Source organism: Pseudolysinimonas kribbensis (assembly GCF_039531715.1).
GTDB classification, from domain to species: Bacteria; Actinomycetota; Actinomycetes; order Actinomycetales; family Microbacteriaceae; genus Pseudolysinimonas; species Pseudolysinimonas kribbensis.
On the sequence record NZ_BAAAQO010000003.1, the window covers coordinates 638854 to 696524 of the forward strand.

At 72.5% G+C, this 57671-nt stretch carries 48 protein-coding genes (2 of these 48 only partly in view); 37 read left to right on the top strand and 11 right to left on the bottom strand.

Annotation, left to right across the window (positions count from 1 at the left end; all coding sequences use genetic code 11):
• Window positions 1-4, top strand: partial view of a P-loop nucleotide/nucleoside kinase family protein gene (locus ABD285_RS09715; protein ID WP_284252583.1) — the end only. Its footprint begins 587 nt before the window's first position; 4 of the gene's 591 nt are visible here — the last part of the coding sequence; the start codon falls outside the window, past its left edge; its stop codon occupies window positions 2-4.
• A gap of 12 nt (window positions 5-16) precedes the next feature.
• A complete protein-coding gene (locus tag ABD285_RS09720) occupies window positions 17-763 on the top strand; it encodes a YaaA family protein (protein ID WP_284252582.1) in 747 nt (248 codons plus the stop codon).
• Between the two features lie 18 nt (window positions 764-781).
• On the opposite strand, the gene ABD285_RS09725 is transcribed toward ABD285_RS09720, so the two are convergent.
• Both ABD285_RS09725 and ABD285_RS09730 read right to left on the bottom strand, forming a co-directional pair.
• A complete protein-coding gene (locus tag ABD285_RS09725) occupies window positions 782-1363 on the bottom strand; it encodes a DNA-3-methyladenine glycosylase I (RefSeq protein WP_344202265.1) in 582 nt (193 codons plus the stop codon).
• Window positions 1360-1902: a methylated-DNA--[protein]-cysteine S-methyltransferase gene (locus ABD285_RS09730; RefSeq protein ID WP_284252580.1), complete on the bottom strand. Its 543-nt coding sequence runs from the start codon at window positions 1900-1902 to the stop codon at window positions 1360-1362. Before ABD285_RS09730 ends, ABD285_RS09725 begins: the two co-directional genes overlap by 4 nt.
• A gap of 113 nt (window positions 1903-2015) precedes the next feature.
• Between ABD285_RS09730 and ABD285_RS09735 the strand changes: the two genes are divergently transcribed.
• Window positions 2016-2969 carry an aldo/keto reductase gene (locus tag ABD285_RS09735; RefSeq protein WP_344202270.1) on the top strand — a complete coding sequence of 318 codons (954 nt, stop codon included), beginning with the start codon at window positions 2016-2018 and terminating at the stop codon, window positions 2967-2969.
• Between the two features lie 7 nt (window positions 2970-2976).
• On the opposite strand, the gene ABD285_RS09740 is transcribed toward ABD285_RS09735, so the two are convergent.
• The 3 genes from ABD285_RS09740 to ABD285_RS09750 all read right to left on the bottom strand — a co-directional run bounded on the left by ABD285_RS09740 (window position 2977) and on the right by ABD285_RS09750 (window position 4652).
• Window positions 2977-3516: a TspO/MBR family protein gene (locus ABD285_RS09740; protein WP_284252578.1), complete on the bottom strand. Its 540-nt coding sequence runs from the start codon at window positions 3514-3516 to the stop codon at window positions 2977-2979.
• 64 nt (window positions 3517-3580) lie between these two features.
• Window positions 3581-4150, bottom strand: coding sequence for a YceI family protein (locus tag ABD285_RS09745; protein WP_284252576.1), 570 nt, complete (start codon window positions 4148-4150; stop codon window positions 3581-3583).
• Window positions 4151-4187: 37 nt separating this feature from the next.
• Window positions 4188-4652, bottom strand: a complete 465-nt coding sequence (locus tag ABD285_RS09750; protein WP_284252574.1) for an Lrp/AsnC family transcriptional regulator — start codon at window positions 4650-4652, stop codon at window positions 4188-4190.
• Between the two features lie 110 nt (window positions 4653-4762).
• On the opposite strand from ABD285_RS09750, the gene ABD285_RS09755 reads away from it, so the two are divergent.
• From ABD285_RS09755 to ABD285_RS09795, 9 genes are all read left to right on the top strand, one after another.
• Window positions 4763-6199, top strand: coding sequence for a gamma-aminobutyraldehyde dehydrogenase (locus ABD285_RS09755; protein ID WP_284252572.1), 1437 nt, complete (start codon window positions 4763-4765; stop codon window positions 6197-6199).
• Window positions 6200-6223: 24 nt separating this feature from the next.
• The gene (locus ABD285_RS09760; protein WP_344202275.1) at window positions 6224-6763 is read left to right on the top strand and encodes an FHA domain-containing protein; all 540 of its coding nucleotides are present in this window, start codon (window positions 6224-6226) and stop codon (window positions 6761-6763) included.
• On the top strand, window positions 6760-7566 hold the full coding sequence (locus tag ABD285_RS09765; RefSeq protein ID WP_344202278.1) for a PP2C family protein-serine/threonine phosphatase: 807 nt from the start codon (window positions 6760-6762) through the stop codon (window positions 7564-7566). Before ABD285_RS09760 ends, ABD285_RS09765 begins: the two co-directional genes overlap by 4 nt.
• Window positions 7567-7634: 68 nt before the next feature.
• Window positions 7635-9065: a serine/threonine-protein kinase gene (locus ABD285_RS09770; protein WP_284252567.1), complete on the top strand. Its 1431-nt coding sequence runs from the start codon at window positions 7635-7637 to the stop codon at window positions 9063-9065.
• Window positions 9062-14962, top strand: coding sequence for an Ig-like domain-containing protein (locus tag ABD285_RS09775; RefSeq protein ID WP_344202281.1), 5901 nt, complete (start codon window positions 9062-9064; stop codon window positions 14960-14962). The genes ABD285_RS09770 and ABD285_RS09775 overlap by 4 nt, the downstream gene beginning before the upstream one ends.
• Window positions 14963-14975: 13 nt before the next feature.
• Window positions 14976-15965, top strand: coding sequence for an AAA family ATPase (locus tag ABD285_RS09780; RefSeq protein ID WP_284252551.1), 990 nt, complete (start codon window positions 14976-14978; stop codon window positions 15963-15965).
• Window positions 15962-17371, top strand: a complete 1410-nt coding sequence (locus tag ABD285_RS09785) for a DUF58 domain-containing protein (protein WP_344202284.1) — start codon at window positions 15962-15964, stop codon at window positions 17369-17371. Before ABD285_RS09780 ends, ABD285_RS09785 begins: the two co-directional genes overlap by 4 nt.
• A complete protein-coding gene (locus tag ABD285_RS09790) occupies window positions 17368-19704 on the top strand; it encodes a transglutaminaseTgpA domain-containing protein (RefSeq protein WP_344202287.1) in 2337 nt (778 codons plus the stop codon). Before ABD285_RS09785 ends, ABD285_RS09790 begins: the two co-directional genes overlap by 4 nt.
• Window positions 19701-20558, top strand: a complete 858-nt coding sequence (locus ABD285_RS09795; RefSeq protein ID WP_284252540.1) for a double zinc ribbon domain-containing protein — start codon at window positions 19701-19703, stop codon at window positions 20556-20558. The genes ABD285_RS09790 and ABD285_RS09795 overlap by 4 nt, the downstream gene beginning before the upstream one ends.
• 5 nt (window positions 20559-20563) lie before the next feature.
• On the opposite strand, the gene ABD285_RS09800 is transcribed toward ABD285_RS09795, so the two are convergent.
• A complete protein-coding gene (locus tag ABD285_RS09800) occupies window positions 20564-21748 on the bottom strand; it encodes an MFS transporter (RefSeq protein ID WP_344202292.1) in 1185 nt (394 codons plus the stop codon).
• A 138-nt stretch (window positions 21749-21886) separates the two neighbouring features.
• Between ABD285_RS09800 and ABD285_RS09805 the strand changes: the two genes are divergently transcribed.
• The 7 genes from ABD285_RS09805 to ABD285_RS09835 all read left to right on the top strand — a co-directional run bounded on the left by ABD285_RS09805 (window position 21887) and on the right by ABD285_RS09835 (window position 31384).
• Window positions 21887-24682 (top strand): FtsK/SpoIIIE domain-containing protein, encoded by a 2796-nt coding sequence (locus tag ABD285_RS09805; RefSeq protein ID WP_344202295.1) that lies wholly within the window; start codon window positions 21887-21889, stop codon window positions 24680-24682.
• A gap of 163 nt (window positions 24683-24845) precedes the next feature.
• Window positions 24846-26063, top strand: a complete 1218-nt coding sequence (locus ABD285_RS09810; RefSeq protein WP_284255576.1) for an ABC transporter substrate-binding protein — start codon at window positions 24846-24848, stop codon at window positions 26061-26063.
• A 35-nt stretch (window positions 26064-26098) separates the two neighbouring features.
• Window positions 26099-27238, top strand: a complete 1140-nt coding sequence (locus ABD285_RS09815; protein WP_344202481.1) for an ABC transporter ATP-binding protein — start codon at window positions 26099-26101, stop codon at window positions 27236-27238.
• Complete coding sequence (locus ABD285_RS09820; RefSeq protein WP_284252536.1) at window positions 27238-28158, top strand: ABC transporter permease; 921 nt, start codon at window positions 27238-27240, stop codon at window positions 28156-28158. The genes ABD285_RS09815 and ABD285_RS09820 overlap by 1 nt, the downstream gene beginning before the upstream one ends.
• Complete coding sequence (locus ABD285_RS09825; protein WP_425565002.1) at window positions 28155-29015, top strand: ABC transporter permease; 861 nt, start codon at window positions 28155-28157, stop codon at window positions 29013-29015. Before ABD285_RS09820 ends, ABD285_RS09825 begins: the two co-directional genes overlap by 4 nt.
• Window positions 29016-29370: 355 nt before the next feature.
• On the top strand, window positions 29371-30393 hold the full coding sequence (locus tag ABD285_RS09830) for a transaminase (RefSeq protein ID WP_284252532.1): 1023 nt from the start codon (window positions 29371-29373) through the stop codon (window positions 30391-30393).
• 40 nt (window positions 30394-30433) lie between these two features.
• Window positions 30434-31384 carry an NADP-dependent oxidoreductase gene (locus ABD285_RS09835; RefSeq protein WP_344202299.1) on the top strand — a complete coding sequence of 317 codons (951 nt, stop codon included), beginning with the start codon at window positions 30434-30436 and terminating at the stop codon, window positions 31382-31384.
• A 12-nt stretch (window positions 31385-31396) separates the two neighbouring features.
• Here ABD285_RS09835 and gabT read toward each other — a convergent pair whose 3' ends face one another.
• Window positions 31397-32749 (bottom strand): 4-aminobutyrate--2-oxoglutarate transaminase, encoded by a 1353-nt coding sequence (gene gabT, locus ABD285_RS09840; protein WP_284252530.1) that lies wholly within the window; start codon window positions 32747-32749, stop codon window positions 31397-31399.
• On the opposite strand from gabT, the gene ABD285_RS09845 reads away from it, so the two are divergent.
• The 4 genes from ABD285_RS09845 to ABD285_RS09860 all read left to right on the top strand — a co-directional run bounded on the left by ABD285_RS09845 (window position 32735) and on the right by ABD285_RS09860 (window position 36090).
• The gene (locus ABD285_RS09845; protein WP_284252528.1) at window positions 32735-33211 is read left to right on the top strand and encodes an OsmC family protein; all 477 of its coding nucleotides are present in this window, start codon (window positions 32735-32737) and stop codon (window positions 33209-33211) included. The two genes, gabT and ABD285_RS09845, sit on opposite strands and share 15 nt — an antisense overlap.
• 56 nt (window positions 33212-33267) lie before the next feature.
• Window positions 33268-33573 carry a helix-turn-helix domain-containing protein gene (locus tag ABD285_RS09850; protein ID WP_284252526.1) on the top strand — a complete coding sequence of 102 codons (306 nt, stop codon included), beginning with the start codon at window positions 33268-33270 and terminating at the stop codon, window positions 33571-33573.
• Window positions 33570-34802 carry a low temperature requirement protein A gene (locus ABD285_RS09855; RefSeq protein WP_344202306.1) on the top strand — a complete coding sequence of 411 codons (1233 nt, stop codon included), beginning with the start codon at window positions 33570-33572 and terminating at the stop codon, window positions 34800-34802. The genes ABD285_RS09850 and ABD285_RS09855 overlap by 4 nt, the downstream gene beginning before the upstream one ends.
• A 61-nt stretch (window positions 34803-34863) precedes the next feature.
• Entirely contained in the window at window positions 34864-36090 is a 1227-nt protein-coding gene (locus ABD285_RS09860) for an HNH endonuclease signature motif containing protein (protein ID WP_284252522.1), read from the top strand.
• A 68-nt stretch (window positions 36091-36158) separates the two neighbouring features.
• Here ABD285_RS09860 and ABD285_RS09865 read toward each other — a convergent pair whose 3' ends face one another.
• Together ABD285_RS09865 and ABD285_RS09870 are read right to left on the bottom strand one after the other, a co-directional pair.
• A complete protein-coding gene (locus ABD285_RS09865) occupies window positions 36159-36653 on the bottom strand; it encodes a Type 1 glutamine amidotransferase-like domain-containing protein (RefSeq protein ID WP_284252520.1) in 495 nt (164 codons plus the stop codon).
• A gap of 89 nt (window positions 36654-36742) precedes the next feature.
• Entirely contained in the window at window positions 36743-38065 is a 1323-nt protein-coding gene (locus ABD285_RS09870; protein WP_344202311.1) for an aminotransferase class III-fold pyridoxal phosphate-dependent enzyme, read from the bottom strand.
• Window positions 38066-38113: 48 nt separating this feature from the next.
• Between ABD285_RS09870 and ABD285_RS09875 the strand changes: the two genes are divergently transcribed.
• Together ABD285_RS09875 and dxr are read left to right on the top strand one after the other, a co-directional pair.
• Window positions 38114-39103, top strand: coding sequence for an FKBP-type peptidyl-prolyl cis-trans isomerase (locus tag ABD285_RS09875; RefSeq protein WP_344202314.1), 990 nt, complete (start codon window positions 38114-38116; stop codon window positions 39101-39103).
• 9 nt (window positions 39104-39112) lie between these two features.
• Window positions 39113-40204: a 1-deoxy-D-xylulose-5-phosphate reductoisomerase gene (gene dxr, locus ABD285_RS09880; RefSeq protein ID WP_284252515.1), complete on the top strand. Its 1092-nt coding sequence runs from the start codon at window positions 39113-39115 to the stop codon at window positions 40202-40204.
• 18 nt (window positions 40205-40222) lie between these two features.
• Here dxr and ABD285_RS09885 read toward each other — a convergent pair whose 3' ends face one another.
• Window positions 40223-41578 carry a serine/threonine-protein kinase gene (locus ABD285_RS09885; RefSeq protein WP_344202317.1) on the bottom strand — a complete coding sequence of 452 codons (1356 nt, stop codon included), beginning with the start codon at window positions 41576-41578 and terminating at the stop codon, window positions 40223-40225.
• 201 nt (window positions 41579-41779) lie between these two features.
• On the opposite strand from ABD285_RS09885, the gene ABD285_RS09890 reads away from it, so the two are divergent.
• The 12 genes from ABD285_RS09890 (at window position 41780) to ABD285_RS09945 (ending at window position 57109) form a co-directional block, all read left to right on the top strand.
• Complete coding sequence (locus ABD285_RS09890; protein WP_344202320.1) at window positions 41780-43099, top strand: M50 family metallopeptidase; 1320 nt, start codon at window positions 41780-41782, stop codon at window positions 43097-43099.
• 79 nt (window positions 43100-43178) lie between these two features.
• Complete coding sequence (ispG, locus tag ABD285_RS09895) at window positions 43179-44318, top strand: flavodoxin-dependent (E)-4-hydroxy-3-methylbut-2-enyl-diphosphate synthase (RefSeq protein WP_284255573.1); 1140 nt, start codon at window positions 43179-43181, stop codon at window positions 44316-44318.
• Between the two features lie 193 nt (window positions 44319-44511).
• The gene (locus tag ABD285_RS09900; RefSeq protein WP_284252504.1) at window positions 44512-45168 is read left to right on the top strand and encodes a SipW-dependent-type signal peptide-containing protein; all 657 of its coding nucleotides are present in this window, start codon (window positions 44512-44514) and stop codon (window positions 45166-45168) included.
• A 4-nt stretch (window positions 45169-45172) separates the two neighbouring features.
• Window positions 45173-45757, top strand: coding sequence for a signal peptidase I (locus tag ABD285_RS09905; protein ID WP_284252502.1), 585 nt, complete (start codon window positions 45173-45175; stop codon window positions 45755-45757).
• A gap of 1 nt (window position 45758) precedes the next feature.
• A complete protein-coding gene (locus ABD285_RS09910) occupies window positions 45759-46424 on the top strand; it encodes a hypothetical protein (protein WP_284252500.1) in 666 nt (221 codons plus the stop codon).
• The gene (locus ABD285_RS09915) at window positions 46421-48256 is read left to right on the top strand and encodes a choice-of-anchor G family protein (RefSeq protein ID WP_344202325.1); all 1836 of its coding nucleotides are present in this window, start codon (window positions 46421-46423) and stop codon (window positions 48254-48256) included. The genes ABD285_RS09910 and ABD285_RS09915 overlap by 4 nt, the downstream gene beginning before the upstream one ends.
• 38 nt (window positions 48257-48294) lie before the next feature.
• Window positions 48295-50049, top strand: coding sequence for a proline--tRNA ligase (locus tag ABD285_RS09920; protein ID WP_425565016.1), 1755 nt, complete (start codon window positions 48295-48297; stop codon window positions 50047-50049).
• An 80-nt stretch (window positions 50050-50129) separates the two neighbouring features.
• A complete protein-coding gene (locus ABD285_RS09925) occupies window positions 50130-51317 on the top strand; it encodes a sensor histidine kinase (protein WP_344202330.1) in 1188 nt (395 codons plus the stop codon).
• A complete protein-coding gene (locus tag ABD285_RS09930) occupies window positions 51314-51982 on the top strand; it encodes a response regulator (protein WP_284252491.1) in 669 nt (222 codons plus the stop codon). The genes ABD285_RS09925 and ABD285_RS09930 overlap by 4 nt, the downstream gene beginning before the upstream one ends.
• Window positions 51983-52039: 57 nt before the next feature.
• Window positions 52040-52801, top strand: a complete 762-nt coding sequence (locus ABD285_RS09935) for an ABC transporter ATP-binding protein (RefSeq protein WP_284252490.1) — start codon at window positions 52040-52042, stop codon at window positions 52799-52801.
• On the top strand, window positions 52798-54177 hold the full coding sequence (locus ABD285_RS09940) for an ABC transporter permease (protein WP_284252488.1): 1380 nt from the start codon (window positions 52798-52800) through the stop codon (window positions 54175-54177). The genes ABD285_RS09935 and ABD285_RS09940 overlap by 4 nt, the downstream gene beginning before the upstream one ends.
• Before the next feature lie 88 nt (window positions 54178-54265).
• On the top strand, window positions 54266-57109 hold the full coding sequence (locus tag ABD285_RS09945) for an ATP-binding protein (protein WP_344202334.1): 2844 nt from the start codon (window positions 54266-54268) through the stop codon (window positions 57107-57109).
• Here the strand turns inward: ABD285_RS09945 and ABD285_RS09950 are convergent.
• A protein-coding gene (locus ABD285_RS09950; protein ID WP_344202336.1) for an ABC transporter permease crosses the window boundary here: on the bottom strand, window positions 57091-57671 show its 3' portion. Its footprint extends 190 nt past the window's final position; the window shows 581 of its 771 coding nt (coding positions 191-771); the start codon falls outside the window, past its right edge; it ends in the stop codon at window positions 57091-57093. The genes ABD285_RS09945 and ABD285_RS09950 overlap by 19 nt on opposite strands.

A 57671-nucleotide genomic window follows, 5' to 3' on the forward strand; every position in this document is an offset into this window, starting at 1 on the left:
CTGAGCGGCGTCCCCCGTGCTTCTGCTGCTCCCGCCGTCGGAGACCAAGCGCGACAGCGGTTCGCCGGGCACCGCGCTCGACCTCTCCGCGCTCTCGCTGCCTGCCCTGACGCCCCAGCGCGTGGCCGCGGTCGCGGCGTTGCGCCGGCTGTGCCGCACGAAGGGCGCCGCCATGGCGGCGCTCAAGCTCGGCCCGAGGCTCGCCGGCGAGATCGAGCGCAATCGGGCGCTGCTCACCTCGCCGCTGCTGCCCGCGATCGACCGCTTCGACGGCGTGCTCTACGACGCCCTGGATTCCTCCTCGCTGAGCGATCAGGCCCGCAGCTTCGCGGGCGAGCACGTGCTCATCGCCTCCGCGCTGTTCGGGATGGTCGGTGCGCTGGATCTCGTGCCGGCCTATCGGATGTCGCCCGACTCCCGGCTGCCCGGCATGCCGCTCGGGCGGCACTGGTCCGAGCCGGTGCGCGCCACCCTCGCGGCACGCGCGGGCCAGGAGCTCGTGCTCGACCTGCGCTCGGAGGCCTATGCGGCGCTCGGCCCCGCTCCCGAGGGGTCCTGGTTCGTGCGTGTCGTCGCGGACGACGGTGCGGACCGTCGCCGCGCCCTCAACCACTTCAACAAGCACGGCAAGGGCGAACTCGTCCGCCGGATGCTGGATGCCGGGATCGACCACCCCGACCTGGCGTCGCTCCGGACGTGGGCGGCCGCGACCGGCATCCGCCTCGAACACGGAGCGCCGGGCGAGCTGGATCTCGTGGTGTGACGCGGGCGACCGGGTGGGTCAGGCGCCGGCCGCCCGCCAGCACCCCTGCGCGTGGTCGTCGACCATGCCCGTCGCCTGCATGAGCGCGTAGATCGTCGTCGGTCCGACGAACCGGAACCCGCGCTTCTTGAGCTCCTTGCTGAGCGCGACCGACTCGGGCGTGGTCGCCGGGATCTCGCCGGCGCGGGGCGCGACCGTGCGAGCCGGCGGCGCGAAGCTCCACAGCAATGCGTCGAGCGCCCCGGGCGCCTCACGCACGAGCTCCGCGGCGACGCGCGCGTTGGAGATCGTCGCGTCGACCTTGGCGGCGTTGCGGATGATGCCGGGATCCGCCATCAGCCGCGCGACGTCGGCATCGTCGAACGCCGCCACCGCGTCGATGTCGAAGCCCGCGAACGCGGCCCGGAACGTGTCGCGGCGGCGCAGGATGGTGATCCACGACAGCCCGGCCTGGAACCCCTCCAGGCTCATCCGCTCGAACAGCTCGCGGTCGCCGTGCAAGACGGTGCCCCACTCGTCGTCGTGGTAGCGGAGGTACTCGGGGGCCGATCCGGCCCACCCGCAGCGCGCCCGGCCGTCCGCGCCGACGATGACGCTCACGCGGCCGGGAGATCGAGCTGGACGGCCGTGGTGTCGGCCGGCACCGTGTGCGCGATGCCCTCGTGCTCGAGCAGCCACGACTTGGTCGGGATGCCCTCGCCGCCGCTGTAGCCCGTGATGCGGCCCGAGACGCCGAGCACGCGGTGACACGGCACGATGATCGGCACGGGATTGGCCCCGACGGCGCCGCCCACGGCCCGGCCGGCCGTGGGCCTGCCGGTGGCGTGGCCGAGCTCGCCGTAGGAGATCACCTCTCCCCACTGCAACTGCACGAGCTGTTCCCACACCGCGAGCTGGAAGGCGGTGCCGGCCAGTTCCACGGGGACATCGAAGTCGTGCCGGTCGCCCGCGAAGTACTCGGCCAGCTGGTCGGCGGCGCGATCGAGGACCGCGTCGCCGTGCTCGGCCTCCTCGTCGTGCGGCAGCGAGCCGGCGTGCTCGATCGCGAGAGAGGTGATCGCGCGCCCGTCGCTGACGACCTCAATGCGGCCGATGGGGGAGTCGATCCGACGCAGGTGCAGGGATCCGTCGTTCGTCATGTGCACGACAGTAGCCGCGCCCCCCGACATCTCCTCGCGGGAATCGGACATCGCGTGGAGAGCCGATCCGCCGGACGCGTGGGGTGGAGTAACGCCCGCCCTAGGCTGGACGGGTGGATGCTCGTCCCCTCGGTTCCGCCCCCTTCGCCGTCTCGGTCGCGGGCCTCGGATGCAACAACTTCGGCCGTCCCGATACGGCCACGTTCGGGCAGGAGGGCACCGACGCCGTGGTCGCCGCCGCCCTCGAGGCGGGCATCACGTTCTTCGACACGGCGGACATCTACGGCGCCGACTACGGTCTCAGCGAGACCCGCCTCGGCGCGGCGATCCGGGGCCGCCGCGACGACATGGTCATCGCCACGAAGTTCGGGCATACGGGCGCACCGAGCCCGATCGAGGGCGCCAAGGGATCACTCGCCTACATCCGTGCCGCCGTCGAGGGATCGCTCCGGCGGCTCGGCACCGACCGCATCGACCTCTACCAGCAGCACACCCCCGACCCGTCGGTGCCGATCGAGGAGACTCTCGGCGCGCTCGACGAGCTCGTCGTGGAGGGCAAGGTGATCGCGATCGGCAACTCGAACTTCGATGCCGACCAGATCGCTGCGGCCGAGACGGCAGCCGGCCGGCTCGGAATCGCCCGCTTCGTGAGCGCGCAGAACGAGTACAACCTGCTGAGCCGTTCGGTCGAGCGCGATGTCCTCCCGGCCGCCCGGGAGGCCGGACTCGGCTTCCTGCCGTTCTTCCCGCTCGCCAACGGGCTGTTCACGGGCAAGTTCTCGCGCACGGAACGCCCCGCCGACAGCCGGATCGCCCGGCAGCGTCCGCACGTGCACGAGAACGCGCCGTGGGACGCGATCGAGGCCTACGAGGCGTTCTGCGCCGAGCGGGGCATCACGATGCTCGAGGCGACGTTCGGCTGGCTGCTCGCCCAGCCGGCGCTCTCGAGCGTCATCGCCGGTGCGACGAGGCCCGACCAGGTGCGTGCGAACGCGGCGGCCGCGACCGCCTGGGTGCCGTCTCCCGAGGAGATCGCGACGATCTCCGGCCTCTTCCCCCCGACCTGACCCGCGATCAGCGGTTGAGCACGATCACGGCCGCGTTGAGGGTGGTGGCGTAGAGCACCCAGGCCCCGTACGGGATCAGCAGCACGGCAGCGATCCGGCGCACCGCCCAGAACCGGATCGTCGTGATGAGCACGAGCACGTCCAGCGCCACGATGATGGCGAGCGCGATCCACCAGCCGGCGGCGCCGACGGCGGGATACAGGCCGAAGAAGACGGGGGTCCAGAGCGCGTTCAGCACGAGCTGGCCCACGTAGAGCCCCAGCGCCGTGCGCCGGCGGCGCGGATCGGCCGGCGTGCTGCGCCAGATCAGCCACGCGGCGATCGACATGAGGGCGTACAGCACGGTCCAGACGGGGCCGAAGACGGCGTTCGGCGGGCTCCAGGACGCTCTCGCGGCGCCGGCGTACCAGCCGTCGACCTCACGGATCGTGGTGGTGGCGCCGAGGGCCGCGACCGCAGAGGCGATCACCAGGAACGCGACGAGGGCGACGATCGACCGCGCCAGCGTGGGGGAGCGGGAGGGCCGGGATGCCGCATCCGTCGACATCCCACGACGCTACGCCGGCCGGCGACCTCGGTCGGGAGGCCGCCAGCCGGCTGTCAGAAACGGGTCACTTCTGCAGGACGACCTGCAGTTCCATCGAGATGGACACGTCGTCGCCGAGGGTCATGCCGCCGGCCTCGAGGGCCGCGTTCCAGCTGACGCCGAAGTCGTGGCGGTTGATCTTCGCGGTCGCGCTGGCGCCGGCCTTGACCGTGCCGTCGTCGGTCACGACGACGCCGCCGAACTCGCCGGTCAGGGTGACCGGCTGGGTGACGCCGCGCAGCGTCAGCTCGCCCGTGACGGTGAAGTCGTCGCCGTCGATGTCGAAGCCGGTCGAGCGGAAGGTCATGTGCGGGTGCTGCTCGACCAGGAAGAAGTCGCTCGAGCGGAGGTGGTTGTCGCGGTACTCCTGCTTGGTGTTGACCGATGCCACGTCGACGACGGCCTCGATGGTGGACTCCGCGGGATCGGCGGCGGTCACGATCGTCACGTCGAAGGAGTCGAAGGTGCCGCGCACCTTGGTCACCTTGAGGTGGCGCACCGTGAAGGAGAGCTCGGAATGCACCGGATCGAGCTTCCAGGTGCCGACGCGGTAGTCGGGATGCAGGGCGGCCGTGGTCGTTGACGTGTCACTCATGCTCCATGCAAGCGCATAGAGCTGTCGGGTATTCCCGTCAGCGGGTGCCCCAGTTGTAGTACTGCTTGTGCAGCCGCAGGTAGACGAACGTCTCCGTGGACTGCACCCCCTCGATGCCGCGGATGCGCGAGTTGAGCAGTTCGATGAGGTCGTCGTCGTTCTCGCACACGACCTCGACGAGGATGTCGAAGCTGCCCGCGGTGAGCACGACGTAGTCGACGGCCGCGAGCCGTCCCAGTTCCTCGGCGACCCGCGTCGTGTCGCCCGCGACCCGGATGCCGATCATCGCCTGCCGGTAGAAGCCCAGCTGCATGGGGTCGGTGACCCCGACGATCTGCAGCACCCCGGACTCCTGCAGGCGCTGCACCCGCTGGCGCACGGCGGCCTCGCTCAGCCCGACCTTCTTGCCGATCTCCGCGTACGAGCGGCGGCCGTCCTGCTGCAGCTGCTCGATGATCCCCTTGGAGACGTCGTCGAGGGTCACGGGCTTGCGGGTCGCCATCTTCCAATTCTGCACAGTCCACCGATTCTGTCAGCCGACTCCGGGCGCGACAAGCGGATCCGCAGCCCGTGCCCCTTCACCCAGTGGGAAGCGCTCGTTACGCTCGGTGCATGGCCGACCCCACCCTCAGGAACTTCATCGACGGCGCCTACGTGGCCGCGACGGGCGACGCCGGGTTCGACGTGATCGACCCGGCGACCGAGAAGACGTACGCCACCTCGCCCGTGTCGAGCGCCGCGGACGTCGACACGGCCTACCGCGCGGCGGCGGCCGCGTTCGAGACGTGGGGCGAGACGACGCCGGCCGAGCGTCAGCTCGCTCTGTTCCGCATCGCCGACGAGATGGAGAAGCGCGCCGACGAGTTCGCCGACCTCGAGTCCCAGGACACGGGCAAGCCGCGGACGACCCTCGTGGAGGACGAGATCCTGCTGTCGGTCGACCAGATCCGGTTCTTCGCGGGGGCGGCCCGCGTGCTCGAGGGTCGCAGCGCCGGCGAGTACATGGCCGACCACACGAGCTTCATCCGCCGTGAGCCGGTCGGCGTCATCGGCCAGGTCACCCCCTGGAACTATCCGCTCAACATGGCGGTGTGGAAGGTCGCGCCCGCCATCGCGGCCGGCAACACGACGGTGCTGAAGCCCTCCGACACGACGCCGCAGTCGACGCTGCTGCTCGCCGAGATCGCCGCGGAGTTCCTGCCGAAGGGCGTGCTCAACGTCATCACGGGCGACCGCACCACCGGACAGCGGATGATCGAGCACCCGATCCCGCAGATGGTCTCGATCACCGGCTCGCTGCGCGCCGGCATGGAGGTCGCCGGGACGGCCGCGCTCGACGTCAAGCGCGTGCACCTGGAGCTCGGCGGGAAGGCGCCCGTGATCGTGTTCGACGACGCGGACATCCCGAAAGCCGTCGAGGGGATCGCCACCGCCGGCTACTTCAACGCCGGCCAGGACTGCACGGCCGCGACCCGGGTGCTCGTGCACGAGCGGGTGCACGACGCGTTCGTCGCCGAGCTCGTGCGGTGGGTCGGGGAGAACGTCACGACGGGCGACCCGCGCGATGCCGGCACGTTCTACGGACCCGTCAACAATGCGAGCCAGTTCGAGCGCGTGCTCGGCGTGATCGACGCGCTGCCCTCGAACGCCCACGTGGAGACCGGTGGCGAGCGCCAGGGGTCCGCCGGGTACTTCATCGAGCCGACCGTCGTGACCGGCCTCGCCCAGACCGACGACGCGATCCAGAACGAGATCTTCGGCCCCGTCATCACGGTGCAGCCGTTCGCCGACGAGGCGACGGCGCTGGCCTGGGCCAACGGCGTGAAATACGGCCTCTCGTCGAGCGTGTGGACCAGGGACCACGGCCGCGCGATGCGCTTCGCCAAGCGACTGGACTTCGGCTGCGTCTGGATCAACACCCACATCCCCCTCGTCGCGGAGATGCCGCACGGCGGGTTCAAGCACTCCGGGTACGGCAAGGACCTCTCGATGTACGGCTTCGAGGACTACACGCGCATCAAGCACGTCATGAGCTTCATCGGGGAATGACGCGGCGCGGAGTAGCCTCGGCCCGTGGCACCCGACCACGTCGAGGATCCGACGGCGCTGGATGACGAGACCGTCCTGCGCGCGCCGGTGATCGTCGCGCCCTCGGCGGGCCCCGATCTGGACGACACGATCCTGACGGCGGGGCGTCCCGCGCCCGCCGCGCCCGTGCCCGTCCCGAGCCCGCCCCCCGCAGTGCTCGCCCCGGCCGAGGCGCCCGCCCCGCGCGGGGCTCCCCGCGTGCGCATGCCGGACGGCGGCGTCGTGGAGATCGAGGGCGGCACCGTGTACGTCGGGAGGAGCCCGACGCTGCCGCGCGTGCCGGCATCCGGCATCCCGCAGCTCGTCGCCGTGCCGTCCCCGCGCCGGGAGGTGTCGTCCACGCATCTGGCCCTCAGCGCCGTCGGCGGCACCGTCGTCGTGCGCGACATGCTCTCGACCAACGGCACCGTCGTGAAGGCGCCCGGCGTGCCGGCGCGCACCCTGCTGCGCGGGGAGTCGTCGGTGATCACCGCCGGCACCCACCTCGACCTCGGCGACGGCAACGTGATCGAGGTGCTGGGATGACGATCGTCGGGCGCGACCGGCGCGAACGCCACATCCCGTTGCCCGACCGCGGCGAGCTCGTGCTGGCCTGGGCGGCCCGCACCGACACCGGGCACAAGCGACAGGCGAACGAGGACAGCGCCGTCATCGGCTTCCCGATCTTCGCGATCGCCGACGGCATGGGCGGGCATTCGGCGGGCGATCGGGCCAGCGCGATCGTCGTCGAACGGCTCGGGCGCGAGCGCGGGGCGGCGTTCCTCGACCTGGCCCGCCTCGAGGCCGCGATCGTCGAGGCCGCGCACGACATCGACACCCTGGGCGACGGGATGCCGGCGGGCGTCGGCACGACCCTCACCGGTGCGGCCCTCGTGGTCGACGACGGCGAGCCCGTCTTCGCGGTGTTCAACATCGGCGACAGCCGGGTCTACCGCTTCGAGAACAACGAGCTCGCCCAGCTCACCGTCGACCACTCGGTCGTGCAGGAGCTCGTCGACGCCGGCATGATCGAGCGACGCGACGCGGAGCACCATCCCGAGGCCAACGTCATCACGCGCGCGATCGGGTTCCACGACGATCCGGACCCCGACGTGTGGGCGGTGCCCGCGCACGCCGGGCTGCGGCTGCTGCTGTGCTCGGACGGTCTGACGAAGGAGATCGGCGACGACCGCATCCGGCTGCACCTCGCCGCCGGGATGCCGCCGGGGGAGACGGCCGCGGCACTGGTCGACGCCGCGCTCGCGGCCGGCGGACGCGACAACGTGACGGTCGTCATCGTCGACGTGCTGGCCGTCCGCGACACCCTCGACACGCCTTCCCCCCGTTAGGGGGACGCGACCGGGGAACCCAGGGGCCTCTGCCTAGAATGGGGCGTTTCGGCGCTTGGGAGAGGGGAATGGTGGCCCGTCGTCTGCCCTCGCAGCCCCCTGTCCTGCCCGGCTTCTCCTTCGTGCACGTGCTCGGCTCGGGCGGCTTCGCCGACGTCTTCCTCTACGAGCAGAACATGCCCCGGCGCCAGGTCGCGGTCAAGGTCATGCTGAGCGAGCTGGTCAACGACCAGGTGCGGCAGATGTTCCAGGCCGAGGCCAACCTCATGGCCCAGCTCAGCGCGCACCCCTCGATCCTCACGGTGTACCAGGCGGGCGTCTCCGGCGACGGCCGTCCGTATCTCGTCATGGAGCTGTGCTCGGCCTCGCTCAGCGAGCGCTACCGGCGCGAACGGATCCCGGTCGCCGAGGTGCTGCGCATCGCCGTCCGGATCGGCAGCGCCGTCGAGACCGCCCATCGGGCGAGCGTGCTGCACCGCGACATCAAGCCCTCCAACATCCTGCTCACGGCGTACGGGCATCCGGTGCTCTCCGACTTCGGGATCGCGTCCACGATCGCCGCGGTGCGCGAGGAGGACTCCGTCGGGCTCTCGATCCCGTGGTCGGCGCCCGAGGTGCTGCTCGACGAGACCGGCGGCAGCGTCGCGAGCGAGGTGTGGGCCCTCGGCGCCACCGTGTACTCCCTGCTCGCCGGGCGCTCGCCGTTCGAGGTGCCGGGCGGCTCGAACTCCTCGAGCGACCTCATGTCGCGGATCGCGCGGGCCAAGCCGCAGCCCATCGGACGTGCGGATGTGCCCGCGAGCCTCGAGGAGCTGCTGCGTCGCACGATGTCGCGCCGTCCGGAGCAGCGGCCGGCGAGCGCGCTCGAGTTCGTGCGCGAGCTGCAGCAGATCGAGACCGAGCTCGGGCTGGCGCAGACGCCGATCGAGGTCGCGACCGACGACTGGGCGCTCGGCACCGTCTCGGACCTGGAGGACCGCACCCGGCTGCGGTCGCTCGCGAACGGCCGGGATGCCGCGCCCGCGCGACGTCGGCGGCGGGCGGCGGCTCCCGCGAGCCCGGCGGCGCCGGCCGCGGTGCGCACGGTCCATGACGCGAGCTCGCCGAAGCGCCTCACGGGCGCCTCGCCCTGGCGCCTCATGCAGCGGACCACGTGGGTGCTCGTCGGCGCCGCCGCGCTCGTCGTCGTGCTCGGCGCCATCACGCTCGCCGTGCTGCTGCGCGTGGGGGCCGCGTCGCACGAGATCCCCGTCGTGTCGAACATCGAGGCGCGGCAGCAGGGCAACTCGGTCGTGTTCACCTGGCCCGACCCCGGACTGCAGGACGGTGACGTCTACCAGGTCGCGACCGGCACCGACGCCCCGGCCACGCAGCCCTCGGCACGCTTCGTCGTGACCGCATCGCCGGGTGAGACGGTGTGCATCACGGTGACGGTCAACCGCGACGGCAAGACCGGTGATCCGAGTGCCCAGAAGTGCCTGGACGTGGATGCCGGATGATCGGCCGCTGGATCGCCGCCCACAAGTCGGTCGTCGCCACCGCGGCGATCGGCACGGCGGTCGCGGCGGTCGTCGCGACCCTCGCGATCGTCTCGACGGGCTACACGGCGCAGAAGCTCGACCTCGGCGACGGGTCGGTGTGGGTCGCGAATGGGCACGACCAGGTCATCGGCCGTGCGAATCCGGCCGTGCTCGAGCTGAACTCGGTCGTCCACAGCAAGGGCGCGCAGCTCAGCGTGGCCCAGGCCGGTGACGAGGTGCTGCTGGTGGACCGGGCCGACGCGACCGTCTCGATCGTCGATCCGGCCACCTCGACCGCCGGGCAGCCGATCGCGCTGCCGCCGCAGCAGCCGCAGGTCGCGGTCGTCGGCGACCGGGTCGCGATCTACGAGGGCGGCACCGGCCAGCTCTGGCTGGTCGACGAGGATCAGCTGCCGTCGTTCGACGCGACCGGGCCCGCGACCCTCGACCTCGGTGCGCACTCGGTCATCTCGACCGGGCCGGACGGCACCCTCATCGCGTACGCGCCCTCGACCGGCAAGGTCTTCCGCGTCGACGCCGCGACCTCGGATGTCGTCGACGACCAGTGGCGCGCGACCCTGGCCAAGGGGTCGACCTACCAGACGACCTCGGTGGGCCGGCAGTGGGCCGTGCTCGATGCCGGGGCGCGCGTGCTCCAGCTGCAGGGCCGCACGGTCGACCTCTCAGGGCTGCTGCCGAGCGCCTCCGACCCCGTCCTGCAGCAGCCGGGACCGGCGGCCGACCGCGTGCTGATCGCGAGCGATCAGGGGCTCGTCTCCGTGCCGCTGGACGGCGGGGCGCCGATCCGGCTGGTCTCCAACCGCTCGGGAACGCCGGCCGCCCCGCTCGTGCTCGGGCAGTGCGTCTACGCCGCGTGGAGCTCCGGCGCGGGATGGCGGCGCTGCGGCACCGCCGCCGCGTCCGAGCTGCGCCTGCCCGGCATGGTCGGCTCGGCGGCGCTGTCGTTCCTGGTGAACACGGAACGGGTCGTGCTCAACGACGCCCGCGGCGGTGCGTCCTGGGCGGTGCAGCACGGCGGGCAGCTGATCGACAACTGGAGCGACCTGATCACGAAGGACGATCAGCAGCAGCAGAAGCAGAACGACCAGGACGTGCCGCCCGACGTCGACCCCCAGCAGAAGCCGCCGGTCGCCGTCGACGACTCGTTCGGGGCCCGACCGGGTCGTTCGAGCGTGCTGCCCGTGCTGCTGAACGACTACGACCCGAACGGCGACGTGCTGGTCATCGACTCCTTCGACCAGCTCGATCCCGCTCGGGGCCGCATCGACCTCATCAACAGCGACCAGGAGCTGCAGATCACCCTGCCGCCCACGGCGTCCGGCACGATCGACTTCGGGTACACGATCTCCGACGGTCGCGGCGGCACGGCGGCGGCGACGGTGCAGGTCGCCGTCCGCACGCCGAGCGAGAACTCGCCGCCGCAGCAGGTGCGCACCACCAAGACGACGGTGGAGCAGGGCGGCCGAATCTCGACCCAGGTGATGGCCGACTGGGTCGATCCCGACGGCGACCCCTTCTACCTCGTCGACGCGGTCTCGACCAGCGGCGATCTCGTGACCCACACGCCCGAGGGCGTCGTCACCTTCTCGGACGGCGACGCCGGCTCGAACGCCAAGTCGGTCACCCTCACGATGTCGGACGGACGGGCCCAGGGCGGCGGCAGCCTCTCGGTCACCGTCAAGCCGCCGGGCCAGGTGCCGATCACGGTGGAGGACTGGGCGGCACCCGCGACGGCCGGCGTGCCCCTCACGCTCAACCCGCTCGATCACGTGCGCGGCGGCGACGGCACGATCCGGCTCAATGCGGTGCCGGCGAAGTCGGGTGCGACGATCACCCCGAACTTCGCCGACGGCACGTTCAGCTTCTCGAGCGACCAGGTCGGCACGCACTACGTCGACTTCACGGTCACCGACGGCACGCACGTCGCCTCCGGACTCGTGCGCATCGTCGTCGCCTCACCGGATGCCGACAGCAAGCCGATCACGGTGCCCAAGACGATCTTCGTGCCCGCACTGTCCAGCCAGACGATCGATCCCACGTCGACCGACATCGACCCGGCGGGCGGGGTGCTCGTCGTGACCGGCTTGGAGAACGTGCCGGTCAACGGATCGGTCGAGGCCGAGGTGCTCGATCAGCACGAGGTCCGGGTCACGCTCACCCGGCCGCTCGACAGCACGACGGTGGGCTTCAACTACCGCATCAGCAACGGGCTGGCCGACTCGCTCGGCACGATCTCGGTCGTCGAGATCCCGGAGCCGACCGAGCTGCAGCCGCCGGTGGCCGTCGACGACCAGGTGACCGTGCGCGTGGGCGACACCATCGACATCCCGGTGCTCGACAACGACTCCCAGCCCGACGGCAAGCCCATCACGCTGGTGCCGAAGCTCGCGCAGCCGCTCTCGGCCGGAGGCGGTCTGCTGTTCGCGTCGGGCGCGGTGCTGCGCTACCTCGCGCCGCGGACCGCGGGCAACTACTCGGCGATCTACTCGATCGCCGGACCCGACGGGCAGACCGCCGAGGCGACCGTCTCGATCTCGGTGCGCGAGGTGAACGCCTCCACCAACAACCCGCCGGTACCCCGGCGCGTCGTGGCGCGCGCGCTCGCGGGAGGCGACTCGATCAAGGTGCCGATCCCGCTGAGCGGCATCGACCCGGACGGCGACTCGGTGTCGCTGATCGGGGTCGCGAGCAATCCGCAGAAGGGCTCCGTGCTCGCCGTCGGCGCCGCCGACATCGAATACCAGGCCGGCCCGTACTCCTCGGGAACCGACACCTTCCAGTACACCGTCGTCGACGCGCTCGGTGCACGCGCGACCGGCACCATCCGGATCGGCATCAGCGCCCCGCTCGCCGGCGCGCGCAATCCGGTGGCCAACCCCGATCGCGTCCAGGCGCGGCCGGGCCGCACGATCTCGGTGCAGGTGCTCGCGAACGACTCCGATCCCGATGGCAGCCCGCTGACCGTGACCGGGGTGAAGGCGAACACGCCGGGCACCAAGGCCCGGGTCGTCGGGGGGCGGATCGTGCAGCTCACCCCGCCGAAGACGCCCGGCACCTACGCGGCGGTCTACACGATCCAGAACGAGTACGGCGGCACGAGCTCCAACTTCGTGACCGTGACCGTCGACCCCAAGGCGCCGCTCGCGTACCCCGTGGTCCAGGACACGGTGCTCACGGTGAGCGACGTCATCGACCGCACGAGCCTCGACGTCGCGGTGCTCGACAACGTGTTCTTCGCCGACGGTCCGGTGTCGTCGCTCACGGTCGGGTTGCTGCCCGGCTACGCCGGCGGCGCCGAGGTGCAACCCGGGGGCGACATCCGGGTGAAGGTGGGGGCGAAGAGCCAGATCATCCCGTTCTCCGTGACCCACCCCGACGACTCGAGCATCCGGTCGTACGGGTTCATCCGGGTGCCCGGCACCGACGACGCGCTGCCGCAGCTGAACACGAAGGCGCCGCCGCTCGTCGTCAAGAGCGAGCAGACGCTCACGATCGACCTGGACGACTACGTCGTCACGCTGGCCGACCGGGGCGTGCGGATCACCGACGATGCCACGGTGAAGGCGACCCACGACAACGGCGACGACCTGGTCGCCGACGCGCACACGCTGCACTACACCTCGGCGGCGCGTTACTTCGGTCCGGCGTCGATCACGTTCGAGGTCACCGACGGCAGCTCGGTCAACGGGGGGGCCGGCCGCACGGCGATCCTCACCCTTCCCATCAAGGTCAATCCCCGCGACAACCAGCCGCCGGACTTCGTCGGCAATGTCGTGGACTTCGAGCCCGGGCAGGCCAAGGAGCTCGACCTCGTCAAGCTCACGAACTACCCGTATCCCGACGTGAACGAGCTCGCGTACACCGTGCTCGATCCGAAGCCTGCCGACTTCCGCGTCACCCTGAACGGCCAGCGGCTGACCGTCAAGGCGGACGACGACGTGCCGACCGGCAAGTCCGAGACGGTGAGCATCGGCGTGCGCGACGCGGTGAACGACGGTCAGTCCGGGCTCATCACGCTGCAGGTGGTGCCCTCCACGCGACCGCTCGCCCAGCCCGTGCCGGATCGCGCGGTCGCCCGGCGCGGCAGCACGACGACGGTCGACGTGCTCGCGAACGACGAGGCCAACAACCCGTTCCCCGAGACACCGCTGCGGGTGGTCGACATCCGGGGCCTCGACGGGGCGTCGCTGCCGGCGGGCGTCACGATCACCCCGAACAGCACACGATCCCGGTTGGCGGTGAACGTCGACGCCAGCGCCGAGCCGGGCGACGCGACCCTGCAGTACGAGGTCGCCGATGCGACCGGCGACCCGTCGCGCGAGGTCTGGGGCACGGTGACGATCTCGGTGCAGGACGTTCCCGACCCGGTCTCGGACGTGCGGGTGACGGAGTTCGGCGATCGACTGCTCAAGATCGGCTGGACGCCCGGGGTCTTCAACAACTCCCCGATCACCGGGTACGTGGTCACGCTGAGCGACCCGTCCACCGGCGCCGTGGACTCCACGACGAACTGCACGACCACGGTGGGGTGCGCGGTGACGACGCCGGGCAACGGGCCCGCCAACGCCGTCACGATCTCGGTCGTCGCGGTGAACGCGATCGGGCCCTCCACCGCGAAGACGATGGCCGGATCGATCTGGTCGGACATCATCCCGCCGCCACCGGACAACCCGGGGGCGAAGCCCCTCGACGGCGGCCTGCGGGTGACCTGGACCAAGCCCGTCACGAGCGGCGGCAGTCCCATCACGCAGTACGTCGTGACGGTGGGCGGCGTCGTGGTGACCGTGGGCGTCGCCGCCTCGGACCCCGCCGGCACGGCCTACGCGCGCAATGTCCAGGGCGCGTCGATCACGAACGGCGCGGTCACGGCGTTCTCGATCAGCGCCCGCAACAGCGCACCGAACAGCCTCGCGACCTGGAACGAGGCGGACGGCACCGGCATCCCGGCCGGTCCTCCGCTGGCCGTGGGCTCGGTGTCGGCGTCGGCCTCCGTGACCACGGGCACGACGGCCACCGCGAGCTGGTCGTCGGCGTTCGCCGCCAACGGGGCCGCCATCACCGACTACTTCGGGCTCATCACGAGCGGTGCGCAGCCGGTGTGCTCGGTCACCGGCGTCGACGCCGGCTCGGGGAGCGTCGTGCCCCCGGCCGGGTTCACCCGGTACGGGCCCGACACATCGTCGGCGACGTTCGGGGGACTCGCCCCGAACACCACCTACACGGTGTGGATCTTCGCGTGGAACCACCAGGGCTGCACGGGGATCGCCTCGAATCAGGTGGTGCCGCGGGCGATCCCGCCGGTCGTGACGAGCGCGAGCGCCGGCGCGCCGGTGCCGAACGGGGCCGGGCACTGGGATGCGACGCTGGCATCCGCCGCGCCGAGCGGCAACGCGGACTTCCAGTACCGGATCGTCGTGAACGGCGTGCCGGGAGAGGTGAGGTCGGCGGGCCTCGGCGACGTGCTGAGCGACCCCTCCGCCTACGGGCATCCCGACGTCGGCTTCCAGCTGAAGGCCTGCGACATCTGGCAGGAGATCCCGTTCCCCGGCCTCTGCAGCGACTGGTCGCGGACCTTCGCGCTGCCCGAGCCGATCGACAACGGCCAGCTCGGCAGCCTCGTCGCCGCGAGGAGCGGCGGGCTCGGCGGCACCTGGAGCTGGGGCTCGATCCCGACCGGCAGCTACCCGGCGATGGACGTCACCTGCGACAACGGAGCGACCTGGACGCCGCTCGTCGCCAACGCCAGCTGCGACGCCAGCGGGATTCTCCGCATGAGCCCGCTCAAGGTCCGGATCACCGCCAACGGCGGGCAGACTTACGTGCGCGAGTACGACCCGGCCGACTACCCAGGATGAGGAACACCTCCCGATGACCATGACCCCTCAGGCCACGATGACGGCGGAGCAGGCCTCGGCCTTCCAGGAGACGTTCGCGCGCCTCGTGGCGAACGTCGAGCAGGTGCTGCTCGGCAAGACGTTCGTGGTCCGCCTCGGGTTCGTCGCCCTGCTGAGCGAGGGCCACCTCCTGCTCGAGGACTTCCCCGGCACGGGCAAGACCTCGCTCGCGCGCGCGATCGCGCAGTCCGTGGCGGGCACCAGCAACCGCATCCAGTTCACCCCCGACCTGCTGCCGGGCGACATCACCGGTGTCAGCGTGTACGACCAGCGTTCGGGGCAGTTCGACTTCCACCGCGGTCCGGTCTTCTCGAACATCCTGCTCGCGGACGAGATCAACCGCGCCTCGCCCAAGACCCAGGCGGCGCTCCTCGAGGTCATGGAGGAGGGCCGCGTCACGGTCGACGGCATCACGCACCCCGTCGACCCGCCGTTCCTCGTGATCGCGACGCAGAACCCGATCGAGCAGGCGGGCACCTACCGCCTGCCCGAGGCGCAGCTCGACCGCTTCCTGCTGAAGGCGTCGATCGGCTACCCCGACCACGCCTCGACGCTGCGCATCCTGGAGGGCGCCGGGGTCAAGGCGCACGAGACCGAGGTCGCGGCCGTCATCACGGCGGCGACGGTGCTCGACATGGCGCGGCAGGCGCGCACCGTGCACGTCGATCCGAGCGTCAACGACTACGTCTCCCGACTGGTGGACGCCACCCGCTCGGTGACCGAGGTGCGCCTCGGCGTCAGTGTGCGCGGCGCGCTCGCGCTGCTGCGCGCCGCCAAGACGCTCGCCGCCGCGAGCGGCCGGCACTACGTGGTGCCCGACGACGTGAAGGCGCTCGCCGAGCCCGTGCTCGCGCACCGGCTGGTGCTCGACCCGGAGGCCGAGTTCGACGGCGTCACCGCCTCGAGCATCGTGTCGCAGCTGCTGCTCGAGACGGCCCCGCCGAGCGATCGGCAAGCCGTGTGAGCGCTCCCGCGCCCGCGCAGGACGGCCGCCCGGGGCGGGAGGGCACGTCCCGGCCGCGCTCCGACACGCTGACGCGCACCGGGACCGCCGGCCTCACCAACACGCGCACGCGCCTGGTGGGCGCGCGGCAGGGGGTGCTCGCCGACGCCGTGGTGTCGGCCGCGCAGGTGGCCTCGACGTTGCGCCGGGTGATCGCGGTGGTGTTCGCGCGAGTGGCCGCGGTCGTCACCCCGCTCGGGTGGGTCATGCTGGCCGTCATCCCGCTCGCGTTCGGCTTCGGGTACGGGCTCGGCTGGCTCGAGCTCGTCGCGGTCGCGTGGGCGGGTGTGGTGCTCGCCGCCGTGGCCGGGCTCTACCTCATCGGCCGGTCGCCGTTCCGTGTCGAGCTCGCACTCGTGCACAAGCGCGTCGTCGTCGGCGATCCGGCGACCGGCGTCGTGCACCTCACGAATCCCGCCTCTCGCCGGATCGCCGGGGTGAAGGTCGAGGTGCCGGTCGGGGCGGGCCTGGCCGAGATCGCGATGCCGGCGCTGAAGGCGGGCGGGCGGTTCGCGCACGAGTTCGCCATCCCGACCCAGCGCCGCGGCCTCGTGCCGATCGGCCCGGTGCGCACCGTGCGCGCCGACCCGATCGGACTGGTGCGGCGCGAGGTGGTCTGGACCGACCGCGCCGAGCTGGTCGTGCACCCGCACACGATCTCGGTGCCGTCGACGTCGACCGGGCTGATCCGCGACCTCGAGGGCACCCCGACCGCCGATCTCACGTCCAGCGACGTGTCGTTCCATTCGCTCCGGGAGTTCCAGACCGGCGACGAGCGGCGCTTCATCCACTGGAAGTCCACCGCCAAGGCCGGCACCTGGATGGTGCGGCAGTTCGAGCAGACCCGCCGCAGTCACCTGGTCGTGGCGCTGAGCCTCGCTGCCGCCGACTTCGCCACCGGCGAGGAGTTCGAGCTCGCGGTGAGCGTGGCCGGCAGCCTGGGCGTGCGCGCGATCCGCGACGGACGCACCGTGTCGGTCGTCGTGAGCGCCCTCACGCCCGAGTACGCCAAGCACAAGACGCTCGCCGTCCGGTCGCTGCAGACCCACGTGCCGGCGCGCCTGCTCGACGACCTCGCGCTCGTCGATCCCGCGCAGAACGCCATCGGCATCCGCGACCTCGCCCGCGCCGCGGCCGAGGAGGTCGAGGGCATCTCGGTCGCGTTCCTGGTCTGCGGCTCGACGCCGAGCCCGCAGTCGCTGCGGGCGGCGTCGCACTCGTTCCCCGCCGGCGTCGGGGTGGTCGCGATCGTGTGCGATCCGGATGCCACCCCCGGTCTTCGCCGCGTCGCCGGGCTCAGCGTGCTCACGATCGGGTACCTCGACGATCTGCGGGTCGCCCTGCAGCGCACGGCGGCGGTGGCATGACGCACCGGCTGACCGGCTCGTTCGTCGCGGCGAACCTGTTCTTCGCATGGCTCGCGATCGGACTGGCCTCCGCGGCGCTCTGGCCGGTCTACGCGAGCAGCCGGTACGTGATCCTCGTGCTCGTGACGCTCCTGCTCGGCTCGGCCGTGGCGGTGCTCGGGGCGCGGCTGCGCTGGCCGTCGTACGTCGTCGTGCTCGCGAGCCTCGTGGTGCTGCTGCTGAGCGGCGTGCCCCTCGCGATCCCGGGCGCGGCGATCGCGACGGTGCTGCCGAGTGCCGAGGGGCTGCGTCAGCTGCTCGTCGCGCTCGCCCTCGGCTGGAAGCAGCTGCTCACCATCGACACGCCCGTCGGCGCCTACCAGGCGCTCCTGGTGCCCGCTCTCGTGCTCGTGCTCGCCGCGACCGTGACGTCGGTGACGATCGCGCTGCGCACGCGATTCGGGGAGCTCGGCGCCGTCCCGCCGGTCCTGCTGTTCGTCGCGGGCATCGCGCTCGGCCCGGAGCGCGTGCCGTGGCCGGTCCCGCTCACGCTCACGCTGCTGGTCGCGCTGCTGCTGTGGCTGGTGTGGCGCCGACGCGTGCGCCGCCGGGGCGCGATCCGGTCGCTCGCGCAGGCCGCGCCGGATGCCGAGGGCCGCCCCCTCGAGACGGCGGGGGATCGCGGATTCACGGCGCGAGCCGCCCTCGCCGGAGCCGTGATCCTGGCGCTCGCGGGTGCCGGTTCGGTGGGCGCGGCGGTCGCCCTGCCGCCATCCGGAGACCGTCAGGTGCTCCGATCGAGCCTGCAGCAGCCGTTCGACCCGCGGAACTACCCGAGTCCCCTGTCGGGCATGCGGCACTATCTGCGCCAGGGACAGGTGGATGCCACCCAGCTGAAGGTGCAGGGGCTGCCGCGCGACGCCCGCGTGCGGGTCGCCACGCTCGACAGCTACGACGGGATCGTCTACGCCGTCGGCAGCGACGCGGTCGACGCGGCCTCCGGCACGTTCGTGCGGGTGCCGCAGTCCGTCGACCGCTCGCACGAGAGGGGGCGCACGGTCGATGTGCGGGTCACGGTGGGCGACTACACGGGTGTGTGGGTGCCGACCGTGGGCGACATGGCGGCGATCGACTTCACGGGAGCCCGCGCGGCCGCCCTCGACGACGACTTCTTCTTCAACGCGACGACCGGCACCGCCGCCGACCTGCACGACCTGCGCGCGGGCGACAGCTATGACCTCACCGGCGTGCTCCCCGAGCAGCCGACGACCTCGCAGCTGGGCAGGGCCACCCCGGGGTCGGCGCAGGTGCCGCGGATCGGGCTCATGCCCGACGAGCTCGTCGTGCACCTCGACCAGTACGTGCAGGGCAAGACCACGGCGGGGTCGCGCCTGCTCGCCGCGATCGACGGCCTGCGCCGCGAGGGGTACATCAGCCACGGCCTCGCCGGCGACGAGCCGCCGAGCCGCTCCGGCCATGCCGCGGACCGCATCTCGGAGCTGTTCACGGATCCGCAGATGATCGGCGACGCCGAGCAGTACGCCGTGGCCGGCGCGCTCATGGCCCGTCAGCTCGGGTTCCCGGCCCGCGTCGTCTTCGGCTTCGCCCCGCAGAACCAGGACGGCGGCACGGTCACGCTGACGGGCGCCGATGTCACGGCCTGGATCGAGATCGACACGGCGCAGTACGGCTGGGTCGCCCTCGACCCGGTGCCGCCGGTGCGCCCCATCCCGCAGCAGAAGCCGCAGGACCCCGACAAGGTCGCGCGACCCGAGTCGATCGTGCCGCCGCCGCCGGACAAGGTCGACCAGGAGCAGGGTCAGACGACGCCGGATACGAGCACCGACACGCCCGACGGGCCGAGCGCCGCGCTCCTGCTCCTGCTCCAGGTGCTCCGGATCGGCGGGTGGGCGCTCGCGATCGTCGCGGTGCTGCTCGCACCGTTCGCGCTCGTCGTGGTCGCGAAGGTGCGCCGCCGACGGGCGCGGCGCACCGCCCGGACACCGCTGGAGCGCATCCGCGGCGGCTGGGACGAGTTCGCGGACGCCGTGGTCGATCACGGCTACGACCCGCCCCCGGCCTCCACGCGATCGGAGGTCGCGGGCGTCGTGGGCGTGCTGCCGGCGGGTGTGCTCGCGGCCGTCGCCGATCGCGCCGTGTTCGCGCCCGACGAGAGCGACGAGCGCGAGGCGGACAGGGTGTGGGATGCCGTGGCCGAGCTGCGCGCCTCGCTCGACGACGGGCTCACCCGCCGGCGCCGGCTGTGGGCGCTCGTCTCGGTGCGTTCGTTCGCTCGTTATCATGTTCGGGATCTCCTCCGGCCGGGCGGAGCCCGACGCGAGGAGGCGCGGTGAACTGCCGGTTCTGCGCCACCGAGCTCCCGCGCGACGCCCTGTTCTGCGGGGAGTGCGGTCGCGCGGTCGGGGCATCCACGCCCGGCGGGATCGGTCCCATGCCGCTCGCGTTCAGCTCCGCCGACGACGCCTCCGACGATCCCGCCGATCACGTCGGCCCCGCGCACGTGGGCGCGAGCTGTCCGCAGTGCGGAGCGTCCGTCGAGGACGACGAGGTCTTCTGCGGCGAGTGCGGCTTCGTGCTGCGCCGCGTCGCGCCCGCGCCGCCGGCCGGGCCGCCGCCTATCGACGATGTGCCGATCGAGCCCGAGTTCGAGGCGCAGCCGAAGCCGGAGCCGGAGCCGGCCGCGGCCGTTCCCGGGGCGGGCGCCCTCGACACGGGCGCGACCGACGTGATCCCCGCCCTCGAGCCCGACCTCGAGCTCAGCATCGAGCGCGCGCCGCGGCCGGATCCCTTCCCGTGGGGCCGCGCGACCACGCCGATCGAGGACATCGAGGCGACCCGGCTGGTGGCCGATCCGTTCGCGGGTGAGCGGTTCGTGCTCCAGTTCAGCACCGGGGAGAACGTGACGGTGCGGGGCCAGGGCCTGATCGGGCGCAATCCGAACGCAGAGCCGGGCGAGGTGGTCGACCAGTTCGTGGCGGTGTTCGACCCGACGAAGTCGGTCTCGAAGACGCACCTCGAGTTCGGCCAGGAGAGCGGCCGGTTCTGGGTGAGCGACCGCTTCTCGACGAACGGCTCCGTGGTCCGCCAGCCGGATGCCGACCCGCAGCGCTGCGACCCCGGCAAGCGCTACTTCATCGCGCGCGGCACGCGCGTCGACATCGGCGAGCAGTTCTTCGTCGTGAGCTGACGCGCTCAGACCGCGGTACCGGCGGCCTCCGCGACGCTCGCGCGGCGGGGGTAGCCGGCGAGCACGCCCGCCGAGACGAGCCAGCACAGGCCGATCAGCACGAGCAGCAGCGGCGCCTGAGCGGAGGGCAGCAGCCCGGCGAGACCGGCGCCGAGAGCGGCGCCGGTCGCGCGGACGCCGGCCGCGACGGTGAAGACCTGCGAGCGCAGGGCGCGGGGGCTGTGCCGGGTGCGGAGTAGGAGCATCGCCGTGACCCCGGGACCGGTCGCGACGCCGGAGAGGGAGACGAGCGCGATCGCCACGGGGAGGCCGAGCGGCACCGCGGCGGCGAGCGTGAGCACGCCGGTGATGCCCCAGGCGCCCGCCATCACCACGACCGCGGGGACGCGGCGGATGGGCCAGGCCGTCACGGCCAGCGAGCCGACCAGGGCGCCGACGGCGAAGCCCGTGATGACCCAGGCGGCCCCGCCCGCATCCCGGGTCGCCACGAGCGCGATGCCGACGGCGGCGATCGGAAGTGCGCCCTGGCCCAGTTGGCTGAGCGCGCCCGAGAGCGTCACGGCGGCGATCGGGCGGTGGGTCGCGAGATAGCGCGATCCCCGCACGATCTCGCGCAGCATCCCCGCGCGCCCCGGGTGCTCGGGGTGCGGCGGCAGCCGGAGGATCGCGCACCCCGCGACACCCACGGCCGCGACGACCGCCAGCACGACGGTGGCGACCCGGGCCGAACCGAGCGCGATGACGCCCGCCGCGAGCGCCGGGCCCGCCACGCTGCCGATGTTGTAGGTCAGCGCGTCGACGCCGAACGCGCGCTCGGGGGTGCCGGGGACGGCATCCGACACGAAGCTCGACAGGCCGCCCATGAAGAACGGCGTCGTGACGCCAGCCGCGACGAGGCCGACGACGATGAGCACGGTCGGGACCATGCCGAGCAGCGCGGTGATGCCCAGAGCCGCCGCTGTCACGGCCCCGGAGAGCAGCACGAGGCGGGTGGGGTGCCGGCTGCGGTCGAGCAGGGCGCCTGCCAGCGGCGCGGCGAGGATGCTCGGCGCGAGCGATGCCGCCACGAGTGCGCCGCCGAGCGCGAGGCTGTGCAGCTCCTGCACGGCGAGCACGGGGAACGCCGCCGCCGTGCCCGCGCTGGCCAGCCGCAGCGAGGTCGCGACCCATACGTAGGGGACGGCGCTCATGATGGCCATTCTCCCGTCGGCCGCCGACGGTGACGTGCCGCCCGGTGCGCCTCCTCCACCGCGTGTCCGCGGCGCGATCGATCCGACCTCCGCGAATTCGGCGCCGGATGCGCGCGCGGGGGCGGCTGGGATGGTCGCGTGCTCCCACCCGTCGACCCGGTCCGTCTCGCGCTCCCCTCCGCCGCACCGCCGCCGGAGCGCGGCGGGGTGCCCCTGGTGGCGACTCTCGCGCCGGTGGCGATGTCGCTGGCGATCTGGGCGTTCACGCACTCCGTGCTCTCCCTGCTGTTCGCGGGGCTCGGACCGATCGTGGCGATCGGGGGGCTCGTCGATGCGCGTCGTCGGCATCGGCGGTGGCGACGGCGCGAGCACGCCCGGATCGCCGCGGCGCTCGCCCGGACCGGGGAGCGGATCGAGGAGAGCCACGTCGCGGAGCGCGCGAGGCGCGCCGGGCTCGTGCCGCCCGAGGGACCGGCCATCGCGCGGTGGGCGGTGGAGCACTGGGTGCGGCCCGCGGAGCCGGGGGCGCCGGTTCCCGTACGGGTGGGACGCGGGGCGGTCGCCTCCGGTGTGCGCCTGGAGGGCGACGATCCCACCGGGGATGCCGATGCCGGCCCGGCCGCCGACCCCCGCGACCGTCTTCCCCCGGACCTCGTCGCGGTCCGCTCGGCGCTCCGGAGCGCCGCCGCCGAACTGCCGGATGCGCCGGTGCTCGTCGATGCCGTCGACGGCGTGGGCATCGTCGGCCCCGGGCCGCTCGCCGCCGCCGCCGCCCGGGCGCTGGTCCTGCAGGTCGCGTCGATCATCGCTCCCGACGGCGTCGTGGCCGCCCCGGCCGGCGAGGCGTGGACCGGGGAGCTCCCGCAGGAGAGGGTGGATTCGGAGCCGGGCAGGTTCGAACTGCGGGATGCGCGCCGAGAGGTGCTCGTCGCGTGGGCGTCGGAGGAGGCCGGCCTGCCGCCCGGGTGCGGTGCGGTGGTGCGGCTCGACGCGGCGCGCCGGGTGTCGGCGGTCAGCCGCCCGGCCGCCGCGGGCGCCGCGGCCGTGCTCGCCGAGGCCGCCGCGCGACACCACCTGGGCGCGGCGACCCGTGCCCTGCCCGATCGGGTCGAACTCGCGGAACTGCTCGCGGGAGCCGGTGCACCGGCGCCGGGCTCGCTGACCGCTTCGATCGGCCGCGACGCGGGCGGTGCCGTCGTCGTCGATCTGGTGGCCGACGGTCCGCATGCCCTCGTGGGCGGCACCACGGGTTCGGGCAAGAGCGAGCTGCTCGTGAGCTGGGTCCTCGCGCTGGCGCACGGTCGCACCCCGGCGGAGGTGACATTCCTGCTCGTCGACTTCAAGGGCGGCGCCGCGTTCGCGCCGCTCGCGGCGATGCCGCACGTGGTCGGCATCCTGAGCGATCTCGATGCCCGGCTCACCCGCCGGGCGATCGAGAGTCTGCGGGCGGAGCTGCTGCGGCGCGAGCGCCTGCTCGCCGATGTCGGCGCACGCTCGATCGCGGAGGTGGCGCCGGGCGTGCTCGCGCGGCTGGTGGTCGTGGTCGACGAGTTCGCGGCCGTGGTCGCCGGCCAGCCGGAGCTGCACGAGGTCTTCGGCGATCTCGCGGCGCGCGGCCGATCGCTCGGACTGCACCTGATCCTGTGCACGCAGCGGCCGGCCGGGGTCATCCGCGACGGGGTCCTGGCCAACGTCACCCTCAGGGTCGGCCTGCGGATGACCGACCGGGCCGACAGCATCGCGCTCCTCGGCGACGACGGGGCGGCCCGCCTGCCCGCGGGGTCGCGCGGGCGCGCGGTGCTCGGCGACGACGGCGTGAGCCGGCCGTTCCAGGTGGCGATCGCGGGGACGGCCGAGCTGGAGCAGGCGTGCCGGGCGGTCCCGCTCCGGGACCGGCCGGCGATCGCGCGTCCCTGGCTCGATCCCCTCCCGGCCGTCGTGCCACGCAACTCGATCGGTGCGGCCACCTCCCAGGCGATCCCGTTCGGCGTCGTCGACCTTCCGGCCGAGCAGCGCCAGCCGGTGGCCGTCCACCGGCCGGACGCACACGGTCACCTCCTGGTGCTGGGCGCGACCGGCACGGGACGCACGACCGCCCTGGCGGTGCTGGCGGCGGCGCCGGGCGCCATCGTGGTCCCCCGCGATGTCGCGGACGCCTGGTGGGTGCTCGATCGCGCGCTGCGTGTGCCGCGCCGCGGCCCGGGCTCGGAGCGGCGGCTGCTCGTCATCGACGACCTCGATCTGCTCCTCGGGCGCGCCGGTCCGGACGAGCGGCACGAGCTGTCGGACCTGATCGCCCGGGTGCTGCGCGAGGGCTCGGCGCACGGCCTCGGAGTCGCCGCCTCGGTGCAACGGGCGGCCGGCACCGTGCAGCCGCTCGTCGGGTCGTTCGGTGCGCGGCTCCTGCTGCGGATGCCCTCGCGCGAGGAGCACGTGCTCGCCGGCGGGATCGGGGCGGAGTTCGATCCCGCGCTGCCGCCCGGGGCGGGGCGCTGGCGCGGTGCCGCGATCCAGGTCGCCTGGCCGGGCGAGATGCCTCTGCCGGAGGCCGCGGTACCGGAACTGCCCGTCGTGGCTCCGGCCGCGGGCCGGCAGCTGGCCATCGTGGCGTCCCGGCCGGCGCTCCTCCTGCCGGCGCTGAGGGCCGCGGGCCTGCGGGTCGCGCTGCTCGGCGCCGCGGATCCCGACGAGGACGCGATCGGCGCGGCCCCCGACGTGCTGCTCGGCGACCCGGATGCCTGGCAGGCCGACTGGAGCCTGCTCGGCCGGGCGCGACGCGAGTTGCCCATCGCGGTCGTGGACTGCTCGGCCGCCGAGCTGCGGGCCCTCACGCGCGCGCGGGACGTGCCGCCGCCGCTCGGCTCGCGTCCGGGGGAGTGCTGGGTGGTCGACGGAGGCGTCGTGCGCCGCGGGCTTCTTCCGACGCGCACATGAATCCGCAGCATTCCGGGCCTTGGGCCACCGATTCCGTGAAATCTATGTTGCGGAATGCACTCGATCGCCCTTGCGACGTTCCCGTGAACGGGGCCGTGTGCCAGGATCGTGCCACGCCGTGGTCACTCGCACCCCCGGTGGTCCCTTCGGAAGGAGCAACTCCATGAACCGATCACTTCCCGAGGACCCGCTGGTCCGCTCGCTCGTGCAGCAGGCCCGCCGCGCCCAGCTCAGCCGTCGTGCCCTGCTCGGCGCATTCGGCGGCGGTGCGGCCGCCCTGGCGCTCGCGGCATGCTCCGCCGGCGGGAGCACCAAGCTCACCCCGGCCAAGGACATCTCGTCGACCGACAAGTCGATGATCTGGGCCAACTGGCCGGCGTACCTCGACGTCGACGACAAGGACGACAGCAAGCATCCGACCCTCGACGCCTTCACCTCCTCGACCGGCATCAAGGTCGACTACCGGGAGGACGTCGACGACAACAACTCGTACTACGCGAAGGTCAAGGACCAGCTCGCCCTCGGCAAGGACATCGGCTGCGACACCGTCTGCCTGACCGACTGGATGGTGAGCCGCTGGATCCGCTTCGGCTACACGCAGGAGCTCGACCACTCCCGCATCCCCAACGCCAAGAACCTCAGCCCATCGCTGCAGAACGTCGACTTCGACAAGGGGCGCAAGCAGTCCCTGCCGTGGCAGAGCGGTTTCGCGGGCATCTGCTGGAACAAGGAGCAGTTCCCCAACGGATTCACGAGCGTCGACGAGATCCTCAAGGAGCCCAAGCTCAAGGGCCGCGTCGGCGTCCTGAGCGAGATGCGCGACACCGTCGGACTGATCCTGCTGGAGCAGGGCGTCGACATCTCCAAGAACTTCAGCGACAGCGAGTTCGAGAAGGCGCTCGACGTGCTGAAGAAGAACATCTCCGACGGCGTCATCCGCAACGTCAAGGGCAACTCCTACCTCGACGACCTGACCAACGGCGACACCCTCGCGGCGATCTGCTGGTCGGGTGACATCACCCTTATCAACGGCGAGAACGGCGACAAGTGGGAGTTCGCGATCCCGGACGCCGGCGGCACGCTGTGGAGCGACAACTACCTGATCCCGATCGGTGCGCGGCACAAGGCCAACGCCGAGAAGCTCATGAACTGGTACTACGACCCGAAGATCGCCGCCGAGGTCGCCGCCTACGTGAACTACATCACGCCGGTGGTCGGAGCCAAGGAGGAGGCGGTCAAGATCGATCCGGACCTCGCGGACAACCAGCTGATCTTCCCCGACGACGCGACGCTCGCGAAGGCCCACGTGTTCCACACGCTGACGCCGGCCCAGGATCAGTCGTACAGCTCGGCCTTCCAGCAGGTCCTGCTGGGCGCCTGACGGGACATCGGGTGGCCAGCACGACGCGGGGCAGCATGGCGAAGGACTCGGGCGCCGACCTGGAGCTCGCGGGTGTCACCAAACGCTTCCCGGGCTTCACGGCGGTCGAGGCGCTCGATCTGACGATCCCCGCCGGGTCGTTCTTCGCGCTGCTCGGGCCCTCGGGGTGCGGCAAGACGACCACGCTGCGGATGGTCGCCGGGCTCGAGACACCCACCGAGGGCCGGATCCTGATCGGCGGAAACGACGTCACCGACCGTAAGCCCCACCAGCGCCCGGTGAACACCGTGTTCCAGTCCTACGCGCTGTTCCCGCACATGACGGTGCTGCGCAATGTCATGTTCGGGCCCGGCCGGCGCGGCGTATCGGACGCGCAGCGTCGCGCGCACGAGGCGCTGCAGCTGGTCGAGCTCGACCACCTCGCCGGCCGTCGGCCCAGTCAGCTCAGCGGTGGTCAGCAGCAGCGCGTCGCCCTCGCCCGCGCGATCGTCAACCGGCCGGCGGTGCTGCTGCTCGACGAGCCGCTCGGGGCGCTCGATCTCAAGCTGCGCCGGCAGATGCAGCTGGAGCTGAAGGGCATCCAGAACGAGGTCGGCCTCACGTTCGTGCACGTGACCCACGACCAGGAGGAGGCCATGACCATGGCCGACACGGTCGCGGTCATGAACGGCGGCCGCATCGAGCAGATGGGCGCGCCCGAGGATCTGTACGAGCTGCCGAGGACGGCCTTCGTCGCCAATTTTCTCGGACAGTCCAATCTGCTCGTCGGAACCGTCCTGAGCGGGGGAGACCGGCTCGTGGTCGAGGTCGCGGGTCACCGACTCGGCGTGGCCGCCGACCGCGCGCGCCGGCGCACCGGACGGGTGACGCTCGGCGTGCGGCCGGAGAAGCTGCACCTGCTGACCGCGCAGCCCGAGCCGGCCGACGGCGTCAACGTGCTCGGCCCGGGCCGGGTGACCGACGTCTCGTTCAGCGGCGTGAGCACCCAGTACCTGGTCGAGGTGCCGAGCATCGGCACCCTCACCGTGTTCGCGCAGAACATGGCATCCGGTCCGACCGTGAGCGTGGGCTCGGAGGTCTGGGTCAGCTGGCGCGTGGAGCACGGCTTCGGGCTCGACGACGACCCCGGTGACACCGGCGCGCCCGCCGATCCGGATGCCGCCGAGGTCGCCTGATGGCGTTCGGCGCGTTCGCGGGCGAGCAGGCGCCCGCCGTCGAGCAGGCGCCGCGCCGTCGCAGCCTGGTCGCGGTCTGGCTGCTGCTGCCGGGGGTGGTCTACCTCGCGGCGACCTACCTGGCGCCGCTGGTGTCGCTGGTGGTCACGAGCCTCAAGGCTCCCGACCTCGCGAACTTCGACATCGGCCGCTACGTGTACGCCTTCGACGTCGGCAATTACGCGCACGTCTTCACCGAGTATCTGCCGATCGTCGGCCGGTCGTTCGGCTACTCGGCGATCGCGACCGTGCTGGCCCTGCTCATCAGCTACCCGCTGGCGTACTTCGTGGGCGTCTCGTTGCGGCGCTTCCCGCTCTGGCAGGCGCTCGCCCTCATCCTGATCATCGCGCCGTTCTTCATGTCGTTCCTGCTGCGCACGCTCGCGTGGAAGGCGATCTTCGCCGACGAGGGCTGGATCGTGACCGGCCTGGAGCACATGGGCGTGCTCGGCGCGAACGCGCATCTGAACGGCACGCCGGGCATGGTGATCTTCGGCCTGACCTACAACTACATCCCGTTCATGGCGTTGCCGATCTTCACCTCGCTCGAGCGGCTCGACCTGCGCTTCGTGGAGGCAGGAGCCGATCTCTACGCCAACCCGGTCACGACCTTCCTGCGGGTGACCCTGCCGCTGTCGCTGCCGGGCGTGGTCTCCGGCACGCTGCTGACGTTCATCCCGGCGAGCGGCGACTACATCAACGCCAGTCCGCAGTTCCTGGGATCGACTCAGACGACGATGGTCGGCAACGTCATCTCCGACACCTACTTCAATCTGCAGGACTATCCGTCGAGCGCGGCGTTGTCGATCCTGCTCATGGTGCTCATCCTGATCCCCGTCGCGATCTACCTCGCGCTGACGAAGACGGACGACCTGCTGTGAGCGTGCAGGCGGCCGATGTGCTCGGCGAGGCGGTCGCGACGCCGCCCCGGATCCGCGGCGGCCGCGCTCGCCGCAACTGGGTGCTGGGCATCTACGCCGTGGTCGTGCTCGCGCTGCTGCTCGTACCGATCGCCTACACCATCGTGTTCTCGTTCAACCAGCCGGGGCGCACCAACGCCACCTGGCGCGGGTTCTCGTTCGACAACTGGACCGGCATCCTCGACGACGACCGCGTCGTCGCCGCCTTCGTGACGAGCATCGTGGTGGGCGTGGTCGCGACCCTCGTCGCCGCGGCGATCGGCACGGCGATCGCGATCGCCCTCGTGCGCTACCGGTTCCGGTTCCGCACCGGACTGACCCTCCTGCTGTTCCTGCCGATGGCGACACCGGAGGTCGTGCTCGGCTCGGGGCTCGGGTCTCAGCTGCTCAACCTCGGCATCGACAAGGGCGTCGGCACGATCATCGTCGCGCACATCATGTTCTGCATCAGCTTCGTGGTCATCACGGTGCGCGCGCGCGTCGCGAGCCTCGACCCGGCGATCGAGGAGGCTGGCCGCGACCTGTACGCGAGCCCCGCGCAGGTGTGGTGGCGGATCACGTTCCCGCTGCTGCTGCCGGGCATCGTCGCGGCATGCCTGCTGTCGTTCGCCCTGAGCTTCGACGACTTCATCATCACGGCGTTCGTCTCCGGCAATGCGGAGACCTTCCCGAAGTACATCTACACCGCGGCCGCGCGGGCGATCCCGGCGCAGGCCAATGTGTTCGCGTCGATCATCTTCCTGCTGGCGATCGTGCTCGTGCTCGGGCAGCAGCTGGCGGCGGGCGCGCGGCGCCGCAAGCTCGCCCGCGAGGGCTGAGCGTGTACGCGGACCGGGCGCGACTCGCGGCGCTCACCGACGACGAGGTGCGCCGCTTCCGAGCGGAACGCCCGGCGTCGCGGAAGGCATGGAAGCGGGCGCGGCAGCATCTGCCGGGCGGCGTGCCGATGCTCTGGATGCGCAAGTGGCCCGGCCCCTGGCCCGTCTTCGTCGACACGGCGGCGGGCGCGCATTTCACGGACCTCGACGGCATCGACCACGTCGACCTGTGCCTCGGCGACACGGGCGCGATGGTCGGTCACGCACCCGCCGCCGCCGTCGCGGCGATCACGGCTCAACTGCAGCGCGGCGCGACCTCGATGCTGCCCACGCTCGACGCCGCCGAGGCGGCGGCATGCTCGCCGATCGGTTCGGTCTCGACCAGTGGCAGTTCACGCTGTCGGCGACCGACGCGAACCGGCATGCGCTGCGCTACGCGCGCCAGGCGACCGGTCGCCGGAAGGTGCTGGTCATCGATCACTGCTATCACGGCACCGTCGACGAGGCGTACGCGACGCTCGACGACGAGGGCCGGGTCGTGGCGCGCCGGGGCAGCATCGGAGCCCCCGTGCCGCTGGACGAGACGACCGTCGTCGTGCCGTTCAACGACATCCCGGCCCTGGAAGCCGCGCTCGCCGGCGGCGAGGTCGCGGCCGTCCTCATCGAACCGGCGCTCACCAACGTCGGCATCGTGCTGCCCGACGACGGCTGGCACGTCGCCGTCCGGGAGGCCTGCGACGGCGCCGGGACGCTCCTCATCATCGACGAGACCCACACGCTGTGCGCCGGACCCGGCGGCATGACCCGCCGCGACGGGCTGCGACCCGACATGGTCGTGGTCGGCAAGACGATCGCAGGCGGCGTGCCGGCCGGGGCCTGGGGCATGACGCGGGACGTCGCCGATCTGGTCGCGACCTCGCTCGGCTGGGACGCCGAGGGGACGCCCGGGCTCGAGGACATCGACGTCGGCGGTATCGGCGGAACGCTCGCGGGCAACGCGGTCTCGCTCGCCGGCATCCGCGCGACCCTCGGCGAGGTGCTCACCGCCGACGTTTATCCCGGGATGATCGCGCGGGCCGGCGAGTGGACGGCCGGCGTGCAGGCCGCGATCGACGAGTTCGATGCGCCGTGGCAGGTGACGCAGCTCGGCGCGCGGTCCGAGTACTCGTTCCGGCCGACGCCGCCGCATGACGGCCGGGAGGCCGCGGAGGCCGACGACTTCGCGTTGCAGCAGTACCTGCACCTGCACGCGCTCAACCGCGGCATCCTGCTCACCCCGTTCCACAACATGGCGCTCATGTCGCCCGCGACCAGCTCCGACGACGTCGCGCGCCACACGGCCGCCTTCCGGGAGGCCGTGCAGAGCCTGTTCGCCTGAGCAGCGGAACGCACCGACCGGAACGTGATGGGATGGCGGCATGAGCACGGTCCTCGTCGCGACGTCCTACGGCCGCCCCCCGGTCTTCGAGCTGATCGAGCGCGCGGCGCCGGCCCCCGGCCCCGGGCAGGCCACCCTGCGCGTCGAGGCGGCATCGCTGAACCCGTACGACCTCACGATGGCCTCGGGCGTGCACGACCCGGAGGGCGCCAAGCTGCCGCTGGCCATGGCGACGGAGGGCGCCGGGGTGGTGACCGCGGTCGGCGAGGGCGCCGTCGACGCGCACGGGGACCCGGTCGCCGTCGGCGACGCCCTCTACGGGGCCCTGTCCGGTGCGGCCGCCCAGGAGGTCACCGAGAAGACGGCGGGCCTGTTCCGCCGGCCCCGGAACGTCGATCCCGCGGAGGCCGCCGGCCTCCTGCTCGTGGGCGCGACGGCCGCACACGCACTGCAGGCGATCGGCGTGCGCGCCGGCGACACGGTGCTCGTGCACGGCGCGTCCGGCAGTGTCGGCTCGATCGTGACGCAGCTCGCGATCGGCCGGGGTGCGCGCGTGATCGCGACGGCGTCCGTGGGGCACCACGAGCGGCTCCGCGGCTACGCGGCGACCCCGGTCGTGTACGGCGAGGGGCTCGCCGATCGCGTGCGGGCGCTCGCCCCCGACGGCGTCGACGCGGCGGTCGACACGGTCGGCACCGACGAGGCGACGACGGTGTCGCTCGAGCTGCTGCCCGACCCGGCGCGCTTCGTCTCGATCGCGAACTTCTCGGGCGCGGTGCAGGCGGCCGGCGGCAAACTCATCGGCGGGGGCGCCGGAGCGGACCCCGGCCGTGAGATCCGCGCGGCCGCGCGGCCCGAGCTCGCCGCGGCGCTGGCCGCCGGGTCGGTGCAGGTGCCCATCGCCCGGCGGTTCCCGCTCGCCGCGGGCGCCGACGCCTACGCGTTCCTGGCCGGCGGGCACGCCGGCGGCAAGGTGATCCTCGAGCCCTGAATCGTGGCGGCGCTACGGCAGCAGCGCGTCGATGACCGAGACGGCGTCGAGCAGCTGCTCGTCGGTGATCGCGAGGCTCGGCAGGAACCGGATGACGTTGCCATAGGTGCCCGCCGTCAGCAGCAGCACTCCCTGATTCGCGGCGCCGGCCGCGATCGCCGCGACGACGTCGGCGCGCGGCTCGCCGCTCAGCGGGTCGTTCAGCTCGATCGCGAGCATCGCCCCGATGCCGCGGACGTCCGCGATCACCGGATGCGTCGCGCGCATCCGCTCGAGCGCCGGCCGGAGGGTCGCCTCGATGCGCGCCCCCTCCGCGAGCAGCCCGCGCGACTCGATGGCCTCGAACACCGCGACCGATGCCGCGCAGGCGACGGGGTTGCCGCCGAAGGTGCCGCCGAGTCCGCCGGGGTGGGAGGCGTCCATGATCTCCGCGCGCCCGACCACCGCGGCCAGCGGCAGGCCGCCCGCGATGCCCTTGGCGCTCAACACGAGATCGGGGACCAGACCGAAGTGCTCCGAGGCGAACCAGCGGCCGGTGCGCGCCATCCCGGACTGGATCTCGTCCGCGATGAAGACGATCCCGTTGGCCGTGCACCACTCCTGGAGCGCGGGCAGGTAGCCGTCGGCGGGCACGACGAAGCCGCCCTCGCCCTGGATGGGCTCGACGACCAGGCACGCGAGGTTCGCGGCGCCCGCGCTCTTGTCCAGATACGCGATCGTGCGCGCGGCCGCCTCGGCTCCGGAGAGCCCGTCGTGCAGCGGGTACGAGTTCGGGGCGCGGTAGATCTCGCTCGCGAAGGGGCCGAAGCCGTCGCGGTACGGCATGTTCTTGAAGGTCATCGCCATGGTGAGGTTGGTGCGCCCGTGGTAGGCGTGGTCGATGACGGCGACGCCCTGGCGCCCGGTGTGCTTGCGGGCGATCTTGACGCCGTTCTCGACGGCCTCGGCGCCCGAGTTCACGAGCAGCGCCTTCTTCGCGAAGTCGCCCGGCGTGTGCGCCGCGAGCAGCTCGGCGACGCGCACGTACGGCTCGTACGGGGTGATGGTGAACATCCCGTGCACGAGGTCGGCCAGCTGCTCCTGCGCCGCCGCGACCACGTCGTCGTCGGTGTGACCGATCGTCGTCACGCCGATGCCGGACCCCAGGTCGATGTAGGCGTTGTCATCGACGTCGACCACGATCGCGCCGTGGCCGCGCGCGAGGTAGACGGGCACGGCCGACGACGCTCCGGCGCTGACGGCCGCGAGGCGGCGGGCGTGCAGCTCCACCGAGCGCGGACCGGGGATCTCGGTCACGATGCGCCGTTCGGTGGGCACCGCCGAAGCCGAGGATCTCGCTAGCGTGGAGGGGTGAACGTCGACCATGCCTACACGGTAGCCGTCGAGTGGCAGGGCAACCGGGGCACCGGCACGTCCGGCTACCGGGACTACGGCCGGCAGACGGTGCTGCGCACGAGCGGCAAGCCCGACATCCTCGCGTCGGCCGACCGCTCCTTCTTCGGCGATCCGGACCGCTGGAATCCCGAGGACCTGCTGCTCGCCTCGCTCAGCGAGTGCCACCTGCTGAGCTACCTGCACGCGGCGATGCGTGCGGGGGTCGTGGTGCAGGCGTACACGGACGAGGCATCCGGCACGATGCGCCAGGAGGGCGACGGCGGCCGGTTCACCGAGGTCGTGCTGCGCCCGCACGTGACCATCTCGGCCGGCGACCCGGAGCTCGCGCAGCGGCTGCACGAGGAGGCGCACGGCATGTGCTTCATCGCGGCGAGCGTCAACTTCCCGGTGCGGCACGAGCCCACGGTCGACGTGGTCGGCCCGTCCGCCTAGAGCGAATCCGGCGCGCGGCGGGTGCGTCGGCGGGCGCCACTGCCTAGTCTCGTCACATGCTGCTGAGGCACGCCGTCGGCGCCGCGTTGCGCCGGGTCCGGCTGGATCGCGGGCTCACCCTGCGCGAGGTCGCTGCGGCGGCGCGCGTGTCGATGCCCTATCTCTCCGAGATCGAACGGGGCCGCAAGGAGCCCTCGAGCGAGGTGCTCGCCGGGGTCTGCACCGCCCTCGGGCTGACGATCGTCGACCTGCTCGTCAGGAGCGCCGCGGAGATCCGGGCGGGCGAAGCTCTGGTGGTCGATCTCACGGCCCGGCGCGACGAGTTCGCGACGAGCGACGGCGGCGTGCAGCTGGCGGCATGAGCCTGCTCGGGCGCCTCCGCAGCACGACCGTCTCGAGCGGTCTGCTGAGCGCGGAGCCCTCGCGCGAGGGTGACCGGGCGACGACGCTCGAGCTGTTCTTCGACCTCGTCTACGCGTTCGCCTTCACGCAGGTCACGGCGCTCATGGCGCACGGCGGAAGCGGCCTGAGCGTGCTCGAGGGGCTCCTCATGCTCGGCCTGCTCTGGGGGCCGTGGAGCTCCTTCGCGTGGCTCGCCAACCAGACCCACGCCGATCGCGGAGTCGGCCGGCTCGGGATCATCGCGGCGACCGTGATCATGTTCGTCGCGGCCCTCGTCACCCCGCTCGTCTTCCGTCCCGCCGAGCACGGCGATGTCGCCCCCGCGATCGTGTTCGGCGTCGCGTTCCTGCTCGTGCAGGCCGTCCACATGACCCTGTACCTCATGGCGGCACGGGACGACACCGGGCTGCGGCGGCAGGTCATCGTCTCCATGCTGAGCGCGATCATCCCGGCGTCGGCGATGCTCATCGTCGGTGCGGTCGCGGGACCGCCGTTCCAGCTCTGGCTCTGGCTCGCGGCGTTCGTGTCGCTGTGGCTGATGATCTACCTGACGTCCAGCGGCGGCAACTGGCGCGTCAAGTCCACCGCGCACTTCGCGGAGCGGCACGCCCTCGTCGTGATCCTCGCGCTCGGCGAGTCGGTCGTCGCCATCGGCGTCGGGGCGGCCGACCTGCCGATCGACGCGACCGTGATCGTGGCGGCGGTGCTCGCGATCGGGATCGGCATCGGCCTGTGGTGGAACTACTTCCACCATCTCTCGACGAAGATCGAGCGGCTCGTGGGCCGCAAGGTCGGCGTCGACCGGGCACGGCTCGCCACCGATATCTACACCTACCTGCACCTCGCCGTGATCGCCGGCATCGTGATCGCGGCCCTCGGCATCGAGTCGACGATGCACGCAGCACCCGGATGGCACGCCATCGGCTGGTTCGCCGCGTGCGGTCTCGGCGGCGGTGTGGCGCTCTATCTCGCGAGCACGGCCTTCCTCTGGCGCCGCGCCTCGGGGGAGTGGGCGCTCATCCGGTTCGCCGGTGCCGCGCTCGCGCTCGTGCTGGTGCCCGCCCTGGCGTTCGTGCCGGCCGTGGTCGCGCTCGCTGTCGAGTTCGTCGCGATCGTCGTGGTGGCGGGTGTGGAGCAGGTGCTCGGGCAGCGGGGCAAGCTCGTGGCGCTGTCGTCGCGTGTGCGCTGAGGGCGCGCTGGTGCACCGAGCGGATCGTCCGGATGTCGGTGGCTGCTGCTGAACTGACGACATGGAAGAACTCCAGGTCATCGGCTCATTCGAGCCCGATGCCGAGGTGCGGGTCGCGTACGCGATCGCCCACGCGGAGTTCGGGCAGCGTGCAGCGGCCCATGCCGCGGCGGAGCTGCTGCTCGGCATCCACGGCACGCTGCAGGAGGCGCGGCGCGACCCGGCGCTGTTCGTCGGGGAGGCGTTCCGGGGCGACGACGCGGTCGCCTTCGCCGAGCGATCGGCGACCGCCGATCTCGCGATGCGACTGCGCATGTCGGAGTCGACGGTGCGGTTGCAGGCCGATCGCGCCCGGGTGCTGATCGGGTCGCTCCCGTCGATCTGGGCCGGCCTGTGCGAGGGCGAGGTGCCCGCGCGCAATGCGGAGACAGCAGCGGATCTCGCGATGACGCTTCCGGCGGGCGCCATCCGCACCGCGTTCGACGATGCGCTCGTCCGAGCCGCGCGCGAGTGCACGCCGGCGCGATTCCGCGACCGGGCGCGCCGCCTGCGCGAGGAGCTCGACCCGGCGCCGCTCACCGAGCGTCACGGCGCCGCGCGTGAGCTGCGGCGCGTCGAGGTCGAGAAGATGCCCGACGGCATGGTCTGGCTGTCGGCCTACCTCGATGCGGCGGACGGCATCCCGATCCGGCGCCGGCTGGATGCGACGGCGCACCGCCTGGCGGGCCGGCCGGATGAGATGCGCACCCTCGATCAGCTGCGCGCCGACGTCTTCGCCGACCTGCTGCTGCGCGGCGGGGCGAGCGGAGCGCCCGCCGTGACGCCGACGGTCGCCGTGACCGTGCCGGTGCTCTCGTTGCTCGGCGAGGCCGAGCTGCCCGGCACGCTCGAGGGCTACGGTCCGATCGACGCGGAGACGGCCCGGCGCCTCGCGGCCCGGGCGCCGTCGTTCCAGCGGATCCTCACGCATCCGGTGACCGGCACCGTGCTCGACGTCGATCGCACCAGCTATCGCCCGCCGGCCGACCTCCTGCGCTGGCTCCGGATGCGCGATGAGCACTGCACCGCGCCCGGATGCGGTCGCCCGGCGGCGGAGTGCGATCTCGACCACCGGGAGGCGTGGGCCGACGGGGGCGGCACGTCGGTCGACAATCTCGCACACCTGTGCCGCCACCACCACCGCCTCAAGCACGAGGGCGGCTGGACGGTGCGCGCCGGTCCCGGCGGCACGACGACCTGGATCTCGCCGACCGGGCACCGCACGACCGTCGATCCGCCGCCGTTCTAGCGACCCGACCCGCCCGCTTCATCGCGACTGCGGGGCGCCGGTTTGTCGAGGTGCCGCCTCGGTCGAGATCACCAGCCGACGAGGTGATCGTCGCCGTCGCGCAATGTCAGATGGGCGAGCTCGCGCCGAGTCAGTTCTGCGACCACGAGCTCTGCTGCCGGCGCCTCGGGGTGCTCGGAACGCCAGTGCGGCACGATCCGCTCCGTGATGAACTCGAGTGTCTCGACGCTGGAGGACGGGCCGGGGTCGTCGATGAGGTCGATCCCCGCGAGGTCCGGGCCGGCGACGCACGCGCCCGCCGAATACCCCGCGTAGGTCGGACGCTCGTCATCGGGAATACTCGTGAACGCACGACGGAACTCCGCTGTCGCCATCGCGCGGGCGAGCACGAACGCGTTGCCGCCGACGACCCACAAGAGGTCGGCGCTCGCGAGCCGGTCGATGAGATTCCCGGGGTCGCGGAGGTCGAGCTCTGCCGCGCCATAGCCGAGCGAAGCCAGGTCGTCAGCTTCTCGATCCCACGAGAGCAGGCGATCGGAGTGGTACACGTCGAGGGCGTTCATGACGACGAGGGCCCTGCCCGCGCCCGGACCGGTCCATCGAAGTCGATCGGCCCGGTGTCCGAGTCGGTACGAGCTGAGATAGAGCCGCGTCACAGCGTCGCGAGCGTCTCCTCGATGACGCCCATCGCGTCGTCGATCAGCGCTTCCGAGATGACGACGCTCGGCAGGAACCGCAGCACGGAGTCCCAGCTGCCGGCGTCGAGCGGGATCACCCCGTTCGCCGTGGCGTGCCGGATGATCGCCGTCAGCGCCGCCGGGTCCGGCTGCGTCGTGCCCGGCTTCACGAGCTCGACGCCGAACATCGCGCCCTTGCCGCGCACCTCGCCGACCACGCCGAAGCGCGAGGGCCAGTCGCCGATCCGGGCGACGAGCGCCCGCTCCACGCGCTGCGCCTCGGCGAGCAGGCCGTCGCGCTCGATGACCTCGAAGACGGCCAGTGCCGCGGCGGTCGACACGGGATTGCCACCGAAGGTGCCGCCGATGCCGCCGGGCTGCACGGCATCCATGATGTCGGCGCGCCCGGTCACGGCCGCGAGGGGGAAGCCGCCCGCGATGCCCTTGGCGGTCGTCACGAGGTCCGGCACGACGCCGTGGTGCTCGATCGAGTACCACGTGCCGGTGCGGCCCATGCCGGCCTGGATCTCGTCGGCGACGAACACGATGCCGTTGTCGTCGCAGTACTTCCGGATCGCGGCGAAGTAGCCGGGCGCCGGGATGACGATGCCTCCGTCGCCCTGGATCGGCTCCGCGAAGAAGGCCGCGACCTCCGACCCGCCGATGTGGGTCTCGATGTAGTCGATCGTGCGGGCGGCCGCCTCCTCGCCGGAGAGCCCGTCCCGGTACGGGTAGCTGGTCGGCACCGAGAACACGTCGCCCGGGAAGGGCCCCATGCCGGCACGCTCCGGCCACGGCCGGTAGGTCATCGCCATCGTGAGGTTGGTGCGCCCGTGGAAGGCGTGGTCGAGGCTCAGGATGACGCGGCGGCCCGTGAACCTGCGCGCGATCTTCACCGCGTTCTCGACCGCCTCGGCGCCCGAGTTGACGAGGATCGAGTGCTTCTCGAAGTCGCCCGGGGTGACCTCGGCGAGCTTCTCCGCGACCCGGACGTAGTTCTCGTACGGGGTGACGGTGAACAGGGTGTGCGTGAGCTTGGCGGCCTGGGCCGCGGCGGCCGCCGCGACATCCGGATGCGCGTGGCCGATCGTCGTCACGCCGATGCCGCAGCCGAGGTCGATCAGCCGGTTGCCGTCGACGTCGACCAGGATCGCGCCGGCGCCATGGTCCATGTAGATGTTCGCCAGGGTCCCTGCGCCCCGCGACACGCTCGCCAGACGGCGCTCCTGCAGCGCGAGCGACTTCGGTCCCGGGATTGCGGTGACGAGCTTGCGCTCCTGCGGCACGCTGAAGTCCATGCACTCAGCCTAGGGTTCCTCGCAGGCGGCATCCGCGAGGATGGACCCATGCCCACCCGCCTCCTGGCCCCCGTCGCCGTGTTCGCCCTGGCCGCTCTCGCCCTGGCGGGCTGCAGCGGCAGCGGCGATCCCCGGAGCACCGCCTCCGACGCGCCGAAGGCGAAGGCCTGCGCCGCGGCGTCCGACGGACCGGTCGCCGACTCGATCAAGATCGGCGGCGGCACGAAGGGTGAGCCGACGGTCACGTTCGACTCGCCGCTGAAGGTCGACGCCACGCAGCGCCACGTGGTCGCCCAGGGCTCCGGCCGGGCGACCAAGCCCGGCGATGTGATGGACCTGGAGTTCGCGGTCTACAACGGCAGGACGGGCAAGTCCGCCACGACGACGGGCTTCACGGGCCACGCGCTGCCGGTGTCGTCCGACGCGAACAAGACGCTGCCGGGTCTTGCGAAGACCATCGCGTGCGCCAAGGTCGGTTCCCGCATCGTCGGGGTGCTGCCCCCGAAGGACGCGTTCGGCACCAACGGCAACTCGCAGTTCGGCATCGGCGCCAAGGACACGGTGGTGTTCGTCGTGGATGTCGTGGACGCCCTGCCCGACAAGGCGACCGGCGCCAAGCAGCCCGCCCCCGCCGGCTTCCCCACGGTCACCGACGCCGCGAACGGCCGGCCGAAGGTCGCGTTCGCCGACGACGCCGCGGCGCCCGCGCAGACGATGATCGGCCTGCTGAAGCAGGGCACGGGGGCGACGGTGGCATCCGGCGACGCGCTCTACGTTCAGTACCAGGGCATCAACTTCCGCACCAAGAAGATCTTCCAGCAGAGCTGGGGGTCCGGGCCGGTCGAGCTGTCGACGACGGGCGTCATCCCCGGCTTCGCGAAGGCCCTGGTCGGGCAGAAGGTCGGGTCGCAGGTGATCGTCATGATCCCGCCGGCCGACGGCTACGGCTCCGGAGGCAGCCCCGAGGTCGGCATCAAGGGTACGGACACCCTCGTGTTCGTGATCGACATCCTCGCCGTCGCGGCGGGCGCGCAGTAGCGTCGCCCCGTGCGCCGCGTCATCGTCCTCGGATCCACGGGATCCATCGGCACCCAGGCGCTCGAGGTCATCGCCGCCAACCCGGACCGCTTCGAGCTCGTCGGTCTCGCGGCGGGCCGCGACCGCGAGGGACTGCAGCGTCAGGGTGCGGCGACCGGCGTGACCGACCTCGCGCTCGGCGTCGACGAGGCCGTGCAACTCGTGCGCAGCGTTCGCGCCGACGTCGTCCTGAACGGCATCACGGGCTCGGTCGGCCTGGCTCCGACGCTCGCCGTGCTCGAGACCGACGCGGTGCTCGCGCTCGCCAACAAGGAGAGCCTCATCGTCGGTGGGCGGCTGGTGACGGATGCCGCCGGGCCGGGCCGGATCGTCCCGGTCGACTCCGAGCACTCCGCGATCGCCCAGGCCCTGCGGGCCGGCGTCCACGCCGAGGTCCGCCGGCTCGTGCTCACCGCATCCGGCGGGCCGTTCCGCGGGCGCACCCGGGACCAGCTGGGCGACGTGACGCCGCGCGAGGCGCTCGCGCATCCCACCTGGGACATGGGCCCCATGGTCACGACCAACTCGGCGACCCTCGTCAACAAGGGGCTCGAGGTGATCGAGGCCCACCACCTCTTCGACGTGCCGTACGAGCGGATCGACGTCGCCGTGCATCCGCAGTCGATCGTGCACTCGATGGTGGAGTTCGTCGACGGATCGACGATCGCGCAGGCGTCGCCGCCCGACATGCGCCTGCCGATCTCGATGAGCCTCGACTGGCCGCATCGCGTTCCCGGCGTCGGGGTGCCGCTGGACTGGACCCGAGCGCAGCAGTGGACCTTCGAGCCGCTGGATGACGATGCCTTCCCCTCGGTGCGGCTCGCCAAGCGCGTCGGCGTGGCCGGGGGCACCTACCCGGCCGTCTTCAACGCCGCCAACGAGCAAGCGGTCACGGCCTTCCACGCGGGACGCATCCCGTTCCTCGCGATCCTCGCGACCGTCGAGCGGGTCGTCGACGCGCACCGGCCGAGCGGGGAGCTCTCGCTCGAATCGGTGCTGGATGCCGAGCGGTGGGCCCGCGACGAGGCGGATCGGCAGCTCGCGGGCGCCCTCAACGAGTGACCCGGGCGCGGCGCCGATTCAGGGCGTCGTGCCGCCGGTCCCGGGGTCCGCGGCCGCCGTGGACGTGCCCGACGGCGCGGGTGTCGGCGTGCCGCCTCCCGGACCGGGCGTGCCGGTCGGCGCGACGCTCGGCGCGATCGGCGCGGCCGTCGGGCCGGCCGGCGGTGCGCTGCCGATGCGGCCCGGAGCGTTCGTGCGCCCCGTCGCCTCCCCATCCGTGATCGACGGCGAGGCGGACGACGAGCCGGTGAGGGCCGGGGGAGCGGGGGTCCGGTGGGGCTGCGGCAGGCTGAGGGCGATCGCGATCGCGGCGACGATCACGGCCGCGACCACGGCCACCGCGGTGATCAGGATGCCGCGGCGGGTGCGGCGTGCGGGGGGCGCGTCCGCGACGCCGGCATCCACCGGTGCGGTCGGCTCGGCCGCTGCAGCCCCGGCCGCCATCCCCGCGCCCGCCACGACCGGCAGCCGCGCTGTCGGTCCGGTGGCGTCGGAAGCCGAGGCGACCGGGACCGTCGCCGGGGTCGTCGCGGGCGCCGGGGCCGCGCTCGCGGCGCGCATCCGGCCGAGCCGCGCGAGAGCCTCGCGGGCGTCGATCCGCTCGTCGGGATCCATCCGGCACATCGCCGTCAGCAGCCCCTGCCAGTCCGCGCCGAGTTCCGGGGGGACGGTCGGCTCGCGCACCAATCGGGCGGCGGCGGTCTCGGACACGGTCCCGGGGAATGCGCGCTCGCCGGTCAGGCACTCGAGCAGCACGAGCCCGAGGGAATAGACGTCGGCTTTCGGGGTCGGCTCGCGCCCCGCCACCTGCTCCGGGCTGAGGTAGGCCGCGGTGCCGATCGTCGTGCCCGCGGTCGTGAGTCCCGCGTCGTCGGCCAGACGCGCGATCCCGAAGTCGGCGAGCTTCGCCGGGAGCGCGGAGCCCTCACCCGGCAACAGGATGTTGGACGGCTTGACGTCGCGGTGCACCGCTCCGCGGCGCGCGAGCGACTCGAGCGCCGCAGCCATCGCGAGCCCGATCCCGCGGGTCTGGGCCGGAGGAACCGGCCCGCGCGTCAGCCGGGTCGCCAGGTCCTCCCCGTCGACCAGCTCCATCACGAGGTAGGCCGGATCGCCCTCCAGCTGCGCGTCGAACAGGGCGACGACGGCGGGGTGCGCCGTTCCCGCGAGCAGGTGCATCTCGGTGCGCCGACGCGCCTCGTCGCCGGAGTGGCCGCTGGCCGGGGCGAACAGCTTGACGGCGACCTCGCGATCGAGCAGCTCGTCGCTCGCGCGCCAGACCGTGCCCATCCCGCCCGCGCCCAGCGTCGCGAGCAGGCGGTATCGGCCCGCCAGGACCGTGTCGGGGTGCGCGTCCATGTCGGCTTCGTCCATGTCGGCTTCATGGTCCGCGCGCCGAGCCGTCGGATCGGCGCGCCCTCAGGCGTCTCCCAGTCGGCCCGAGCCACCGAGGCGGCTGCGCCGTGCCGTCGATGACAGAACTCTCACGCGCGCCGCGCGCCGGGGCGCGGCCGCTCAGGTGCCCCCAGGCCTGGGGTCCGGATTTCTCAGGCGGCGGCACGTACTCTCGTCGTCGTGGAGACCGTGCTGCTCTTCGTCCTCGGCGTGCTGATCATCGTCGTGGGCCTCGTCGTGTCGATCGGCCTCCACGAGCTCGGGCACTTCACGTTCGCGAAGCTCTTCAAGGTGCGGGTCGGGCAGTTCATGATCGGCTTCGGGCCGACGCTCTGGTCGCGCCGCCGGGGCGAGACCGAGTACGGCGTCAAGGCCATCCCGCTCGGCGGCTACATCTCGATGGCGGGCATGTTCCCACCGGCCAAGCGCGGCGACGAGCCGCGCGACGGGCGACCCGGCGCCACCTTCGCGCAGCCCGAGCACGCGCGGCCCTCGACGACCGGCCTGTTCAACGTGCTCGTGCAGGACGCCCGGGATGCCTCCGCCGACACGATCCTCGTCGGCGAGGAGGAGCGCGTCTTCTACCGGCTCGTGTGGTGGAAGCGCGTCATCATCATGCTCGCCGGGCCCGCGATGAACCTCGTGCTGGCGATCGTGTTCGCGGCGATCCTCGTCTGCGGCCTCGGCCTCCCGGTGCCCTCGACGACGATCGCGGACGTCGGCAGCGGGACCCCCGCCGCCGCGGGCGGCCTGCGGGCCGACGACCGGGTGGTCGAGATCGACGGCACCGACGTGACGAGCTACACGCAGATGACCGCCCTCATCCGGGCCCACGCCGGCCGGCAGATGAGCGTCGTCGTCGATCGCGACGGGTCCCGGGAGACGCTGCAGGTCACCCCCGAGGCACGGCGGGTGCAGGTGTCCGACCGGTGGGGCACCCCGAGCACCGACTGGCTCGGCCAGCCCGTGCTGACCCGGGCCGGATTCCTCGGCATCGGCAACTACACCACGATCCAGCGCCAGGACCTCGGCAGCGCCTTCGCGTACCTCGGCTCGGACATCCAGGGCATCGTGAAGATCGTCGTCACGCTGCCGGCCCGCGTCACGCAGACCGTGCAGTCCACGATCGAGGGCAAGAAGCGCGACAGCAGCGGCCCGATCAGTCTCGTCGGCATCGGCGAGATCGCCGGGCAGGTGGCGGCCTCCGACTCGCCGATCCTGAACCGCACCGTCGCCATGGTGAGCGTGCTCGCCCAGCTCAACGTCGCGCTCTTCGTCTTCAACATGGTGCCGCTGCTGCCGCTGGACGGCGGCCACGTGGTCGGCGCGGTCTGGGAGGCCGTGCGCCGCCGGTTCGCGGCGTGGTTCAAGCGCCCGGACCCCGGTCCCGTCGACATGGCCAAGCTCGTGCCGCTCACGCTGCTCGTGACGGGCGTGCTCGCCCTCATGAGTCTCGCGCTCATCGTCGTCGACATCGTCAACCCGATCATCATCTCCTAGCGACCTGACGGACCCCTCCCACCCGGCGGCGCCCAGGTCGCGGACCTAGGCTGGAGACATGCCTGCGGTCAACATCGGGATGCCGAAGCCTCCGCCCGAGACCCTCGCTCCGCGCCGGACGAGCCGCCAGATCCGGGTCGGCAAGGTGCTCGTGGGCGGCGACGCGCCGGTGAGCGTGCAGTCGATGACCACGACGCCCACCACGAACATCAACGCGACCCTGCAGCAGATCGCCGAGCTCACGGCGTCCGGCTGCGACATCGTGCGCGTCGCGGTGCCGAGCCAGGACGACGCCGACGTGCTGCCGATCATCGCCAAGAAGAGCCAGATCCCGGTCATCGCCGACATCCACTTCCAGCCGAAGTACGTGTTCCAGGCGATCGACGCCGGCTGCGGGGCGGTCCGGGTCAACCCCGGCAACATCCGCAAGTTCGACGACCAGGTCGGCGCGATCGCGAAGGCGGCCAAGGACGCGGGCGTCTCGCTGCGCATCGGCGTCAACGCCGGGTCGCTCGACAAGCGCCTGCTCGAGAAGTACGGCAAGGCGACGCCCGAGGCGCTCGTCGAGAGCGCGGTGTGGGAGGCGAGCCTGTTCGAGGAGCACGACTTCCACGACTTCAAGATCTCGGTCAAGCACAACGACCCGGTCGTGATGGTCAAGGCGTACCGGATGCTGGCCGAGCGCGGCGACTGGCCGCTGCACCTCGGCGTCACGGAGGCCGGCCCCGCCTTCCAGGGCACGATCAAGTCGGCGACGGCGTTCGGCATCCTGCTCTCCGAGGGGATCGGCGACACCATCCGCGTCTCGCTCTCGGCGCCTCCCGCCGAGGAGGTCAAGGTCGGGCTGCAGATCCTGCAGTCGCTGAACCTCCGCGAGCGCAAGCTCGAGATCGTGTCGTGCCCCTCGTGCGGCCGCGCCCAGGTCGACGTCTACACGCTCGCCGACAGCGTGACGGAGGGACTGCAGGGCATGACCGTGCCGCTGCGGGTCGCGGTCATGGGCTGCGTCGTCAACGGCCCCGGTGAGGCGCGCGAGGCGGACCTCGGCGTCGCCTCCGGCAACGGCAAGGGCCAGATCTTCGTCAAGGGCCAGGTCATCAAGACCGTGCCCGAGTCGGAGATCGTCGCGACCCTCATCGCGGAGGCCAACCGCCTCGCCGACGAACTCGGGCCCGACGCCGCCCTCGGCACCCCGGAGGTCGTCGCCTCCGGGCACTGAGCTGCGCTCGGCGCGCACGCCATCAGGTGCGGCGCCGGCCGTGGCCCCCGTCCGGGTCCGACTGGGGTTGGGGATATCCGCGCCCCGAGAACGCGACATACGCTCGCGATGTCGACGTCGTCGTCGGCTCGCGACCGCACCTGTCGCGATTTCCGGAAGCCCGCACCCGAAGCGGGCGAAGGGGGATCAGGAAATGGGCAAGCGCATCGGTGTGGGCCGCGTCACGCGGCGCACCAAGTTCATGGCCGTGGGAGCGGCGGGAGCCGTTCTCCTCGGCGGAATCGGCGTCACCTCGCTGGCGGCCTGGACGGACCAGGAGTTCGTGCAGGGAGGGTTCAACGGCAGCGCCGGCGTCGGCACCTCGACGTTCAACGTGCTGCAGAGCGTGGCCGGGGACTCCAGTTCGTTCACCGACCGGGAGACCTCTCCGGGCGGTGTCATCGACTTCTCATCGGTGGCCGCCGCCCTCTCGCCGGGCGCCACCGTGTACGGCTGGGTGCAGCTGAAGACCGACGACCCGTCGATCGACGGCACCCTCGCGCTCAAATCGAGCACCGCGACGGCGACCGGGCTGGCGCAGTACCTCAGCTACGGCGCGACGATCGTGCCGGACACCGGCACCTGCACGGCGAACGGCTTCGCGACGGCGGCCGGTACGGCGAGCAACGTCCTCACCGCCGCCGGACAGCCGGTGACGGCGGACAGCACGCAGACGTTCACCCTCGCGGCCAACGGCGCCGAGACCAGGACGGTGTGCTTCCAGATCCACATGCAGGATGCCGACGTGCCCGACACGGCGATGGGTCTCAGCTTCACGCCGATCTGGTACTTCGACGCGATCTCCTCGTAGCCGGATGCTCACGGGATCGGCGCTCGCCGACCCGGTCGCCGCCCCGGCCACAGGGCTGCGACCGCGCCGTCGCCGACGTCGCGCATCTTGGCTGAAACCGGCCGTCGTCACCGTGGTGGGCGTTTTCGGCCTGCTCGTCGTCGGCGTCGCCGTGCTGCCGCTCACCGGCTGGCAGGTCGTGCGGCTCGCGACGGGCTCGATGTCGCCCGGGTTCCCGCCCGACTCGCTGCTGCTGGCCGAGCAGATCCCGGCCGCGCAGGCGCGCGTCGGCGACATCGTGATGGTGCAGCGACCCGGCTCCCTGCCCGTGACCCACCGCGTCGTCTCGACCGCGGCGCGCGGCACGGCGACCGAGCTGGTGCTGAAGGGCGACGCGAACCCGGCGCCCGATCCGGCACCGTACGACGTCGCGAGGGTGACTCGCGTCGTGGGAGGCGTCCCGTGGGGAGGTCAGGTCGTCACCGCCGCCCGCTCGCCCTGGGCGCTCGGCGGGCTGACCGTCACGGCGAGCCTGCTCGTGCTCTGGGCCTGGTGGCCGCGCGGCGGCGAGCCCGAGATGAATCCGCGGTCCGCGTCGCCCGGGGGCTGAGATGCGCGCGCTCGAGATCCTCGGGGTTGTGCTCGCGGCGGCGCTCGCCGTTGCGGGCGGGACCTGTGTCGCGGCGAGCGCGCAGGCGGCGCCGCAGGTCGGGGCGGCCGGGCGGCTGCAGCTCAGCACGGCGCCCGACCCGCTCGGCGTGCAGGATCTGGCACCCGGCGAGACCGCGTACTGGCGGGTGGATGCGGCGTTGCTCGTCGAGGAGCGAGCGCGGCTCTGGCTCGCCGTCGACGGCGCCGGCGGCATGTCGACCGATCCTGCCGGCCTGCGGGTCGAGGTGCTCCGATGCCCTGTCGCGTGGACGTCGTCGCTGTGCCCGAGCGGGGATGAGAGCGTCGTGCTGCCGGACGCGCCCGTCGCCCGGCTGCTCGGTGCCGACGCGGTGCCGGTCACGACCATCTCACCGGCCGCGCCGGCGCACCTGCTCGCGGTCGTGCGACTGCCGACGTCGGCCTTCGTGGGCCGCAACGGCACCGTGCGGCTCACGCTCACGGCCGACGGCGACACCGAGACGGTGTCGACGGGCTCGCGCGGCCGGCTGCCGAGCACCGGGGCGGTCCTCGCCGGCCCGCTGCTGCTCGGCGCCGGCATGCTGCTCGGCGGCGTCGTGCTCGCCTCAGCGCGCGGTCGCCGACGTGCGGCGAAGGCGGTGCCGTGAGCGCGCGGAGCGGGGGCGCACGGCACGCCGGGCCGGCGCGACGGCCCCCGGCGGGCCGCGTCACGGCGGGGGCCGTCGTGGCCGCGGCGCTCGTGCTGGGCGCGATCGGCGTCGTGCCGAGCGAGGCGAGCTGGGCCGATCGGCAGTACGACGCGGCCACGGTGCAGTCGGTGCTGTGCACGGACCCCGGCAGCGGAACGAGCACCGGCTCCGGCACGCTGCTCGGCGGCACCCTCGGCAGCACGGATCTGAGCACGATCGCGTCGGTGCGCGGCGTGAGCGCGACGAACGACGGCACGACGACGACGCCGACGCCCTCGACGGCGACCTCGCTCGGTTCGGGTGCCTACTCCAACCCGCTGTCCGTGTCGGCCCTCTCGGGGATCGACGCCGACATCGGGCCGGCGCTGCAGCTGCCGCTCACCGCCGATGCGGGCGGGCTCAACCAATACGCCCGGGCGGCGTCGGACACGACATCCGCCGGAGCCGCGGGCGCGGTCTCGAACAGCGGCGGCATCGCCGTCACCCAGCGGGCACCGGGCGCGGCGATGCCGCGCTTCGCGACCGTGGGCCTCGGCCAGGTCGTGCAGAGCGCTCTCGGCCAGAACCTGTCGTCGCTCGTCACGGGTATCACCGACGCGCAGCTCGGCCTGGGCGCTGTCGCGAGCTCCGCGCAGCTGTCGGGATGCACGGCCGAGTGGCGAGGTATCTACACCGGCCTCGTGCGCCAGTACGCGCTCGCGGGCATGGACGCCACTCTCACGAGCCCGGCGGTCTCCTCGCTCGTGACCACGACCGACGCCGGGCTCTCGGCACTCAGTGCGCAGCTGAATGCGATCGCCGGGAACAGCGCCCTGCTGAACAGTCTCGGGTCGAGCATCCTGCTGGCCCTGAAGCCGGCACTCAGCACCCTGGGGGCCGGCACGCCGACCGTCACCCTGTCGCTCACGCCGGACTTCTCGGCGGTCACGGCCCTGCTCTCGACGCCGATCACCGACTCGTCCGGCCTGTTCTCGATCTCCCCGTCGGCGGGCACGATCACGCTCGACCTCGACGCGCTCATGGGCCCCGCCTACCTCACGTCGCCGAAGATCAACGGCCTCGCCCCCAACAGCCGGCTGCTGATCAACGGCACCGCGCTCACCGCGCTCGAGGCCGCGATGACGTCGGCGCTCACCGCGTGGGTGTCGTCGGTGATCGCCGCCGTCAACGCCGCGCTCGCGGCGGTCGCCGTGAACCTCGATCTGACAGCGCCGGTGAGCGCCCTGTCGGTCAATGTGGGGACCCTCTTCGTGCACACCAACGACCTCACGCTCGCTCAGCTGCTCGCCGGATCGCCGGGTGTCACCGCCGGCATCGACAAGTCGTCGGGGCTGTGCAGCGTCGTGATCGTCGGCGCCACGCTGTGCGCTCTCGTCACCACCGTGCTCGGCAATCTGACCCCCGCGCTGCTCGCGTCGGTCGGCCAGACGATCGGCGGCACCCTGCAGACGGCGCTGGCGCCGACGGCGGCGACCGTCTCGACGCTGGGCGCCAACCTCGGCACGGCGACGGGCACGCTCGTCTCGACGGTCGGCGGTGGCCTCACGGGCCTCTTCGGCGCCACCGGGGCGATCCAGCTGTGGGCCAACGCGCAGAACCGTCCCGACCCGGCGGAGCTCAACGCCGGGCCGGAGCCGGGCTGGGCGGCCGGACTGCCGGCGCCGACCGCGAACCCGTTCGGCACCGGGCGCTACGACGTCGCGGCGCTGCGGATGACCATCCGGGGTTCCGCCACGACCGGTCTCGACCTCGCGCGGTCCTCGGCCGGCAGCAACACCGTCACGGGGTGACCCCGGCTCGCGAATAGGGTTGACGGGTGCCCACCCGGATGACCCAGCTGTTCGTCCGCACCCTGCGCGAGGATCCCTCCGACGCCGAGGTGCAGAGCCACCGCCTGCTCGTGCGGGCCGGATACATCCGCCGCCAGGCCCCGGGGATCTTCGCCTGGCTGCCGCTGGGACTGCGCGTGCGCGCGAAGATCGAGCGCGTCATCCGGGAGGAGATGGAGCGCGCGGGCGCCCAGGAGGTGCTCTTCCCCGCGCTGCTGCCGCGCGAGCCCTATGAGGCGAGCGGTCGCTGGGAAGAGTACGGCGACAGCATCTTCCGCCTCCAGGACCGCAAGGGCGCCGACTACCTGCTCGCCCCGACCCACGAGGAGATGTTCACGCTCCTCGTGAAGGACCTGTACTCCTCGTACAAGGACCTGCCGCTGACGATCTTCCAGATCCAGGACAAGTACCGCGACGAGGCCCGCCCCCGGGCCGGCCTGCTCCGAGGTCGCGAGTTCTCGATGAAGGACGCGTACTCCTTCGACGCGACCGACGCGGGACTGGATGCGAGCTACCAGGCCCAGCGCGACGCCTACGAGCGCATCTTCCAGCGCCTCGGACTCGACTACGTCATCGTGCAGGCCGACGCGGGCGCCATGGGCGGATCGCGTTCCGAGGAGTTCCTGCACCCGACGCCGATCGGCGAGGACACCTTCGTGCACTCCGACGGGGGCTATGCCGCGAACGTCGAGGCGTACACGACGACCGCGCCTCCCGCGCGGTCCTACGAGAAGCTCACCCCCGCCGAGGTGCTGCCGACCCCCGGGTCCCCGACGATCGCGACGCTCGTCGCCGAGGCGAACGAGAAGCATCCCCGGCCCGACGGCCGGGCGTGGACCGCGGCCGACACGCTCAAGAACGTGGTGCTCGGGCTCACCCACCTCGACGGGCGGCGCGAGGTCGTCGTCGTCGGCATCCCCGGTGACCGCGACGTCGACATGAAACGCGCGGAGGTGGTGTTCCAGCCGGCCGAGGTGGAGCCCGCGACCGACGCGGACTTCGAGGCCAACCCCCTGCTGGTCAAGGGCTACATCGGCCCCTGGTCGCGCGAGGGCGCCGTGCTCGGCACGGAATCGGCCACCGGCATCCGGTATCTGCTCGATCCGCGCGTCTCCGACGGCTCCGGCTGGATCACCGGCGCGAACTCCGAGGGGGAGCACGTCTTCGGCCTGGTCGCCGGCCGCGACTTCGAGGCCGACGGGCTCGCCGAGGTCGCGGAGGTCAAGGAGGGCGACCCCGCCCCCGACGGCTCCGGCCCCGTGCATCTCGCGCGCGGCATGGAGATCGGCCACGTGTTCCAGCTCGGCCGCAAGTACGCCGACGTGCTCGGGCTGCAGGTGCTCGACGAGAACGGCAAGCTCGTCACGGTCACGATGGGCTCGTACGGGATCGGGGTCACCCGCATCCTCGCCGCCATCGCGGAGGAGACCAGCGACGACAAGGGACTGGTCTGGCCCCGCGAGATCGCGCCGTTCGACGTGCACGTCGTCGCCACCGGACGCGACGACGTCGCCTACGACCTGGCGGCGGGACTCGTCGGGCAGCTCGAGGCCGCCGGCAGCGAGGTGCTCTACGACGACCGGCCGAAGGTGTCACCCGGCGTGAAGTTCGGCGACGCCGAGCTGCTGGGCGTGCCGACGATCGTCATCGTCGGCCGCGGGGCGGCGGACGGCGTGGTCGAGCTCTGGGATCGGCGGTCGGGTGAGCGCACCGAGCTGCCCGCGACCGAGCTCGTCGAGCGGCTGGCGGACTGAGCACCGGCGCGTCGTGCTGGTCGCCGCGTCCGTCTGCCGGATGACGCGGCCGCGCCGCTCACGCCCGTAGCGTGGAGCGCATGTTCCGTCGCCTGACCCGGACCCAGGTCGTCGTCGACGCTCTCGTCGGCGCGGGGTGGGCCCTCGTCAACGCCCTCCCGACCGTCGTGGTCCCGGGCGGCCTGGGCGCCGCGCTCGTGGCGCTCGGGATGGGCGCGGTGATCGCCGTGCGCCGATTGAGTCCGCCTCTCGTCCTGGCGCTCGCCTGGGCCGTGGCGATCCTGCAGGTGCTGACCGGCGTCGTGCCGGTCCCGGCCGATCTCGCGATCCTGCCGATGCTGTTCGCGTGCGCCGCCTACGGCTCCCGGCGCATCCGGTGGACGGCGTTCGCCTCGACCTTCGTCGGCGCCGCGCTCGTGACCGCGGCCGTCGGATTCCCGGGGGAGCTCGCACTGCTCTCGCCGAGCCCGGTCACCGGGTGGGGATTCCACTTCCCCGAGGCGGTCTTCCAGATCGTGCCCGTCGTGGGAGTCCTGTACGGGTTCACGGCGACCATGTTCCTGCTGTCCTGGACGGCCGGCATCCTGTTCCGCACCTGGCGCCAGTCGCGCGCGAACCGCTCCCTCGCGGTCGTCGCCGAGCGCGAGGTCGTGACGGAGCAGGAGCGCACCCGCATCGCGCGCGACATGCACGACGTCGTCGCCCACTCGCTCGCCGTCGTCGTGGCGCAGGCCGACGGGGCGCGCTACCTGCGGCAGAAGGATTCGGAGGCCGTCGACGAGGCCCTGCAGACGATCGCCTCCACCGCCCGCGACGCGCTCGGCGACGTGCGCGTGCTGCTCGCCCAGCTGCGGCACTCGCAGGCCGACGGACCGCAGCCCACGATCGGCGACCTCGACCGGCTGGTCGAGCAGCTCCGGGCCGCCGGGCTCGAGGTCCGGCGCGAGGAGAGCGGCACGCCGCTGCCGCTGGCCACGGGGCAGCAGCTCGCCGTGTACCGCATCGCGCAGGAGTCGCTCACCAACGCCCTGCGGCACGCCGACACGGCCCAGCAGGTCGTGCTGCATCTCGGCTGGTCTCCGCATGGCCTCGACCTCGTCGTGACGAGCGCCCTGCCCGCCCAGCCCGCCGCGCCCGGGAGCGGCCACGGCATCGCGGGCATGACCGAGCGCGCAGCGCTCGTGGGCGGTCGGTTGACCGCGCGCACCCAGGACGACCAGTTCGTGGTGCACGCCTGGCTGCCGGTGCAGGTGGGGGCGACCGCGTGATCCGCGTCGTGCTCGTCGACGATCAGGCGCTGTTCCGTACCGGCATCCGGATGCTCGTGGCGTCCCAGGGCGACCTCGAGGTCGTCGGCGAGGCGCCGGACGGGCGCGAGGCGATCGAGGTGGTGCGGGCGACCCGTCCGGACGTCGTGCTCATGGACATCCGGATGCCGGTCATGGACGGCATCGAGGCGACCCGGCAGATCGTCGCGCTGCCCGTGCCGGCCGGAGCCGACGCGCCCCGCGTGATCGTGCTCACGACCTTCGACCTCGACGAGGCGGCGCTGCGTGCGATCCGCGCGGGGGCGAGCGGGTTCCTGCTGAAGGACTCCGACCCGGAGTTCCTGCTCGCCGCGATCCGTACGGTGCACGCGGGCACCGCCGTGATCGCGCCGAGCGCGACCCGCGAACTCGTCGCGCGCCTCGATCGCACCCGTTCGCCCGTGCCGCCCGAGTTCGGCGAGCTCACGGCGCGCGAGCACGGCATGTTCCTGCTCGCCGCGCGCGGGCTGAGCAACGCGGAGATCGCGGCGGGGGAGTTCGTGAGCGAGGCGACCGTCAAGACGCACATCAGCCGGGTGCTCGCCAAGCTGGGGCTGCGCGATCGGGTGCAGCTCGTCGTGTACGCGTACGAGCACGGCCTGGTCGAACGTCATCCTGGAGGATGACGCACCCTCGACTCCGGGCCGACGCCCGGCGCGACGCGCGTCCGTAGCGTCAGGGGCATGGACATCAGCACATCCGACATGGGCCTCGTCGCCCGTGTCGAGAACCTCACCAAGAGCTACGGCACGGAGCGCACCCGGGTGGACGCGCTGCGCGGCATCACCGTCGGCATCCGGCGCGGCGAGTTCACCGCGATCATGGGCCCCTCCGGGTCGGGCAAGTCGACGCTCATGCACATCATGGCGGGGCTCGACTCCCCGAGCGGGGGCCGGGTGTGGCTCGGCGACACCGAGATCGGCGGGATGGACGACACCCGCCTGACGCTCCTGCGCCGGCGTCGCGTCGGCTTCGTCTTCCAGTCCTTCAACCTGGTGCCCACCCTCGACGTCGCCGGCAACGTGGAGCTGCCGTTCGAGCTCGACGGTCGACGCCCCTCCAGCCAGGAGCTCGACTGGATCGCCGAACTGGAGTCGTCGCTCGGTCTGGTGGACCGCCTCTCCCACCGGCCCCACGAGCTGTCGGGAGGCCAGCAGCAGCGCGTCGCGATCGCCCGCGCGCTCGCCACCCGGCCCGAGCTCGTCTTCGCCGACGAGCCGACCGGCAACCTCGACTCGCGCACCGGCCGGGAGGTGCTGGCGCTCATGCAGGGCGCGACCCGGCAGTACGGCCAGAGCATCGCGATGGTCACCCACGACCCGGTCGCCGCGAGCTTCGCCGATCGCATCCTGTTCCTCGCCGACGGCCTCGTCGTCGAGGACCGCGGGCACATGGAGGCCGCCGAGATCGCGACGTTCATGCTCACGATGGAGCAGGCCGCGTGAGGCTGCGGTTCTCGAGCGTGCTCGTCGCGGGCATCAGCTCCGCCTTCGGGGTCGGCCTGCTGCAGGTCACCGGACTGCTCACCGCCCAGATCGGGGCCGATGACGTCACCGGGTCGAGCAGCACCGTCGGGCTGATGCTGGCGATCCTGGCCTGGGTGTTCATCCTCATCGCGGTGTACGTGGGAGCGGTCGTCACCTCCAACACCTTCTCGACCATCGTCGCGGGCCGCGCACGCGAGATCGCCCTGCTGCGGCTGCTCGGCTCCACCGCGCGGCACCAGCGGCTCGCGATCTCGCGCGAGGGGCTCGTCGCCGGCATCGCCGGGGCGGTGGCCGGTGCGCTCGTCGGCAGCCTGCTCGCCTTCGGACTCGAGCGGGTGTCGGTGGCGGTCGGCTGGTTCCAGGAGGTCGGGTACTCCTACCTGCAGCCGAGCCTGCTGTTCCCGCTGATCGCGATCGTGCTGACCACCTGGCTCGCGTCCTGGGTCGGCTCGCGACGAGTGCTCTCGGTGACCCCGCTCCAGGCGATCGGCGGGGCGCAGGAGCTCTCACGCGAGGAGGCCGTGCAGCGCCGCGGGCGCAACGTGCTCTCGCTCGTGCTCGTCATCCTCGGCGCGGCCCTGCTGGTGCTGGGCATGCTGCTCGGCCTGCTCAGCCCGGTCGCCGTTCTCATCGGCGTCGTCGGCGGCATCCTGTCGTTCACCGGCCTCGTGCTCGGTGCGGATGTCGTCATGCCCCCGGCGCTGCGGCTCGTCGGACGGTGGTTCGGCCGGTCGGCGCCCGCCCGGCTCGCCGCCGAGAACGCTCTGCGCCACCCGCAGCGCAGCTCACGCGCGACGATCGGGCTCGTCATCGGGGTGACGCTCATCACGATGTTCGGCGTCGCGACGGCGAGCTTCGCCGACATCATCCGCGAGCAGCAGCGCCTGCAGCCGGAGGTGTACCAGGGCACCGAGCAGATGCTGACGGTCGTCACGGGGGTGTTCTCGGTGCTCATCGGCTTCAGCGCGCTCATCGCCGCGGTCGGGCTGGTCAACAACCTCTCGCTCAGCGTGCTGCAGCGCACGCGGGAGCTCGGGCTGCTGCGCGCCCTCGGCTTCTCGGTGCGGCAGGTGCGGCGCATGATCCTGACCGAGAGCGCGCAGCTCACGGTCACGGCGATCGTGCTGGGACTCGTCCTCGGCACCATCTACGGCTGGGCGGGAGCGCAGTCGCTGTTCGGTGCGATCACCAAGGGCTTCGTCCTGCCGGGGGTGCCGTGGCTGATCGTCGGCGTCATCGTCGTGGCGGGCGCCGCCCTCACCGCGATCGCCTCGTTCACCCCCACGCGGCGCGCGACGCGGGTCACGCCCATCGTGGCGCTCGCCGTCGAGTGAACCGCTCGCGAATGACCAGTTTTTGCCAGAGGCAGGCGAGGCCCCTCGCAAAAACTGGTCATTCGCGAGCAAAAGCTACGATCTCGGGGTGAGGATCCGGCTGCTCGGAGGGTTCGCCGTCGAACACGACGGCAAACCCCTCGACGTCGTGGGCGAGCGCCAGCGTGGGCTGCTCTTCCGGCTCGCCATCGACGCGGGCAGCCAGGTGGGCTACCGCGCGCTCGCCGAGGACCTCTGGCCCGACGACCCGCCCGAGAACGCGCGGGCCGCGCTGCAGTCGCTCGTCTCGCGGCTGCGCGGGCAGCTGCCCGCGGGCGTGCTCGCGTCGGGGCCCGGCGGCTACCGGCTGGCGATCGACCGCGCCGACGTCGATGCCGTCCGGTTCCAGGACCTGGTGGCCGCCGCGTCGGCCGCCCCCGCACCGGAGGCGCCGGCGCTGGCATCCGCCGCGCTCGGCCTGTGGTGCGGTGAGCCGTGGACGCCCGGCGACGGGTACGACTGGTTTCAGCGCGACCTCGCCACCGATCGGGCGACCGCCCTGCGCCTGGGCGGCACGCCGAGCCCCGCGGAGCCGGACGCTGGGGAGCCGGGCCCCGCCGCGATCCCCGCCGCCCTCACCGCGTTCGTGGGCCGCGACGAGGAGCTCGCCGGGGTCACCGGCCAGCTCGAGCGCGGTCGCCTCGTGACGATCCTCGGGCCCGGCGGCGCGGGCAAGACCCGGCTCGCGATGGAGTCCGCGCGGGCGCACCGGCATCCGATCGTCGTGGAGCTCGCCCCGGCCGGACCAGACGAGCTGTGGCAGGCGATCCTCGGCGCGATCGGTCGCGAGCTGCGGTCGATGAACGAGAGCGCCGCGGCGTCGACGCCCGCCGAGCGGGTCATCGCCGCGCTCGCCGGCCGCGACGTGCTCCTCGTGCTCGACAACTGCGAGCACCTCATCCAGGTCGCCGCGCTCGCCGCCCACGAGCTCCTGCAGGCCCTGCCGCGGCTGCACGTGCTCACGACGAGCCGGGAGCCGCTGGGTGTGCCGGGGGAGGCGTTCGTGCCGCTCGGTCCGCTCGACCCGCTCGCGGCGCAGACGCTCTTCGACGACCGCGTGCTGGCCGCCCGGGGGCGCGCGATCGACCAGGACGAGCAGGATGCCGCCACCCGCATCCGGGAGCGGCTCGACGGTCTGCCGCTCGCCCTCGAGCTCGCCGCGGCGAAGGCGCGCACCATGACGATCGGCGAGATCGCCGACGGCCTCGACGACCGCTTCGGGCTGCTCTCCGGCGGCCTGCGGACCGTGCTGCCCCGGCACCAGACGCTGCGCGCCCTCGTCGACTGGAGCTGGAGCCTGCTCGGGCCGGGGGAGCGCCGGATGCTCGTGGCGCTCGCGATCTACCCGGCCGGCGTCGCCGTCGCCGACGCGGCCGGGGTCGCGGCCGCCCACGGCGGCACCCGCGCAGAGCTCGACGTGCTCGTCGACAAGTCGCTCCTGCAGCGCACGGGCGGCCGCTACCGGGCACTCGAGACCATCCGCGAATACGGCATCGAGAAGCTCGCCGGGTCGGGCGAGCTCACGCGTGAGCGGATCGCCCAGGCCCGGCGGCTGGCACAGGCGACGGCGGTGCACGACGCCGAGCTGCGCTCCGCCGCCATCCATGACGCGATCGCCTGGTTCGATGCGGAGGACGACAACCTCGCCGCCGCCCTGCGCTTCTGCGCCGAGGCCTCGCCGTCCGACCTCGTGCGCCTCACCGGCGGCTGCCTCTGGTACTGGATCGTGCGCGACCGCAACGACGACGCCATCCAGTGGATCGCGGCAGCCGGCCCGTACGCCGATGAGGCCGATGACGACTGGCAGGGCGTCTTCGTCCGCGCGGCCGCCATGATGATGCGCACCTTCTCCCGCGGACGGCGCCCCGAGATCGACCAGGGCGAGCTCGCGCGGCTGAGCGACGCGGCCGCGCGGACCGATCACGACATCGTGCTCGCGATCCCGGTGCTGGTGCGCGCGTTCGCCGACACCCCGGAGGGCGACGTCTGGATGCGCAACATCCGCATCCCGGACCCGGAGGGGCTGCCGCTCACGCCGTGGGGGCGCGCCGTGCTCACGGTCGCCCGCGCGGCGATGTCGCAGAACGGCGGCGACCTCGCGGAGCTGGGCGCCTCGAGCGGCCGTGCGGTGGAGCTCTTCGAGAGCACGGGCGACCGGTGGGGCATGGCCCTCGCGCAGCAGATGCGCGCCGAATGGCTCGCGCTCGAGGGCCGCTTCGAGGAGGCCCTCGCGATGTCGGACGCGTCGACCGCGGCGATGACCGAGATCACCTCGTCGTGGGACCTGCTGCAGCAGCAGGGGCTCGCCGTGAACCTCCTGATCCGGCTCGGCCGGGTCGACGAGGCGCAGGCGCGGGCCGACCGGATGCTCGCCGTGGCGCGGGATTCCGACAGCGCACGATCGGTCGCGCTGGCGTGCGCCATCGCCTGCTTCCTCGCGATCGAGCTGGAGGACATCGAGCGCGCCCGCGCCCTGGTGGCCGAGCTCGATGAGAGCCTCGCGGAGTGGGACGACGTGCCGCCCCAGCTGCACGCGATGGCGGGCATGGCTCGCGGCGGGGTCGCCTCGCTCGACGGCGACACGGCGTCGGCGGAGCGCGAGCTCCGCGTCGCCGCCGAGGCGGCCGTCGAGAGCAACGACTATCCGATCATGGCGGCGACGGCCGTCGGCGTGGCATCGCTCGCCGCGCGCACCGGCCGTTTCGACGAGGCGCACCTGGCTCTCGACCTCGCGACGGTGCTGCGCGGCGCACCCGATCCGCACAATCCGCTGGAGGTGCGGGTGCGAGCGCAGATCGCGGCGCACGCGACGACGGCGCGCCCCCCTCGGGAGCGCGCCGTCGTGGACCGCGATACCGCGGCGTCGGAGTTGGCTCAGATCTTGCGCCGGTAGGCCCACGTCGCGAGCGGGAAGAAGACCGCCCACAGCACGACGCAGCTGATCAGCACCCACAGCAGCTCGAGGCCGAGGGTCTCGCCCGAGGCGAGCGCCGCGTCGCCGTTGAGCAGACCGCGCATCGACTCGATCACGTGGGTGACGGGATTGACCGACACCCAGCCCTGCAGCCACGTCGGCAGGGTGTTCGCGGGGACGAACGTGGACGAGCCGAAGGTGAGGGGGAACGTGATGAGGAACGAGATCCCCTGCACCGCCCCGCTTGAGCGCACCATGGTGCCGATGAACACCGAGACCCAGCACAGGCTGACGGCGAAGACGACCATGAGCACGAACGCGAGCAGCACGTCGTACCAGGGGGTGCCGAACCGGTAGCCGATGATGACCCCGAAGACCAGCGTCACCGACACGGCGATGCTGTGGCGCACGATGTCGCCCAGCACGGCACCGAACAGCGGGGCCGAGCGCGCGATGGGCAGCGAACGGAACCGGTCGAAGACGCCCTTGCTGATGTCGTTGTTGAGGTTCACGCCGATGGTCAGCGAGGTGAACATGACGG

What these genes read in the sequence shown, in the direction of transcription:
- ABD285_RS09870 (WP_344202311.1), bottom strand. Translation starts at nt 38,065, where the DNA reads ATGGACTTCAGCGTGCCGCAGGAGCGCAAGCTCGTCACCGCAATCCCG.
- ABD285_RS09815 (WP_344202481.1), top strand. Translation starts at nt 26,099, where the DNA reads ATGGCGAAGGACTCGGGCGCCGACCTGGAGCTCGCGGGTGTCACCAAA.
- ABD285_RS09790 (WP_344202287.1), top strand. Translation starts at nt 17,368, where the DNA reads ATGACGCACCGGCTGACCGGCTCGTTCGTCGCGGCGAACCTGTTCTTC.
- ABD285_RS09810 (WP_284255576.1), top strand. Translation starts at nt 24,846, where the DNA reads ATGAACCGATCACTTCCCGAGGACCCGCTGGTCCGCTCGCTCGTGCAG.
- ABD285_RS09875 (WP_344202314.1), top strand. Translation starts at nt 38,114, where the DNA reads ATGCCCACCCGCCTCCTGGCCCCCGTCGCCGTGTTCGCCCTGGCCGCT.
- ABD285_RS09935 (WP_284252490.1), top strand. Translation starts at nt 52,040, where the DNA reads ATGGACATCAGCACATCCGACATGGGCCTCGTCGCCCGTGTCGAGAAC.
- ABD285_RS09770 (WP_284252567.1), top strand. Translation starts at nt 7,635, where the DNA reads ATGGTGGCCCGTCGTCTGCCCTCGCAGCCCCCTGTCCTGCCCGGCTTC.
- ABD285_RS09780 (WP_284252551.1), top strand. Translation starts at nt 14,976, where the DNA reads ATGACCATGACCCCTCAGGCCACGATGACGGCGGAGCAGGCCTCGGCC.
- ABD285_RS09745 (WP_284252576.1), bottom strand. Translation starts at nt 4,150, where the DNA reads ATGAGTGACACGTCAACGACCACGGCCGCCCTGCATCCCGACTACCGC.
- ABD285_RS09885 (WP_344202317.1), bottom strand. Translation starts at nt 41,578, where the DNA reads ATGGACGAAGCCGACATGGACGCGCACCCCGACACGGTCCTGGCGGGC.
- ABD285_RS09850 (WP_284252526.1), top strand. Translation starts at nt 33,268, where the DNA reads ATGCTGCTGAGGCACGCCGTCGGCGCCGCGTTGCGCCGGGTCCGGCTG.
- ABD285_RS09830 (WP_284252532.1), top strand. Translation starts at nt 29,371, where the DNA reads ATGCTCGCCGATCGGTTCGGTCTCGACCAGTGGCAGTTCACGCTGTCG.
- ABD285_RS09920 (WP_425565016.1), top strand. Translation starts at nt 48,295, where the DNA reads ATGACCCAGCTGTTCGTCCGCACCCTGCGCGAGGATCCCTCCGACGCC.
- ABD285_RS09755 (WP_284252572.1), top strand. Translation starts at nt 4,763, where the DNA reads ATGGCCGACCCCACCCTCAGGAACTTCATCGACGGCGCCTACGTGGCC.
- ABD285_RS09835 (WP_344202299.1), top strand. Translation starts at nt 30,434, where the DNA reads ATGAGCACGGTCCTCGTCGCGACGTCCTACGGCCGCCCCCCGGTCTTC.
- ABD285_RS09865 (WP_284252520.1), bottom strand. Translation starts at nt 36,653, where the DNA reads ATGAACGCCCTCGACGTGTACCACTCCGATCGCCTGCTCTCGTGGGAT.
- ABD285_RS09740 (WP_284252578.1), bottom strand. Translation starts at nt 3,516, where the DNA reads ATGTCGACGGATGCGGCATCCCGGCCCTCCCGCTCCCCCACGCTGGCG.
- ABD285_RS09750 (WP_284252574.1), bottom strand. Translation starts at nt 4,652, where the DNA reads ATGGCGACCCGCAAGCCCGTGACCCTCGACGACGTCTCCAAGGGGATC.
- ispG (WP_284255573.1), top strand. Translation starts at nt 43,179, where the DNA reads ATGCCGAAGCCTCCGCCCGAGACCCTCGCTCCGCGCCGGACGAGCCGC.
- ABD285_RS09925 (WP_344202330.1), top strand. Translation starts at nt 50,130, where the DNA reads ATGTTCCGTCGCCTGACCCGGACCCAGGTCGTCGTCGACGCTCTCGTC.
- ABD285_RS09765 (WP_344202278.1), top strand. Translation starts at nt 6,760, where the DNA reads ATGACGATCGTCGGGCGCGACCGGCGCGAACGCCACATCCCGTTGCCC.
- ABD285_RS09905 (WP_284252502.1), top strand. Translation starts at nt 45,173, where the DNA reads ATGCTCACGGGATCGGCGCTCGCCGACCCGGTCGCCGCCCCGGCCACA.
- ABD285_RS09900 (WP_284252504.1), top strand. Translation starts at nt 44,512, where the DNA reads ATGGGCAAGCGCATCGGTGTGGGCCGCGTCACGCGGCGCACCAAGTTC.
- ABD285_RS09860 (WP_284252522.1), top strand. Translation starts at nt 34,864, where the DNA reads ATGGAAGAACTCCAGGTCATCGGCTCATTCGAGCCCGATGCCGAGGTG.
- ABD285_RS09775 (WP_344202281.1), top strand. Translation starts at nt 9,062, where the DNA reads ATGATCGGCCGCTGGATCGCCGCCCACAAGTCGGTCGTCGCCACCGCG.
- ABD285_RS09855 (WP_344202306.1), top strand. Translation starts at nt 33,570, where the DNA reads ATGAGCCTGCTCGGGCGCCTCCGCAGCACGACCGTCTCGAGCGGTCTG.
- ABD285_RS09800 (WP_344202292.1), bottom strand. Translation starts at nt 21,748, where the DNA reads ATGAGCGCCGTCCCCTACGTATGGGTCGCGACCTCGCTGCGGCTGGCC.
- ABD285_RS09820 (WP_284252536.1), top strand. Translation starts at nt 27,238, where the DNA reads ATGGCGTTCGGCGCGTTCGCGGGCGAGCAGGCGCCCGCCGTCGAGCAG.
- gabT (WP_284252530.1), bottom strand. Translation starts at nt 32,749, where the DNA reads ATGGTCGACGTTCACCCCTCCACGCTAGCGAGATCCTCGGCTTCGGCG.
- ABD285_RS09730 (WP_284252580.1), bottom strand. Translation starts at nt 1,902, where the DNA reads ATGACGAACGACGGATCCCTGCACCTGCGTCGGATCGACTCCCCCATC.
- ABD285_RS09910 (WP_284252500.1), top strand. Translation starts at nt 45,759, where the DNA reads ATGCGCGCGCTCGAGATCCTCGGGGTTGTGCTCGCGGCGGCGCTCGCC.